Annotated in this window: 51 protein-coding genes (2 of these 51 running past the window's edge); 22 read left to right on the forward strand and 29 right to left on the reverse strand. The window is 57.1% G+C overall.

The features are described 5' to 3' along the window. Positions 1 to 838, forward strand: partial view of a methyl-accepting chemotaxis protein gene (locus tag DPEP_RS05995; protein ID WP_040382441.1) — the end only. Its footprint begins 1304 nt before the window's first position; 838 of the gene's 2142 nt are visible here — the last part of the coding sequence; its start codon lies off the left edge, out of view; the stop codon is at positions 836 to 838. Positions 839 to 881: 43 nt separating this feature from the next. On the opposite strand, the gene DPEP_RS06000 is transcribed toward DPEP_RS05995, so the two are convergent. Then, positions 882 to 1823 (reverse strand): YeiH family protein, encoded by a 942-nt coding sequence (locus tag DPEP_RS06000; protein WP_005660472.1) that lies wholly within the window; start codon positions 1821 to 1823, stop codon positions 882 to 884. A 148-nt stretch (positions 1824 to 1971) separates the two neighbouring features. On the opposite strand from DPEP_RS06000, the gene DPEP_RS06005 reads away from it, so the two are divergent. The 7 genes from DPEP_RS06005 to DPEP_RS06035 all read left to right on the forward strand — a co-directional run bounded on the left by DPEP_RS06005 (position 1972) and on the right by DPEP_RS06035 (position 9322). Next, on the forward strand, positions 1972 to 2880 hold the full coding sequence (locus tag DPEP_RS06005; protein ID WP_005660474.1) for a LysR substrate-binding domain-containing protein: 909 nt from the start codon (positions 1972 to 1974) through the stop codon (positions 2878 to 2880). Between the two features lie 116 nt (positions 2881 to 2996). Beyond that, entirely contained in the window at positions 2997 to 3560 is a 564-nt protein-coding gene (locus DPEP_RS06010; RefSeq protein WP_198003046.1) for an ECF transporter S component, read from the forward strand. A gap of 9 nt (positions 3561 to 3569) precedes the next feature. Next, positions 3570 to 5624, forward strand: a complete 2055-nt coding sequence (locus DPEP_RS12795) for an ATP-binding cassette domain-containing protein (protein WP_156775080.1) — start codon at positions 3570 to 3572, stop codon at positions 5622 to 5624. Positions 5625 to 5858: 234 nt separating this feature from the next. Next, positions 5859 to 6374, forward strand: a complete 516-nt coding sequence (locus DPEP_RS06020) for a transcription repressor NadR (protein WP_005660479.1) — start codon at positions 5859 to 5861, stop codon at positions 6372 to 6374. 42 nt (positions 6375 to 6416) lie between these two features. After that, positions 6417 to 6611 carry a hypothetical protein gene (locus DPEP_RS06025; protein WP_005660481.1) on the forward strand — a complete coding sequence of 65 codons (195 nt, stop codon included), beginning with the start codon at positions 6417 to 6419 and terminating at the stop codon, positions 6609 to 6611. Between the two features lie 2 nt (positions 6612 to 6613). Beyond that, a complete protein-coding gene (locus tag DPEP_RS06030; RefSeq protein WP_005660483.1) occupies positions 6614 to 8056 on the forward strand; it encodes a sodium:solute symporter family protein in 1443 nt (480 codons plus the stop codon). 51 nt (positions 8057 to 8107) lie between these two features. Beyond that, positions 8108 to 9322 (forward strand): Zn-dependent hydrolase, encoded by a 1215-nt coding sequence (locus tag DPEP_RS06035; protein ID WP_005660484.1) that lies wholly within the window; start codon positions 8108 to 8110, stop codon positions 9320 to 9322. A gap of 136 nt (positions 9323 to 9458) precedes the next feature. Here DPEP_RS06035 and DPEP_RS06040 read toward each other — a convergent pair whose 3' ends face one another. The 11 genes from DPEP_RS06040 to DPEP_RS06090 all read right to left on the reverse strand — a co-directional run bounded on the left by DPEP_RS06040 (position 9459) and on the right by DPEP_RS06090 (position 23400). Then, positions 9459 to 10838, reverse strand: coding sequence for an alanine/glycine:cation symporter family protein (locus tag DPEP_RS06040; protein WP_050771304.1), 1380 nt, complete (start codon positions 10836 to 10838; stop codon positions 9459 to 9461). A gap of 191 nt (positions 10839 to 11029) precedes the next feature. Then, on the reverse strand, positions 11030 to 11827 hold the full coding sequence (locus tag DPEP_RS06045) for a putative hydro-lyase (protein ID WP_005660489.1): 798 nt from the start codon (positions 11825 to 11827) through the stop codon (positions 11030 to 11032). Beyond that, positions 11824 to 12597: a LamB/YcsF family protein gene (locus DPEP_RS06050; RefSeq protein WP_005660492.1), complete on the reverse strand. Its 774-nt coding sequence runs from the start codon at positions 12595 to 12597 to the stop codon at positions 11824 to 11826. The genes DPEP_RS06045 and DPEP_RS06050 overlap by 4 nt, the downstream gene beginning before the upstream one ends. A gap of 16 nt (positions 12598 to 12613) precedes the next feature. Further along, positions 12614 to 13678 carry a 5-oxoprolinase subunit C family protein gene (locus DPEP_RS06055; RefSeq protein WP_005660493.1) on the reverse strand — a complete coding sequence of 355 codons (1065 nt, stop codon included), beginning with the start codon at positions 13676 to 13678 and terminating at the stop codon, positions 12614 to 12616. After that, positions 13675 to 14418 (reverse strand): 5-oxoprolinase subunit PxpB, encoded by a 744-nt coding sequence (pxpB, locus tag DPEP_RS06060; protein WP_005660496.1) that lies wholly within the window; start codon positions 14416 to 14418, stop codon positions 13675 to 13677. The genes DPEP_RS06055 and pxpB overlap by 4 nt, the downstream gene beginning before the upstream one ends. Positions 14419 to 14499: 81 nt before the next feature. Then, positions 14500 to 15723 (reverse strand): NRAMP family divalent metal transporter, encoded by a 1224-nt coding sequence (locus DPEP_RS06065; RefSeq protein WP_005660498.1) that lies wholly within the window; start codon positions 15721 to 15723, stop codon positions 14500 to 14502. Positions 15724 to 15965: 242 nt separating this feature from the next. After that, positions 15966 to 17141, reverse strand: coding sequence for an RNA polymerase factor sigma-54 (locus DPEP_RS06070; RefSeq protein ID WP_005660500.1), 1176 nt, complete (start codon positions 17139 to 17141; stop codon positions 15966 to 15968). Continuing rightward, positions 17128 to 18483, reverse strand: a complete 1356-nt coding sequence (locus DPEP_RS06075) for a sigma-54-dependent transcriptional regulator (RefSeq protein ID WP_005660501.1) — start codon at positions 18481 to 18483, stop codon at positions 17128 to 17130. The genes DPEP_RS06070 and DPEP_RS06075 overlap by 14 nt, the downstream gene beginning before the upstream one ends. Then, complete coding sequence (locus DPEP_RS06080) at positions 18480 to 19757, reverse strand: sensor histidine kinase (protein ID WP_040382444.1); 1278 nt, start codon at positions 19755 to 19757, stop codon at positions 18480 to 18482. The genes DPEP_RS06075 and DPEP_RS06080 overlap by 4 nt, the downstream gene beginning before the upstream one ends. Then, the gene (locus DPEP_RS06085; RefSeq protein ID WP_005660505.1) at positions 19730 to 21121 is read right to left on the reverse strand and encodes a sodium:solute symporter family protein; all 1392 of its coding nucleotides are present in this window, start codon (positions 21119 to 21121) and stop codon (positions 19730 to 19732) included. The genes DPEP_RS06080 and DPEP_RS06085 overlap by 28 nt, the downstream gene beginning before the upstream one ends. Positions 21122 to 21507: 386 nt before the next feature. After that, on the reverse strand, positions 21508 to 23400 hold the full coding sequence (locus DPEP_RS06090) for a S9 family peptidase (protein WP_005660509.1): 1893 nt from the start codon (positions 23398 to 23400) through the stop codon (positions 21508 to 21510). A gap of 117 nt (positions 23401 to 23517) precedes the next feature. On the opposite strand from DPEP_RS06090, the gene DPEP_RS06095 reads away from it, so the two are divergent. From DPEP_RS06095 to nagZ, 5 genes are read left to right on the forward strand one after another with little or no spacing between them, the layout of a single operon-like run. Further along, on the forward strand, positions 23518 to 24585 hold the full coding sequence (locus tag DPEP_RS06095; RefSeq protein ID WP_005660511.1) for a type 1 periplasmic-binding domain-containing protein: 1068 nt from the start codon (positions 23518 to 23520) through the stop codon (positions 24583 to 24585). Continuing rightward, positions 24582 to 26693 (forward strand): HD-GYP domain-containing protein, encoded by a 2112-nt coding sequence (locus tag DPEP_RS12800; RefSeq protein WP_005660512.1) that lies wholly within the window; start codon positions 24582 to 24584, stop codon positions 26691 to 26693. The genes DPEP_RS06095 and DPEP_RS12800 overlap by 4 nt, the downstream gene beginning before the upstream one ends. 45 nt (positions 26694 to 26738) lie before the next feature. Continuing rightward, on the forward strand, positions 26739 to 27260 hold the full coding sequence (locus tag DPEP_RS06105; RefSeq protein WP_005660514.1) for a YeeE/YedE thiosulfate transporter family protein: 522 nt from the start codon (positions 26739 to 26741) through the stop codon (positions 27258 to 27260). 5 nt (positions 27261 to 27265) lie between these two features. After that, positions 27266 to 27793 carry a DUF6691 family protein gene (locus tag DPEP_RS06110; RefSeq protein WP_005660516.1) on the forward strand — a complete coding sequence of 176 codons (528 nt, stop codon included), beginning with the start codon at positions 27266 to 27268 and terminating at the stop codon, positions 27791 to 27793. Positions 27794 to 27795: 2 nt separating this feature from the next. Then, positions 27796 to 29415, forward strand: a complete 1620-nt coding sequence (nagZ, locus tag DPEP_RS06115; protein WP_241760502.1) for a beta-N-acetylhexosaminidase — start codon at positions 27796 to 27798, stop codon at positions 29413 to 29415. Here the strand turns inward: nagZ and DPEP_RS12805 are convergent. Continuing rightward, positions 29376 to 30467 carry an HD-GYP domain-containing protein gene (locus tag DPEP_RS12805; RefSeq protein ID WP_206740456.1) on the reverse strand — a complete coding sequence of 364 codons (1092 nt, stop codon included), beginning with the start codon at positions 30465 to 30467 and terminating at the stop codon, positions 29376 to 29378. The genes nagZ and DPEP_RS12805 overlap by 40 nt on opposite strands. Before the next feature lie 186 nt (positions 30468 to 30653). Here DPEP_RS12805 and DPEP_RS06125 point away from each other — a divergent pair, with 186 nt between their 5' ends. The 7 genes from DPEP_RS06125 to DPEP_RS06155 all read left to right on the forward strand — a co-directional run bounded on the left by DPEP_RS06125 (position 30654) and on the right by DPEP_RS06155 (position 40984). Further along, positions 30654 to 32441: a coiled-coil domain-containing protein gene (locus DPEP_RS06125; RefSeq protein ID WP_005660521.1), complete on the forward strand. Its 1788-nt coding sequence runs from the start codon at positions 30654 to 30656 to the stop codon at positions 32439 to 32441. 173 nt (positions 32442 to 32614) lie between these two features. Continuing rightward, on the forward strand, positions 32615 to 33616 hold the full coding sequence (locus DPEP_RS06130) for a TAXI family TRAP transporter solute-binding subunit (RefSeq protein WP_005660523.1): 1002 nt from the start codon (positions 32615 to 32617) through the stop codon (positions 33614 to 33616). A gap of 76 nt (positions 33617 to 33692) precedes the next feature. Then, positions 33693 to 35603 (forward strand): TRAP transporter permease, encoded by a 1911-nt coding sequence (locus DPEP_RS06135; RefSeq protein ID WP_005660526.1) that lies wholly within the window; start codon positions 33693 to 33695, stop codon positions 35601 to 35603. A gap of 53 nt (positions 35604 to 35656) precedes the next feature. Continuing rightward, positions 35657 to 35989 (forward strand): DUF3870 domain-containing protein, encoded by a 333-nt coding sequence (locus tag DPEP_RS06140; RefSeq protein WP_005660528.1) that lies wholly within the window; start codon positions 35657 to 35659, stop codon positions 35987 to 35989. A 145-nt stretch (positions 35990 to 36134) separates the two neighbouring features. Next, the gene (locus DPEP_RS06145; protein WP_005660530.1) at positions 36135 to 37223 is read left to right on the forward strand and encodes a dipeptide epimerase; all 1089 of its coding nucleotides are present in this window, start codon (positions 36135 to 36137) and stop codon (positions 37221 to 37223) included. 42 nt (positions 37224 to 37265) lie between these two features. After that, positions 37266 to 38426 carry a DUF819 family protein gene (locus tag DPEP_RS06150; protein WP_005660531.1) on the forward strand — a complete coding sequence of 387 codons (1161 nt, stop codon included), beginning with the start codon at positions 37266 to 37268 and terminating at the stop codon, positions 38424 to 38426. Between the two features lie 233 nt (positions 38427 to 38659). Beyond that, positions 38660 to 40984, forward strand: coding sequence for a hydratase (locus DPEP_RS06155; protein WP_005660533.1), 2325 nt, complete (start codon positions 38660 to 38662; stop codon positions 40982 to 40984). 4 nt (positions 40985 to 40988) lie between these two features. On the opposite strand, the gene DPEP_RS06160 is transcribed toward DPEP_RS06155, so the two are convergent. Then, positions 40989 to 41873, reverse strand: a complete 885-nt coding sequence (locus DPEP_RS06160; protein WP_005660535.1) for a LysR family transcriptional regulator — start codon at positions 41871 to 41873, stop codon at positions 40989 to 40991. 228 nt (positions 41874 to 42101) lie between these two features. Between DPEP_RS06160 and DPEP_RS12810 the strand changes: the two genes are divergently transcribed. Further along, on the forward strand, positions 42102 to 43586 hold the full coding sequence (locus DPEP_RS12810; RefSeq protein ID WP_005660536.1) for a sensor domain-containing diguanylate cyclase: 1485 nt from the start codon (positions 42102 to 42104) through the stop codon (positions 43584 to 43586). A 7-nt stretch (positions 43587 to 43593) separates the two neighbouring features. Here the strand turns inward: DPEP_RS12810 and DPEP_RS06170 are convergent, their stop codons facing one another. The 12 genes from DPEP_RS06170 to DPEP_RS06225 all read right to left on the reverse strand — a co-directional run bounded on the left by DPEP_RS06170 (position 43594) and on the right by DPEP_RS06225 (position 54804). After that, positions 43594 to 44343, reverse strand: a complete 750-nt coding sequence (locus tag DPEP_RS06170; protein ID WP_005660538.1) for a sulfite exporter TauE/SafE family protein — start codon at positions 44341 to 44343, stop codon at positions 43594 to 43596. Between the two features lie 71 nt (positions 44344 to 44414). Then, positions 44415 to 45254, reverse strand: coding sequence for a uroporphyrinogen decarboxylase family protein (locus DPEP_RS06175; protein WP_005660539.1), 840 nt, complete (start codon positions 45252 to 45254; stop codon positions 44415 to 44417). Further along, positions 45251 to 47020: an ASKHA domain-containing protein gene (locus DPEP_RS06180; protein ID WP_005660540.1), complete on the reverse strand. Its 1770-nt coding sequence runs from the start codon at positions 47018 to 47020 to the stop codon at positions 45251 to 45253. Before DPEP_RS06180 ends, DPEP_RS06175 begins: the two co-directional genes overlap by 4 nt. After that, positions 47017 to 48048, reverse strand: a complete 1032-nt coding sequence (locus DPEP_RS06185) for a uroporphyrinogen decarboxylase family protein (RefSeq protein ID WP_198003047.1) — start codon at positions 48046 to 48048, stop codon at positions 47017 to 47019. The genes DPEP_RS06180 and DPEP_RS06185 overlap by 4 nt, the downstream gene beginning before the upstream one ends. Next, positions 48038 to 49132 carry a uroporphyrinogen decarboxylase family protein gene (locus DPEP_RS06190; RefSeq protein WP_005660542.1) on the reverse strand — a complete coding sequence of 365 codons (1095 nt, stop codon included), beginning with the start codon at positions 49130 to 49132 and terminating at the stop codon, positions 48038 to 48040. The genes DPEP_RS06185 and DPEP_RS06190 overlap by 11 nt, the downstream gene beginning before the upstream one ends. Continuing rightward, entirely contained in the window at positions 49119 to 49793 is a 675-nt protein-coding gene (locus DPEP_RS06195) for a corrinoid protein (protein WP_005660543.1), read from the reverse strand. Before DPEP_RS06195 ends, DPEP_RS06190 begins: the two co-directional genes overlap by 14 nt. Before the next feature lie 98 nt (positions 49794 to 49891). Then, complete coding sequence (locus DPEP_RS06200) at positions 49892 to 50716, reverse strand: substrate-binding domain-containing protein (protein WP_005660544.1); 825 nt, start codon at positions 50714 to 50716, stop codon at positions 49892 to 49894. Positions 50717 to 50719: 3 nt separating this feature from the next. After that, positions 50720 to 51736 carry a sugar ABC transporter substrate-binding protein gene (locus DPEP_RS06205; protein ID WP_005660545.1) on the reverse strand — a complete coding sequence of 339 codons (1017 nt, stop codon included), beginning with the start codon at positions 51734 to 51736 and terminating at the stop codon, positions 50720 to 50722. Positions 51737 to 51757: 21 nt separating this feature from the next. Then, on the reverse strand, positions 51758 to 52684 hold the full coding sequence (locus DPEP_RS06210) for an ABC transporter permease (RefSeq protein WP_005660546.1): 927 nt from the start codon (positions 52682 to 52684) through the stop codon (positions 51758 to 51760). Continuing rightward, entirely contained in the window at positions 52681 to 53418 is a 738-nt protein-coding gene (locus tag DPEP_RS06215; protein WP_005660547.1) for an ATP-binding cassette domain-containing protein, read from the reverse strand. The genes DPEP_RS06210 and DPEP_RS06215 overlap by 4 nt, the downstream gene beginning before the upstream one ends. Positions 53419 to 53603: 185 nt before the next feature. Continuing rightward, positions 53604 to 54392: an SDR family oxidoreductase gene (locus tag DPEP_RS06220; protein WP_005660549.1), complete on the reverse strand. Its 789-nt coding sequence runs from the start codon at positions 54390 to 54392 to the stop codon at positions 53604 to 53606. Positions 54393 to 54471: 79 nt separating this feature from the next. Next, a complete protein-coding gene (locus tag DPEP_RS06225) occupies positions 54472 to 54804 on the reverse strand; it encodes a GNAT family N-acetyltransferase (RefSeq protein WP_005660551.1) in 333 nt (110 codons plus the stop codon). Between the two features lie 3 nt (positions 54805 to 54807). Between DPEP_RS06225 and DPEP_RS13650 the strand changes: the two genes are divergently transcribed. Further along, entirely contained in the window at positions 54808 to 54942 is a 135-nt protein-coding gene (locus tag DPEP_RS13650; protein WP_274531989.1) for a hypothetical protein, read from the forward strand. Here the strand turns inward: DPEP_RS13650 and DPEP_RS06230 are convergent. The 3 genes in view from DPEP_RS06230 to DPEP_RS06240 are tightly spaced (at most 4 nt apart) and all read right to left on the reverse strand, a layout consistent with a single transcriptional unit that may run on beyond the window. Continuing rightward, positions 54939 to 56492 carry a 2-isopropylmalate synthase gene (locus DPEP_RS06230; protein ID WP_005660553.1) on the reverse strand — a complete coding sequence of 518 codons (1554 nt, stop codon included), beginning with the start codon at positions 56490 to 56492 and terminating at the stop codon, positions 54939 to 54941. The genes DPEP_RS13650 and DPEP_RS06230 overlap by 4 nt on opposite strands. 1 nt (position 56493) lies before the next feature. Continuing rightward, on the reverse strand, positions 56494 to 57633 hold the full coding sequence (locus tag DPEP_RS06235; RefSeq protein ID WP_005660555.1) for an isocitrate/isopropylmalate dehydrogenase family protein: 1140 nt from the start codon (positions 57631 to 57633) through the stop codon (positions 56494 to 56496). A 4-nt stretch (positions 57634 to 57637) separates the two neighbouring features. Then, positions 57638 to 57671, reverse strand: partial view of a 3-isopropylmalate dehydratase small subunit gene (locus DPEP_RS06240; RefSeq protein WP_005660557.1) — the end only. The gene runs 455 nt beyond the window's last position; 34 of the gene's 489 nt are visible here — the last part of the coding sequence; its start codon lies beyond the right edge, outside the window — the gene reads right to left on this strand; it ends in the stop codon at positions 57638 to 57640.

Below are 57671 nucleotides of genomic sequence, written 5' to 3' on the forward strand. Positions count from 1 at the left end.
CTCCGAGCTCTCCGAATCGAACAGCGCCTCCATAGAGGAGACCACCGCTGGGATAGAGGAGGTCGCCAGCGGAGCCCAGACCATGGCGAAGTCCGCGGCGGACGGAGCCACTGCGGGACGGGAGGCTGGCGAGACAGCCAGGTCCTCGGTGGACAAGGTGGAGGCGGTGGTCCGTGATCTCTCGGACGTGGAGAGACAATCGGCCGAGAGCGTAGAGGCCATGGAGGAACTTGGGGCGGCCGTCAGGGACATCGCCGGATTTGTCGAGACCATAACGGCCATAGCCGATCAGACGAACCTTCTGGCCCTGAACGCCGCGATAGAGGCGGCCCGGGCGGGCGAAGCCGGAAGGGGATTCGCGGTCGTGGCTGAGGAGGTCCGCAAGCTGGCGGAGGAGTCCAATTCCGCCGCGGGAGAGGTAGCCAAGCTTATGGAGGGTCTTGAGGCCAACTCCAGACAATCCATAGCCGTGACGGAGGAGACCGGCAAGGTCATCACCGACATAGTGGCGAGGGGCAAGGAGGCCGGGGCGGACCTGAAGGACGCTCTGGGAAAGATCTCCACGGTCGTGGAGGCCATAGACAGCGTGGCGGCCATATCGCAGGAACAGGCGGCCTCCAGTCAGGAGATGGCCTCCGCCATGGACCAGATAACCATGGGGACCACGAAGATAGCCGAGTCCGTCAGGGAGATGACCGAGTCGGCCGGAGAGGCCAGGAAGGCCGCCCACTCTGTCGCCGAGATGGCGAAGGAGTTGGACCTCCAGGGAGATGACCTGACTGCCAGGATCGCCCGTTTCAAGGTGAGGGAGGGCGAAAGGGCCATAGTCTCCCGATAGCCGCCATATAGAAAAGCGCCCGTCCGATCGGACGGGCGCTTTTCTATATGGACAGATCCACCAGGCCGGACTTTATCAGTCCCAGCGATATGGAGGCGACGAGCATCCATAGGGACAGGGCGCAGATAAGGGGCCTTCCTCCCGCCTTTCTCAGATCCTCCAGGGTCAGCCCCGCTCCCACCAGGAACAGAGTGGCGGTCATGAGCCTCTTACCGACGGAGGCCAGAGTAGTCCAGGCCGGATCGGCCTGGGGCAGGAGGGTACGTATCAAGGCGGCGGCGAGAAATCCGACGAGAAACCACTGTATCCTGGCCTTCGAGTTCCTCCTGTGAAGCCTTGCGGCTGCGAAGGATACCGGCACTATCCACAGGGCCCTGGTCAACTTAACCGTGGTGGCCAGGGCTAGGGCGGCCATCCCGTAGGCGGCTCCGGCTCCGACCACGCTGCTGGTGTCGTGTATTGCCAGGGCAGCCCAGAGTCCGAACTGATCCTGGGTGAGGCCGAAAAAGTGTCCTATCGGGGGGAAGATCACCAGGGCGACCCCGTTGAGGAGGAATACCACCGCCATGGCCACTGCCGTGTCCGCTCCGGACGCCCCGATGGCCGGAGCTATGGCGGCTATGGCGCTTCCTCCGCATATGGCTGTGCCTCCGCTGAGGAGGGTGGACAGATCTCTATCCACTTTAAGGGCCTTGCCGAGAGCCCATCCCAAGGCCAAGGTGCATCCTATGCTTACCGCCGTTATGCCCAGCGACTCGGAGCCGACCTTGAGGACGACCCCTATCTGAAGACCGAAGCCTAGAAGGACCACCGAACCCTGAAGCAGATATTTCCCCGCTCTGGACGTGTAGGCCCTGGCGGGGTTCCCCACGGTAAGCCCCAGCAGCGCCCCTATGCACAGCCCTGTCGCCGGTGAAGAGGTCGCAGCGCTCAGCATGAAGGCCAGGACCAGCCAGGGAAAGGGGCCTCTCGTTATGTTTCCCATTTTCGCATCTCTCCGTTTCGTCCAAGTCTTTGCCTCTAAAGACCGGCGTCAAAGCCCTCTCGGAGAACCGGCGTTTTTAGCGGCACCCGTATATTACATTCGGAGGATCGTTGCATCCAACTCATGGATATGATATGTTTCATCAATTATGTCGATCGATAGAGACGTCACCATAAGACAGATAGAGATATTCGCCGAGGTAGCCAGATCGGGCAATTTGACCTCCGCCGCGGGAAGGCTGGGGTTGTCCCAGTCCGCGGCCAGTATGGCTCTGAAGGAGCTGGAGAGGCTTCTGGATGGGCCGCTTTTCGGAAGGATCGGACGGGGCTTGGTTTTGAACGACAGAGGCAGGCTCCTGCTTCCTCTGGCGGAAGACGTCCTGGGCTCTGTACGGGATTTCACCTCTGTGGGGCGCTCCGGAGACGAGCCGTCCGGAGATCTCACGGTGGCCTGTAGCACCACCATAGCCAACTACCTTTTCCCCTTTCACATGAAGGCCTTCATGGACGAATATCCCAGGATCTCTTTGATCCTGAAGGTCGGTAACACCATGGAGATAGAGGAGGAGATATCGAAGGGCTGTGCCGATATAGGGCTGGTGGAGGGGGAGCTTAGAGGAGAGCACCTGAGATCCGAGGACTGGATAAGGGACGATCTGTCGATATTCTGTTCGCCTCAGGATCCTCTAGCCAGGGAGAGCCTTGTCTCGCCGATTCGGCTGTCGAAGGAGTGCTGGATTTTGAGGGAGGACGGTTCCGGCACCTTGAGCACCATAATGGCGGCGCTGGACCGGGAGGGGGTGTCATTGTCCCGAACCGTCAGGATAGGCCACACCGAGGCCATAAAGAGGGCCGTCGAGGCCGGTATGGGCATAAGCTGTCTCTCCCGGTTCGCGGTGGAGAGGGAGGTGGCCCGGGGAGATCTGGCCCTGGTGGACACGTCTTTGACTCCGAGTAGATGGTTCCGGATTATCACCCACCGTAGAAACGGAGGAGGCCCCGCCTTTTCCGCCATGACGGGGTGGCTGAGGGACCACAGGTTCTCGGTCGGTCTCTAATTCTACAAGAATAACAAGAAAGAATAGAGCTCTTTTCTTTTTGTTGGGACTCCCCTATAATTTCGGTCGGGCCTCCTCCGTTGGAGGTTATCGACTTTATGAAAAGGGGTAGTGGTATGAAAAACAAGACTCTGGTTCTCATGGCTCTCTGCATAGCGATAAACATGGGGTTGGGGCAGATCGCATCCAGCCTGAAGCTTCCCATCTTCCTGGACTCAATAGGGACCATATTGGCGGCCCTTCTCATGGGGCCCTGGGTAGGTATGGCTACCGGTCTTTTCACCAACCTAATATGGGGGCTTCTCACCGGCCCCATAGCGGCGGCCTTCGCCCCCGTAGCCATGGTGATAGGCTTGGTGGCCGGATTCACGGCTCGCAGGGGGATGTTCAGGTCCCTGCCCATGGTCGTAGTCTCCGGCGTCGTGATGACGATCTTCGTCACGATCGTGGCAACCCCCATAAGGACCTATCTGTTCGGAGGAGTTACAGGTTCCGGAGCGGATTTCTTCGTGGCCTATATGAACGCCGTCGGACAGAATCTGTTGAAGTCCGTCGCGATCACAGTTATAGGGAGCAACCTGGTGGACAAGGTGGTCAGCTGTCTCATCGGCTGGATGTTGGTGAAACGCCTTCCCGAGCGGATACGTTCCCTCTTCCCGCTTGCGGGCGAGGCGGTCTGATCTCCCTTGGTGTACTTTCTATTTTGGTCTTTGTGGGTCGGAAGCTCCATGGCGCTTCCGGCCTTTCCCTTTGTGGCTGTCATGGCCTGCCTATCGTCCTGTTCCCTGATCTTATGGCCCAGGGCCAGGCATCGTCTGATATCTCTGGTCTACCTTATGGTACCTCTTGCCCTTGGCTTCTGGCTTATACACGGCGGCTTTTTCGCCAGACTCGTAGGATCGGAAGCCGTCGGAGCCAGGCCTCTATGGGCGATGGGGCTGTGGCTTCGTATCCTGTCGGTGGTGTCCATGTCACAGCTTCTTCTGGAGTACTTTCCTCCGAGAAGGATCGTGAAGGCCCTTTTGAACGGGCCGGCTCCCGATGGGATCGCCTATCTGATGGCGAGTCCTCTGCTGCTGGCCGAACAGATCAAGGTCAGGATAGGGGAGATTCGAGAGGCCCAGCTCGCAAGAGGCGTCAGGGTAAAGGGGTCAATTAGGGAGCGGTTCTCGTCTCTGTCCGCTCTGGTGTTTCCCCTGGTGTTGGGGTTGTTGAACGATCTTCCGGCAAGGAGCGCCGCGTTGGACATGAAGGGATTCGGTTTTTTCCCCGGAAGTTCCAAGAAAAAAGGTGAAGAAGAATCCTTGAAATTACCGGAGGATAGTTTGACGGAAGAAGACCCCGTCTTGTCCGTGGACCGGTTGGTCCTGCGCTCTTCCAAAAATGGAGAACCCGTATTGGAGGTTCCTGAGCTTACGCTATTTCCGGGAGAATGGCTCTTGGTGGAGGGGGGCAACGGAAGCGGCAAGTCCAGCCTGGCCGCCGCCCTATCCGGGGCGATTCCGGAACATAGAGGGGGGTACCTGGAGGGGACTGTCTCAGTAACGGGTAAGGATATCCGTCCTTTAGGATGTCTCCATCTGTCCGACAAGGTCCAATGGGTGCAGCAGATACCGGGGCTTTCCATGTCGGGGTGTTGCTACTCCGTCTGGGACGAGATCTCTTTCGGTCCGGGGAATCTGTCGATTTCCCCCGAAAAGGTTGAGCTCAGGGTGAAGAGGGCTATGGATTTGCTCGGCATATCCCATCTTAGGGATAGAAATCCGATCGAACTGTCCGGCGGAGAGGCCCAGAAGACTGCCTTTGCCTCCTCTCTGGCCATGTCTCCCAGGCTGTTGATCCTGGACGAGGCCTTTTCCAGGATAGCCTCCGCCGACGTACCTGTGATAGCTGCAGGGCTCAGGGAATGGTCCGGGGAAAGCGGCTGCTCCGTGGTGCTTCTGGAACGGGACGGAGAGCCCTTTAAGGAGTTTTGCGATCAGAAAGGCTTTCTGGAGGGCGGATCGCTGGTTTTAGACGCAGGGGATCACGTTCGTCCTCGTCTCGAGGGGGCGGTCCAGGGAGGCGTCTCCGGAGGAAGATCTCTGCTTGAGTTCCGGGATCTTGGGTTTTCCTGGCGGCCCGAAAAACCCTCCGTTTTCGATTCTATAGACGGGGTGGTACGAGAAGGGGAGAGGATCGCCTTGGTAGGGCCCAACGGGGCGGGAAAGTCGACTTTGATGAGACTCTGCTCCGGATTGATCTCCCCCGATTCGGGATCTATCGAGCTGGACGGTCTGGACGTGGGATCCATGGATCCCGAGCTCAGGGCCTCCAGGGTCGGTTTTCTTTTTCAGGACGCGGAGAGGCAGATCTTTCACTCTACCGTGGCGGAGGAGGTCCTGTTTTCACTGAGGAAGGAACAGCTGTCGATGTCGGAAAAAGAGGCTTGCCTCGAGAGGGCTCTGTCCGACACCGGTCTCTCCGGTATGGAGAAGAGACACCCTCTAGACCTGAACTCGGCGGAACGACGGATGGTGGCCGTGGCGTCCCTGGCTGTCAAGGACCTTGATATGTTGCTGCTGGACGAGCCCACCAGAGACTTCGACAGCCGATGGATGATTATTTTCGAGAACTGGCTGGAGCGTCAGAGGGGAGCCGTGTTGGCGGTAAGCCACGATCCCGACTTCGTCTCCCGTTTCTTCCCGACAGTGTGGACCTTGAAGAACGGGAGCTTGGCCTCCCGGCGGATAGAGGTGTCTTGAGGGCATCTCTACGAGGAAACTCGGACGCGAGTTTTTAGAGATGTCCATCGGTACTTTTGACGACCTTGAGAAAGCCGTAACGAGTGCTCTCTATAAGGAATAGCTTATTTTGGGTTTGAAATATACGCATGGAAATAAGTTTCTAAATGGAGACTTATTTTTTTATTCTGCCTATCGCTCTGTTTCTTGTATGTCTGCTACTAGCTGCTATAATCTGATCGAGGAGGTGTCCCCATGGGAGACAGAAGAGACCGTCTCGACGCCTTGGCCGGTATCCTAAGAGGTTCGGAGGGGCCGATCAGCGGAGTGGAGCTGGCGGAGCGCTTGGGGGTAAGCCGTCAGGCCATAGTGCAGGACATAGCCACCCTTAGGGAGGAGGGGCTTCCGATAGTGGCAACGTCCCGAGGGTATAGAGAGGAGCGTCGTCCTCCCTCTTTCAGAAGGAGTTTCGCCGTCTGTCATCAGGTCGATCAGATATACCGCGAGCTTTCATTGGTCGTCTCCATAGGAGGAAGGGTCCTGGACGTCTTCATAGATCATCCCATATACGGCGAGCTAAGGGGCAACGTGGACGTAGGGTCCCAGGAGGACGTGGACCGATTTCTGACCTTGATGGAGACCACCGGTCGCCATCCACTGCTCTCTTTGTCCGACGGGTTCCACCTTCACACTGTGGAGGCCCCGAGCGAGAAGGTACTACAGGATATCGAGGAGGGACTGAGGAACGCCGGGTTTCTCGTGAGCTTCTAGCTTTTCGAACGATTCGATTACCCAGAAGGAAGTGTTGGTCATATGAGAAAAAAAGAAAGGCTTTGGTTGATGTGGATGGCTGTCGTTACAGTGCTGGACGTGGCCCTTCCCTTCGGTGTTTTGAGGGAAAGCGGGTCTTTGAGAGGGGCTTTCTCCGTTTGGCTCGTGTTGACCCTGGCGGTCGTCCTCTCCGGGGCTATCTATACCGGTTCCTGGGGAACCGAGAGGAGACCCTAGCCATGTCGGGAGTCATGCTGTCTTCCGGGATAGCCCTCTGGTTTCTTCTGGGTTCTCTGGTCTCCTGGCAGGCCCGTCGAAGAAGCGGAAGCGGCCTTTCCGATTATTTTCTGGCGAATCGAGCGGTAGGTGGTTTCGTATCGGCCCTGACCTACAGCGCCACCACCTACAGCGCCTTCATGATGGTCGGCCTAGTGGGGCTCACCTACAGGACCGGTGTGGCGGCTCTGGGTTTCGAGTTCACCTATCTGATCTTCACCGTGTTGTTGCTGGTCCTCTTCGCCCCCAGATACTGGGCGGCGGGACGGGCCTTCGACCTGGTAAGCCCTACCGAGCTTCTGTCGTTCCGTTATGGTAGCAGGAAGGTCGGTTTTGCCGCGGCCTGTCTCTGTCTGGTCATGCTTATACCCTATGCCTCGGTTCAGCTCATGGGGGTGGGGTATTTGCTGGAGACTTTGTCTGGCGGCGCCATTCCCTTCGTGGCCGGTTCCGGGGCGGCGGCCCTGATAGCAGTGACCTTCTGCCTGGCCGGGATGAGGTCAGTAGCTTGGACCGACAGCCTTCAGGCGTTGGTTATGTTCGTGGCCAGCCTCCTTTTGACTGCCTTCGTCGTCATACGCTTCTTTCCGGACGGCTTTGTCCTGGCCGTGTCGGAGAATCCGGATCTGCTCAAGGTCAACTGGTCCCTGCCTATGTATCTGGGGCTTACCCTGCCCTGGGCGTTCTTCGCAGTGACCAATCCCCAGGTCGTCCAGAGGCTCTACACGCCGGAGAATCCCCGAAGCCTCAGGAACATGATCCTCGGATTTTCCGGTTTCGGTCTGATATATACCCTCATATGCGGACTTTTGGGGTTCTCCGTCGCCATAATAAATCCGGGGCTGGAGAACGCCGACAGGGCCATGCCGGTGCTGTTGTCCCAGGTTCCGGTGGCTCTGGGACTGGTCGTTACTGTCAGCATAATGGCGGCGGCGGTGTCCACCCTGAACTCGGTGGTGCTGACCCTGAGCTCCATGTTCGGACGGGACGTAGCTCGCCCTCTTAGCCCCGGGATGTCGGAGGAGGGAGAGCTTCATGTCGGAAGGCTGATGATACCGGTCGTGGCTGTGGCCTGTTTCCTCTTCGCCCAGTTCCGTTTCGACCTCATAGTGGTGCTCTCCGCCATGGCCTCGGGAGGCCTGCTGATGCAGCTTCCAGCCGTGTTGGGGGCCTTTTTCTGGCGCAGGGGCACCGCCTGGGGCGCTCTTTCGAGCCTGGTGATAGGAGGGGCCGTGGTAGCCGGGCTCAGTCTGGCCGGCTTGAAACCCATGGGACAGTGGCCGGCCCTGTGGGGATTGGCGATTTCTTCCGTGACCTTCGTGGTGGTCAGTCTTTTCACATCCCCTCCGGAGAACTGTTCTCGGTTTTTCTACGGTATGAAAGGCGAGATGGAGGGACATTTTTAAAGTACAATATCCCCTGAAGGTGTTTATATCTTCCTGACAGGGGGTAACGAGATGAAAGACCGTGCCGTGAACAGGGCGAGGCTGAGGGATTCCATAGAGACTCTAGGTCGAGTCGGTCTGGACGATTCGGGTTTCAGGACCAGGCTGGCCCTGGACGACGGGGATAAGGCGGGCCGGGACCTGCTGGTCTCCTGGCTGGAGGCCTCGGGGTTGGAGGTCAAGGTCGATTCCATTGGAAATATCTTCGGCATCCTTCCCGGGGATGAGCCGGGGGATCCGGTCATGTTGGGTTCCCACATAGACACGGTCCGACATGCCGGAAAATTCGACGGCTGCGTCGGCGTTCTCGGAGGTCTGGAGGTGCTTAGGACCGTGGCGGAGAGGGGGATCTCTCACCGTCGATCCCTGGCTGTGGCGGCCTTCACCAACGAGGAGGGGGCCAGGTTCGCTCCGGACATGATGGGCAGTCTCGTCTTGGCCGAGGAGGTCTCGGTCGAGGATATGTATTCCCACGTGGACGACGACGGCGTCTCGGTGGGAGAGGAGCTCGAGAGGATAGGATATAGAGGTTCCGACCGGGTAAGGCCGTCGGCTTATCTCGAGATCCACGTGGAGCAGGGGCCCTATCTGGACATGAAGGGAGTTCCTCTCGGCGTGGTCGACGGAGTCCAGGGGATCGCATGGTGGCAGGGGCGCTACGTCGGCCAGGCCAACCACGCAGGGACGACCCCTATGGGAATGAGGAACGACTCTCTGCTGGCGGTATCCCACCTTCACGTGAAGATGACCGAGCTTGCCGAAAGCATGGGCGGATGTGCCACCATAGGCAGGATCTCCGTCGATCCCCACATAATAAACGTGATACCAGGGGAGACCGGCTTCACCCTGGACCTTCGCCATCCCGACAGGGAGAAGTTCGCCTCTATGAAGGAGGAGGCGGAGGGGACCATGGACGAACTGGCAGAACGTTTCGGCCTCGAGGTCCGATATTCCCGGGAGGCCGACGTCGCCCCCGTCTCCTTCGACGAAGAGCTGGTCTCGATGATCCAGTCGGTGGCGGACGAAAGAGGGCTCTCTTCCACTCATCTGTGGAGCGGAGCGGGACACGATGCCCAGATCATGTCCCACATAGTTCCCTCCGCGATGATATTCGTGCCGTCTATAGGGGGCAAGAGCCACTGCCCCCAGGAGGACAGCGATTTCGATCAGATAGCCGACGGGGTCGACGTGCTCTTAGAGTGTGCCGTGAGGCTGGCGAATCGATAGACGAGACGGAAAGGACGGGGTCGCACACGAAGCGGATTGCCGACTGTCTCCCCAGAAATTGGCAAACGGTCATGGCGGTATAGCCGTGACCGTTTGCTTGGTTATGTCGTGGATCTCCATCAAGTGGGATCTTGGGTTAGGAGAACTCCCCTTCTCTCCATCTCATGGAGCCGGAGAAGTAGTCGTTTTTGAGTTTTTTGATCTCCGGAGTGAGGGTCAGAAGGCCGATCATGTTGGGAATTATCACCATGGCCAGCAGTATGTCCAGAACGTAGAAGAGGGACGACAGCCCTCCCAGGGCTCCCCAAAAGATGGCGGCGACGTAGACGGTCCTCATAAAGAGGCTGAATCGATAACCGAATAGGAATTCGGCCTGTTTTTCTCCGTAGTACACCAGGGTTATTATGGTCGATATTACGAAAAGGGTCAGGGATATGGATATGGCCGTCGAGCCTATTTTGTCGCCGAAGACGGAGGAGAACGCATAGAGAGGCATGGTGGCCGCGTCCTTCGCCGGCAAGGCGGTCCAGGCTCCGGACACTATTATGGCCAGTCCCGTTACGGTGCATATTATCATAGTGTCGGCCACGATCTCGAATATGCCCCAGCAGGCCTGTCTACAGGGATGGTCGGTCACGGCGGTGCTGTGGGCTATCGGAGCGGTTCCCATTCCGGCCTCGTTGGAGTAGGTCCCTCTGGCTATTCCCCATCGCAGCGTCGCTATTATCCCGGCACCGCCGAATCCGCCTATCGAGGCGGTAGGGGTGAAGGCCGAACGGAATATCAGCGACAGGGCCTCGGGTATCTCGGACAGGTTGACCGCCAGCACCATCAGGGCGCCGATTATAAAGCATACGGCCATGGCTGGCACCATGATCTCGGCCACCTTCCCTATCCTGGTGATCCCTCCGAAGACGACCAGTCCCACCAGCACGGCCAGTACCGTCCCGGCTGCTATGCTTGATACTCCCAACTCGTTAACCGATCGAACCACCGAAAGGGACTGGGTGGCTATGGACGGTATGATCTCCAGCATCAGACAGAAGGAGAATGTCAGGCTGAGCCATCTGCCGATCCTTCCTCCGACGCCTTTCTTCAGGTAGTACATAGGACCTCCGACGAACTCTCCTCTGGCGTTTTTCTCCCTGTAATGGACTCCCAGGGCTATCTCGGAGAATTTGGATGCACAGCCTATGGCCGCTACTACCCACATCCAAAAGATCGCCCCCGGGCCACCGAAGGCCACTGCCACCGATACCCCTATTATGTTGGCCGCTCCGACCGTCGAGGCCAGGGCCGCAGTAGTGGCCTGAAACGGCGATATAGTTCCCTCTCCGTCCCTTTTGGAGGAGAAGATCTTTCCGAAAGTCTCCCTCAGTATCCTGCCGCAGTACTTGAACTGAAAGAAGCCGAGGGAGACCGTCAGCCAGACGCCCCCTCCGAACAGGAGTATCCGCATGGGCCATCCCCAAAGCCAGTTGGACAAGGCGGATATGAGTTCGTTAAACCCCATCATGGCACCATTCCCTTCCCGGTAGAATTGAAACTATCTTTCAGTATAGGTTTATTTGCTGAGGATATCAAGCAAGATAATCTATTTCGATGTATTTGAAATTTTGTATTATCAAAATGATACTCTTTATCTTTTTTTGACAAAAAAGAGGGACCTCGCAAAGGAGGTCCCTCTTTGGGAGCGTTTTCGAGAGATCAAAACACCGCCAGATCGGCATCCTTGGGGTCCAGTATCATCATGTGTCCCGGGGCGTGGGTTATCGCGAAGGGAGGTTTGCTGGCCATCAGCGCCGCCTGGGGCGTCACGCCGCATCCCCAGAAGACCGGGACCTCGCCGGGACGGATCGTGACCGAGTCGCCGAAGTCGGGTTTGGAAATGTCCTTTATCCCTATCGCCTCAGGGTCTCCTACGTGAACCGGGGCTCCGTGTACTCCCGGGAAGCGCCCTGTGCACAGAACCGCCTTGGGAACCTGTCTCGCCGGGATGGGCCTCATGCTGACCACCATAGGCCCAGACAGCCGACCGGCCGGACTGCACTTCATGGAGGTAATGTACATGGGAACGTTGCGGTTTTCCTCGATGTGCCTTATCGGAATATTCGCCTCCATGAGGGCGCTCTCGAAGGAGAAGGAGCAGCCTAGGAGGAAGCCGACCAGGTCGTCTCGCCAGTAGGAGCTTACGTCGGTGGGCTCGTCGATATTGACGCCGTTTTCCCAGACCACGTATCTCGGAATATCCCTGGATATGTCCGAGCCGGGGGCCATTATCCTGGCCTCGGTGTCGCCCGGTTCGGTGATGTCCAGTATGGGGCAGGGGGTCGGGTTTCTCTGGGCGAAGACGAGGAAGTCGTAGGCCCAGTCCTTGGGGAGGACTATCAGATTGGCCTGAACCCTTCCCTTGCACATTCCCGGGGTGGGCTTGGTCCATTCCCCTCTTCTGATTATCTCCCTGACCTCTTGGGGCGTAGATCCGCCGTAGTCCGTGGCTTTCATAGTTTCAGCACCTCCCTGAGATTGGCTATCTCTATTCCCTCCGCCTCCAGCGTATTTCTGAGCTCTCTGGACATCTCCACCGCCTCGGCGGTGTCGCCGTGTAGACAGATCGACTGGGGGCGAAGCTCTATATCCTCTCCGGACAGGGTGGTGACGATGCCCTCTTTTATCATCCTGACCACCCTGGACGCCGCTTCGTCGGAGTCGTGTATGACCGCTCCCTCCATGCTCCTGGGGACGAGGGTCCCGTCGGCCATGTAGGCTCGATCCGCGAAGGCCTCCGAAGCGAAGGGAACGCCCGTTTCCTCCGCCGCCTTCTGGAACAGCGATCCCGACAGCCCCATGAGGATCAGGTTATCCCCTCCGTCCTTCACGGCACCGGCTATGGCCCTGGCCATCTCTAGGTCCTTGGCCGCGGTATTGTACATGGCTCCGTGGGGTTTGACGTGCTGTAGCGAGGTTCCCGTAGCCCTACAGGCTGCGGAAAGGGCCCCTATCTGGTAGAGACAGTCGGCGTAGACCTGGTCGGGGGTACACTTCAGGTTTCTCCGTCCAAACCCGACCAGGTCGGGGTAGCCCGGATGGGCCCCTATGGCGACGCCTCTGGACGAGGCCATTTTCACCGTCTCGACCATGACCGACGGGTCTCCTGCGTGAAAGCCGCAGGCCACGTTGGCGGAGGAGACGCTTTCCAGGACCTGGCCGTCCTTTCCCATGGTGTAGGCGCCGAAGCTCTCGCCCAGATCACTGTTCAGATCTATCTTGTACATCTACGTCATGCCTCCTCTAGATTTTCTCCCATTGGACCTCGTAGGTTTCGCCGTCGACGGTGATGCGACATTGTCCCTCCGTCGTCGGTTCGGACCGTTCCCTTTCGTCTCTCGTCGGATCGGCTATCCAGCCTTCAAGGGCCAGTCTGAGGGACTCCAGTCGACCCTTTTCCTCCCTGGCCTCGATTATGGCCTGATCCTGGCTCATGGCGGAGAAACGTACCGGTTGTCCCGGGAGCCTCTGGGCAAGCCTTGCCACCGAGTTGGCCGTGAGGACCGCTATCTTCGTATAGCCTCCAGTGGTTTGTCTGTCCGCCATCATTACGATCGGTTGACCGTGTCCCGGAACCTGAACCGCCCCGAGACATATGGCGTCGGAGACTATGTCCGCACCGTCGACGTGTTCTATGGTCGGTCCCTCCATGCGGTAGCCCATTCGGTCCGCCGCGGCGGAGACGACGTATTCCTCGGATAGGAAGGTCTTTATTCCCTCGTCGGTGAAGAGATCGTCCTGAGGGCCGGGTACCACGTCCATCGGTCGGGAGGGGGAATAGTCCGGCCTGAGTTCTTCGGGGCATACGAAGCCGACGCACCTCTCCCCTAGGATGTAGGGAGAGCCTGTGTCCAGCTCGTCTCCGGCCTTGAGGGCTCTGCCCTGGAGGCCGCCTATCTTTCCCCTCAGGTAGGTGGAGCGGCTTCCCATGAGAGGCGGCACGTCTATTCCTCCGGAGACGCATAGATAGCCTCTGCACAGGCCGTCCTTCATCCCGGAGAAGGAGACAACGTCGCCGTCCTTTACCGCGACGGTCGTCCAGGGTTGTACGTGGGTTCCGTTGACCGTCATGCCCAGGTCTCCTCCGGCGAGAGCCACGATTCCACTTCCTTGAACCGAGAGCTTTGGGCCCACGACGGTTATCTCCAGGGCGGCAGCCCCTGGGTCGTTGTGGACCATGATGTTTCCTCTGCGAAGCGCCATGGGATCCATCGCTCCCGCTACGGGCATCCCTATGGCCTGATGTCCCCATCTGCCCAGGTCCTGCACGGTGGTCAATATGCCTGGAGATCGGACGAGCAGCTTCATAGTGTCCCATCTCCTTTCTCGACTATCTCCAGCTCGTAGGCGTTTTTAATCGCCTTTTCCCTGATGTCCAGATATTCGTCCTCCCCGACCGGGCGGAATCGAATCCAGAGCCCTGCTTCGAGAAGGGTGGCGGGTTCTCTGGCCGGGTCGTACATCACCAGGGGTGTGCGCCCTATAAGCTGCCAGCCTCCGGGGCTGTCTATTGGGTAGATCCCGGTCTGCTTGCCCGCTATGCCGACGCTGCCCGCCGGTATCAGCTCTCTGGGGGTCTCCAGTCTGGGGGTGGCTATGGATTCGTCCATTCCTCCCAGATAGGAGAATCCGGGGGTGAAGCCCAGCATGTAGCAGTAGCAGCTGTTGGAGCAGTGACGGTGTATGACCTCTTCCTCGGATATCCCGTGGTATCTCGCCACCGATTCCAGATCCGGTCCGTATTCGCCGCCGTAGCATACCGGAATGATAGCCTCTTTGGATCCTATCTTGACTTGCTCGTCTATCGATCCAATCCCGGCCGATATTTCCTCTCGAAGCCTGTCCAGGTCCGTCTCCACAGGGTCGAAGTAGACGGCCAGTGATCGATATGTGGGCATTAGCTCCATGATGCCGGGAACGGGACGGGCCTCCAGTCTGGATCTAAGAGCCTGTACCTTGGCGTTTATCTCCAGGGCTATGGCGTTTCCGAAATCGACGACCAGGCAGGAATCTCCGGCTGGCCGTATCCTTGGTTCTATCTCGTTCATCGGCGTCTCCTCCTAATCGACGTGGCCGGGAGCATCGTAGGCTCCCGGCTTCATTATAGTCCTACGGTCGATAGCGTCCTATCAGGAGAACAGCGCCATGATCTTGCTCAGGGATTTGACTCCCATCCACATGGTGAAGGCAGCCATGACGTAGCCTATGATGGACATCCACATGGGGTGTCTGTAGTTTCCGACGATGTCCTTTCTGTGGGCCGCTAGAAGCACCGATATCAGGGCCAGAGGCAGTATAAGCCCGTTGATCGATCCGGCGAAGATCAGCAGAGCCACCGGTTTGCCTATCGTAGCGAGTATTGCGGTGGAGAAAACTATAAACCCTATCATCCAGGCCCTGTAGTGATCTCCTACCGATTTGAAAAGCGTTCTGAGGAAGGATATGGACGTGTAGGAGGCACCTATGACAGAGGTGACCCCGGCGGCCCAGAGGATTACCCCGAAGATCTTGTAGCCCAGGTCTCCCGCTCCAATCTGGAAGGCCGATGCGGGGGGATTGGTCGGGTCGAGGGGGTGCCCCATCATGACGACTCCCAGGATCGCCAGGAAGAGGAGGAACCTCATGACTCCGGTTATGGCTACGGCGTTGATGGACCCCTTGCTTATGGCGCCGATGTTTTCCTCTCCGGTGAGGCCGGCGTCTATTATCCTGTGGGCTCCGGCGAAGGAGATGTATCCTCCGACGGTTCCTCCGACAAGTGTGAGGACGATCATCCAGTCGATATGGGAGGGTAGCACGGCCTCTTTAAGGGCGGCTCCTACCGGAGGCTGGGTCTTGAAAACCATGAACAGCACCATGGCTATCATCACGAAGCCCAAAATCTGGGTGAACTTGTCCATGGCGTTGCCCATCTCCTTGCGGAGGAAAATGAATATTGCTATGAGGGCGCTGATCGTCGCTCCGACCGGTATGGGAAGGCCGGTCAGGACGTTGACTCCCATGGCCGCCCCTCCTACGTTGCCTATGTTGAAAACCAGACCGCCTAGGGCTACAGCGAAGGCTATGAAATATCCTAGGCCCGGAAGCACCTTGTTCGCCACGTCCTGGGCCCTCATTCCCGATACCGCCAGTATCCTCCAGATGTTCATCTGGACCACTATATCGATCAGCACCGACGCCAGTATGGCGAAGGCGAAGGCCAGCTGCATCTTCTCCGTAAAAACCGCCGTCTGGGTCAGGAATCCCGGACCTATGGCGGATGTGGCCATTAAGAAGGCCGCTCCCATCAGCACGCTTAAAGTGCTGCCCTGTTTCGCCTTTTCGTCTCCTAAAGTGATCTTTTCCGTGGACATAAAAGCACCTCCGATATAAAGATGATGGCTCTCTATGGAGGTATAAGCAAGAAAGTTGCCAATTACTATTTTTTTCTCAAGATGAAAAAATGCGGCTATTTCAGCGTTTGTGCTGTCTTCTACTTTTTGTGCCCGAAGTCCGTTCGACTCGAGTGGGTGCGAAAAGCGCACCTGACCGTGCGGTTTGCGCACGGTCAGGTGCTGTGGTCAGGTGGATTTGTCGCTGTTTGCTCCAGCCTGTCCTATCTTCGTCTCTGTCTATGCCATGTTATCGTCCTTCTCGGTACTCCCAGGTTTCGAGACAGCTCCGAGTCGGACATTCCCTTTCTACTCGCCTCCTCTATCCTCGACCTCAGCTGTGCTACCGACATGTCCGGACGGGATTTCAGAGGACGGCTGAAGAGACGGTCCATAGGCACGGTTCCCACCGGGGTCACAGCCCAGGTGGTTGAGGCGATTCTCTGCACCGTGGAAACCGATCTATTCAGTTTTTCGGCCATCTCCGTCATGGTCATAGGATAAGGGGCCCCTTCCCGGGACATCAGGTAGTCTTTCTGTTTTTTCGCCACCTCGATGGCCAGGGATAGTTTGGATGCGTTCCTCCTGGCTATGGATTGGATTATGTGAAGTCCTCTGCCCTTCATGGATGTCACTCTGTCGTCCTCCCAGGTCAGAGGGGTCATGTATATCCTGGGGAGGTTCTCGGCCAGGACGACCGCAGGTCTGTCGGGGTCGGGATAGAGCTCCAGCTCTGGGATTACGACCTGTGCCGTCGTGCGGCGACCCGGGGCTGGGTCGAGGTGCGATAGTTCTTCCATGGCCCGGTCAAATCTGCTTCGACTCCATCCAAGCCTCTCCATAGCATCTTTGGGGTCTCCCTTTCCCAGCAGGTCCACCGCCATCTCAAGGATCTTCGCCCCGTCCGACTCTTCTTTTCCCGATCTGATCAGTTGCAGCGACAGACAATGGATCAGATCTCTTGCGAACAGTCCAGGGGGTTCTACTATATCCCTGACTCTCTCCAGCAGGAGGTCGAGCCTCTCTGCGGTCAGCTCCAGCTGGTCGGCAATGGCCTCCTGGGTGTCGGTCAGGTAGCCTCTGTGATCTAGGTAGCGGACCAGTTCATACGGCAGTGAGTCCCTTTCCTCCCGAAGGGGACGACACTGGGCCATCTGACGGATAAGGTTTTCCTCCAGGGACGGCTCTTCCGAGAGGTCGTCCAGTATACCCGATTCCTGCCACGATCGGGGAGGGTTCACCTCGTAGAGGGGGTTGTCGGCCAGTTCGCCTATAGCTGTGTCCACTAGCTCCTGTACCGGCATGGTCAGTAGCCTGAGGTTTTGGATAAGGACGGGTAGGTGGAGCAGCTCGGTCCTTACCTGCTGGGTCAGTCTCGGCGAGGGGTCAATCCAGGCCATGTTTCTGAAGTCGCCTCAAAAGGGCGTATCGAGACAGTCCCAGAGAGGAGGCCGCCCTGGTCCTGTTGCCCCCCGAGTCGGACAGCGCCTGTGTCAGAAGCTCTTTTTCAAAGTCGTCCAGCTGTCGTTGAAGGGGCCTGCCGTCGGTCTCGTGCCTCGATTCGGACTCCCTGTCGGTGGGCATGGCGTCCAGCATCTCCTGGGGAAGGTCCTTCAGAGATATGGTGCGGTCCCTCTGGTCCTTTAGTATGAAGAGACGCTCCACCAGGTTCTTGAGCTCCCTGACGTTTCCGGGCCATCTGTAGGACAGAAAGACTTCCTCCACGTCGGAGGAGGGAATCAGAGGCGGCCGCCCGAGTCTGTCGCTGTACAGAACTATGAAGTGTTCCAGGAGTTCCAGAGCGTCTCTGCCTCGTTCCCTCAGAGGGGGGAGCTCTATGGGGAGCATGGCTATCCTATAGTACAGGTCTTTTCTGAAGGCTCCGGAGGATATCCTGTCCTCCAGGTTTGCGCAGGTGGCGCATACCACCCTCAGGGATACCTGGATTTCCCTGGAGGATCCCAGAGGCCTGAGGGACCGAGAGTCCAGAAAGCGAAGCATCTTGCTCTGGAGAGAGGTCGGCATGTCTCCTATTTCGTCCAGAAAGAGGGTGCCTCCGTCGGCCAGCTCCACTAGTCCTCTCTTGTCGGTGGAAGCCCCGGTGTAGGCTCCTTTTCTAGACCCGAACAGTTCGGCTTCCAGAAGACTTTCCGGTATGGCGGCGCAGTTTATGGCGACGAACTCGCCGGAGCTTCCCGAGGCGCCGTGGATCATCCTGGCCACGACCTCCTTCCCAGTGCCGCTTTCTCCCCTTATCAGGACGTTGACGTCTTCGTGTCTCGAGACTTTTTCGACGAAGCCTCCTATCTCTTTTACCGCCCGGGACGAGCCTATCAGGGAGACCGCCCGGGACGTCTCCATTCGGGAGACCCGTCTGGCAAGGGCTATTGCCTCCGACGCCCTTTGGGCCATGTTCATGGCTGCCTCCAGAGGGAAGGGCTTGTCCAGATAGTTGAAGGCCCCCTCCCTTATAGCTCGTACCACCAGGGCCGAGTCGCCGAAAGCTGTCATAACTATCACCTTGGCCTCCGGAGACGCTTGAAGTATGTGGGGAAGTCCCTTGAGACCGTCTCCGTCGTCGAGCCTGACGTCGAGGAAGACTATCTCCGGGGATTCCTGATCCATCATCGAGTTCAGCCCCTTGAGCCCCGATGCGGTGCGGGACTCGTAGCCCCTTCTCTCGAAGGCGGTTTTGAGCCCTTGAGCCAAGGCTCTTTCGTCCTCTATTATCCAGACTTTCATATTTTATCCTCCTCGTTGTCCTTGCCGGCCGGACCGGGGAACCAGAGATCCAGTCTGGTGCCATCGGGGGATGTGTCCAGGTCCATGGTCCCTCGATGGTCCTCCACTATCCTGTAGACGACCGATAGGCCGAGCCCGGTGCCGTCCGGTTTCGAAGTCACGAAGGGGTCGAAGATCCTTTCTGCCACACGGTCCGGCACGCCGCCGCCGGTATCCTGGACGGACATAGACGTTCCGTCGCTGGATCTACGGCATGAAACGTACAGATCTCCCTCTCCGTCCATGGCCTCTATGCCGTTCAACACAAGGTTCAACAGCAGCTGCTGCATCTGCCCTCTGTCTCCCCAAAGCACGGTGCCGTCGTCCACCGTTTCGTGCCAGCCGATGGATTTTCGGGAGAGTCGGACCCTCACCATACTGTGGCACCAACGGAAAAGCTCCCTGGGGTCTATCGGGCCCGGTACGGTCGGGGTAGGCCTGGCGAAGGATAGCAGCTGTGTCACCACACGGTTGAGCCTGTCCAGCTCCGAGCTGAGGACCTGTAGGGATTCTTCGTCCTCCGTCTCTCCGCTTCTTGCACCGCTCAACAGGTCCAGGTGGATCCTCATGGCAGCCAGGGGGTTCTTTATCTCGTGGGATACCCCGGCCACAACCTGTCCCAGGGCGGCCAGCCTCTCCATCCTGGAGATCCGACGCTCCAGGCTCTGCCTTTCCCTCAGGCCTCTGACCATTGCGTTGAACGCGTCCTGAAGTATCTCCAGTTCGTGGGATCCGGATCTCTCGACGGGGAGATCCGATAGATCCCCTCTGCCGACCTTGGCGCAACCCCAAGCCAGCCTCTTGAGGGGCCTCGTCAGCCAGTAGGCCAGAAATACGGCCATCTCCGCCGAGAGGAGCAGACATATCATTCCCGCCACCAGAAGGTGTCGTCGTCTGTGCAGTATGGCGGTCAGGAGCTGTTTGCCGTTAAGGCTCACCTTCCAGCTCGCTCCGTCGGAGGTGGTCACGGAGGTGCCGTCTCCTTCGGAGGTTATTCGCCAGGCCTCTCCTTCTCTGTCTATGATCTCCATGACCTGTCGGGACGTCAGATCGCTCGATCGACTGGACAGCTCGTCTATCTTTCCCTGTTCGGACATGTAGGTTTCGTGAAAATCTATGGAGAGAGACATGGCTATCAGGACGACTGTGAGGCAGAAGGTCAGACCCGTTACGACTGCCTTTATCCTGGTCTCCAGATCGGGGCCTATCATTGTCTGGCTCCCAGGATCCACCATAGGATTCCCTCTATCAAGAGGGACGGAAGCATCGCCGTCTCGGGGGACATTCCGGAAAACCATACCAGGAGGTTGTAGACGATCAGGGCGGTGGACATGGCTCCGAACAGTCCTCCTCTGGCCTTAGTTCTGGGAAGGTACAGGGGAAGCAGAAAGCACAGTGCCACCATGCTCCAGCTGTAGCGACCGAGTTGAAGTATCCCCGGAAGGGGCATATAGCTGAGAAACAGCGTCACGGTGGCTATTATAGCCACCGCTATCCTGTTCTTGAAGAGAAAACCGTCCTCTTCCAGGGGGTCTTTGGACGGTATGCGCCCCTCTCCCTGAAGGTCATAACAGAAAGAGCAAGCGGCAAGCAGCAGCTGGGAGTTGGCGGTGCTGACGGCGGCGGCGAGGACTCCCACCATCAACAGAGCCAGAGGAAGGGGCGAAAGGCCTGCCTCCATAAGACGGGAGAACAGTACCTCCTGAAATCCTCCGGTTACGAAGGGGTAAAGGGCCTTGGCTCCCAGCCCCAGGGCGGTGAGGCAGATGTAGATCCAGGACACGGTTAGAGAGGTTATCGCCAGGGTCAGCCAGGCGGTCCATCTGTCTTTGCAGGATATTATCCTTATGCAGTACTGAGGGTTGGCCGCCACCCCCAGTCCCCAACCCAGGGCCATCGTCATGGAGGCCAATATCCCCTCCTTCGGCCAGGGCTGGAGCAGCTCTGGCCTGAGGTCTAGCAGTCTCTCGTGTATGGAGGGAAAGCCTCCGGTCTGAGATGTTATGCTCCAGGCCGCCACCGTGACGGAGAGCACTATTACCATGAGATTGAGGCCGTCGCTTCTTACAACCGACGGAAGGCCTCCAAAGGTGGTGTAGAGAACGAAGAGGTAGACCAGGATAGAGGCCATGAAGCCCTCTATGTCCAGCATGGATCCGACGATGGCTCCGAAGGCTCTAAACTGTATTATCAGATAGACCGTGTAGACCACCAGAAGACAGAGGGCCGACAGGGATCGGAGCCTGTCGTCCGAGTAACGCTCTTCCAGCCACTGAGGAAGGGACAGGGCCCGGCTCTTTCTCAGCCTTATCACCGCCAGAGGGAGCAGGGGAAGGCCCAGCATCCACCCTATGACCGATCCTGTGAATGCGGCGTATCCCTCCTGATACAGCAGCACCGTGTAGCCCAACAGTGACGCTGCGCTCATCCAGGTGGCTCCGAAGGTGCCCACAGAGGGCCAAAGGGCTATTTCTCTGCCTCCCAGGTAGAAGGATCGTCTAGTCTCGTTCCACTGGAAGGCTCGACCGGCCAGCAGGATGAGTGCCATTCCATAGCCTCCGAAGGCCACCAGCCGGTACAGAAGGGATTGCAGGGTCATCTCCCGTTTCTCCTGCGGCAATAGAGGTAGATCCAGGGTAGAGCTGCGAGGACCGCGAAGGCCCCCCATACCAGTAGATAGGGGCGACGGGACAGTGTCTGAGCGAAGAACATGGGCAGTTTCCCTCCTCTTCGGTAGTCCTGTCACTTTATCACAAGTCCTCGGCGAGGAGTCCGACGGGGCCCTGTCTCGCCCGAGCGTATTTTCGACCTGCCTGTTCCGAACGGACCGCCTCGGAGGGCACGTCCTGTGCCCCCTCGGCTTGGGGCGACGTCCTGTCGCCCCATCCATTTTACACGACGGCAGGTCGAAAATACGGGTTCGTCGGCCTCCTCACCGAGGAGGCTTGGATATGATTTTTTAGAGGTTCTCTATCGTTGCCCTTTTTACTCCAGCTCGAGGTGTTCCGTCAGGAATTTCTCCATGGCCCGATAGAAGTCGAAGCGGTTTTCCTGGTTGTGAAAGCCGTGCCCTTCGTCGTCCTTCACCATGTACTGTACCGTGACGCCCCTCTTCTTCATCGCCTCCACCATCTGGTCCGATTCGGCCTTTTTTACCCTGGGGTCGTTGGCTCCCTGAGCTATGAAGAGGGGTGCCTTTATCTTGTCGGCGTGGAAGACCGGGGATACCTCCCTGAACAGCTCTGCGTCCTTTTCCGGATGTCCTATGGTCTCGTACATCTTCTGCCTGGCGAGCTCCCAGTATGGAGGTATGGACTCCAGAAGGGTGAAGAGGTTGGCGACCCCGACGTAGTCTATGCCGCAGCGGTACAGGTCGGGGGTCCGTATCAGCCCCATGAGGGTGGCGTATCCTCCGTAGGAGGCCCCATATATGGCGATCCTGTCGGGATCGGCTATCCCTCGATCTACGAGCCATTTTACCCCGGCGGTTATATCGTCCTGTTGCTTTCTTCCCCACTGTTTGAAGCCCGCCATCCAGAACTTCTTGCCGTATCCGGTGGATATCCGGTAGTTTACCTGGAGCACCGCCACCCCTCGGTTAGCCAGAAACTGCACCTCCGGGTTGTATCCCCAGGTGTCCCGGACCTCCGGTCCGCCGTGGGGGTTGACCACCACGGGAAGCCCCTTCTCCGGCAGTCCCACCGGCAGGGTGAGGTAGCCCTGTATGGTGAGGCCGTCCTCGGTCTCGTAGCTGATCGGTTTCATCGGAGCCATCTGTTTTTCGTCTATCCATGGGTACAGGTCCGCCACAAGCTCGAACTTTTCCGGGTTGTCCAGGTCATGGTAGTAGAGCCTTCCTGGCATCCTATCGCTTGCCACGGCTATTATCATCTTTCTCTCGTCTTTGCTCATGCTGGAGATTCCCACCGAGTAGTCGGGAAAGCGCTTCTTCAGTCTGTCGAATAGTCTCTCCGTCTCTTCGTCGAAGAAGTGGCGTTGCCTTTTGTCGGTGTAGTAGGAAACTCCCAGCAGTTTCTTTTTGGCTCTGGACCAGATTATTCCCGAGAGGTCCACGTCGTCTCTCTCGTAGAGCATGTCCTCGAAGTTTCCGCTTTTCGGGTCGAATAGGTATAGGGCGGTTGTGTCCCTGTCCAGGTTGGACATGACGTAGAGTTTTTCGTCGTCTCCGGTGAAGCCCGCCGGTATCACCGAGTCGGTGAAGTCGGTGGAGAATATGGGACGGAAGGGTTGTCCTTCGTCGTCCCTGTAGAGGATGGTCCTCTTCAGTCCCTCCATGGCGTAGGCTATGCGGATCCTTCCTCTATGGTCCGTCATCCATCCTCCTACCGTGCCGGGGTTTTCCGCGACCATCTCCATCTCACCGGATAGGACGTTTACCTTGTAGACGTCGAAGAACCTGAGGTCCCGGCGGTTCATCTCTATCAGGACGTGGGTGTCGTCGTCCTCCAGGTCGTCCAGAAGGCTCGCCCTGACTCCATCGAAGGGGGTCAGGTCCCTAACGTCCGATCCGTCCGTCGACAGTGAGTAGACGTGGTAGTTTTCGTCGCCTCCCTTGTCCTGAAGGTAGACCAGGGTGTCGTCGTTTACCCAGGTGTAGGCCCGGATGTCCCTCTCCGTGGAGGACGTTATCCTTTTTGCCTCGCCTCCGACCGGGGCGACGTGTATGTTGAGCCTGTCCTTCCAGGGCTGGAGAAACGAGTAACTCTTCCCGTCGGGAGAAAGGCGGTAGGCGGTCTTGGTGGGAAGCCTGAAGAAGTCCTCCACCGGAATTCTGGGCGGCCGTCCCTCGGCCCATAGAGGAGAGGTAATAAGAATGGCCGCCGTGGATGCCAGAGCCATGACGATAGATGCTTTCAATGTGGTATCCTCCTTATGTAGAGTCTGTTTTTCCTCGCCATTATATGCCATGTCGTTTTCACAGGCTCCCGTGAAATTGCCTATTTCGATCTATTCCTGCCGAAGAGGAGGTGTGTCATGAAAAAGGGCCTTTGGATATCGATCGCCGGAGTTGTCGCGATCTTGGGTATTTTGTTCTATAAACTGTCGACCCCCGTTGTGATCGTAGGCGTGGCGGTCAACGAAGAGGTCGCTTTTTCCGCCCCGGAAGGAGCGATGCTATCGGTTATCAAAAGCTACGTTCTCTGGCACAACTCCTCGAGAGGCGACTCCTACCGTCTTCAGGTAGAGGTCGCTACCTTTGGCGACGACGTCGCTGAGGCGGTTAAGGAACTATCCAGAAGAGGCGCCGCCGTGGTGGTGGGGTTCCCTCTTTCTTGGGAGGCCATTGCGGCTGCGGAGGCGGCGGAGAGGCTCGAGATCCCGGTGATATCCCCTTCCGCTTCATCTTCTGCCATGTCCGGTAGGGACGATTGGTTCTTCAGGATGATCACCGATGCCGATAGGGAAGTAAAGGCCTTGGCCAGGCTGATGTCCTTCTTGAACCTAGAGGGACCTATCGTCTACAGATCTCCCTACAACGATGCCTACGTGAACAGCCTCTTGGAAGATATGAGGAGGCTATCCGATTCGATTCCCTCCGGTGTGGTTGTATATCCCGAGATGGCAGGAGATTCTTTGTCCGGGGACGGGGTCGTCATAATAGCCGAGCCTTCCAGGAGCTACTGGATATTACAGGACGTATTGCTTCACTATCCTCCGGTGCCTATATTTCTCTCTCGATGGAGTCAGGTCTCCGATTTTCGGTACTTTTTCGACATCGTCGGGGCGGAATTCTATTTTTCATCGGTCTACGATCCGACCTCGATTCCGGAGGACGACTTCCTTCGATTCCTGCTGGATGAAAGAGAGGTGGATATGGGGGTTTTCTCCCGCTATACCGTAGCGGCCATGAAATATCTTTCCTCCGTTTTTGACGAAAATCCGAAGGCGAGGGGCGAAGAGCTTCGCTCTATGCTCGCTCGCCCCAGGACGGTGGATGGGCCCGGGTGGACCTTCAAACTGAATCGCTACGGCGACGTTGAGTCCGAGATCAGGGTCTACCGCTTCAAGAACGGTTCGGTGGAAGAGGTGATACTGCCTTGAGATCGTTGAGAAGCTACGGTCGCCTACTAGGCGCCATAATGGTGGGGCTCTCTCTGTTGGGAGGAGTAGCTGCCTTTTGTTTCCAGTTGAGATCATTCCAGGAGATCTATGAGGATTCTATAACGAGCCGATTCAACTACCTCTCCCAGTTTCTGGAGGATAAACTGTCCTCCTACAGGAACACGATGCGTTACTGGGGAGTCTCTGGAATGACCAAGGGAGTGGAGGATTTCATGATGTCCTCTCCGGAGCTCAGAGGGCTTCTGTTCTGCGACAGGAACGGCACGGTCCGTTGGAGCAATCTTCCCTACGTCCAGGGCGGCATGTCAGTCTCCCCTAAGTTCCTTTCCGGCGAGTGGATTCCGTCGGTGCTGTTCGGGGACATGTCGTCTCCGGGGTTAATTTTGTCCGTGCCCCTGCCGGACGGGTGGCTTCTGTGCGACGTGAATACGTCCATGTTGCTGGAGTCCGTTAGGTTGAGGTCCAGAGGCAGAAGCGTAATGGCCCTGGTCGGCGCCGACGGCAGGGTCATCCATAACTGGGGAAGAGCCGAGTTCGCCTCCATCGGCATGGTACTTCCTAGGGTCTTGCTGAGGGACAGATATCAGGAGGTCGTTCTCTCCATGGGGAAGGTGAACGCCTTTTCCAGGCGGTTGGTGGGAGGCCTTTTCCTGGTCGCCTTCTATCCTCAAAAGGTCCTTATAGAGAGCGCTCTTTCCCAGGCCGTCGTCGTCGCTGCTCTGATCTTTTTGGGCGGTTCAGCGATGTTTCTGGTCTTCTGGATAGGACACGACAGGATCAGCCGATCCTTCGGAAGGTGGGTCGATTTCCTGGCCGGTGCCTCCGACAGGATCGGATCCTGCCAGTCCTCCTTCACCCTTGCCGAGTATCTGGTGGATTTCGAGGGACAGATGGGGGCTCTGGACCATCATTTCGAGGAGGAGGCCCGTTTGGGAGATGCCTTTCAGCGGCTCATAAGGACCATCGGCGACAAGGAAGAGTCCATTATGGCTCTTCTGGAGGAGACCACCGCTATGGAGGAAAGCCTCAAACAGACCAACGACGAACTGGAACTCGTCATGGCTCAACTGGAGAACATAATGAGCCTTGCCGAGGGGGCCTCGGACGGTAATACTCTTCAAGGTGTGGCCGAGTCGATCGCCTCAAACCTGCGCAGGACCTTCCGTTGCGGTTACGTGGCTTTCGTCGCCTTTAACAGGTCCTTCCCCTACATATGGGGGGAATCGGGAGAGCGCTGTTCGCCGTTGCTATCTAGCGAGCTGTCCTACCTCGGGGAGGATCCTCTTTTCGAGGATGGACGTCTCTCTATGCCGGTATCCTTCATGGGAAGGGTCCAGGGTTACGTCGTTATCGAGGGAATATCGAGCTACGGGAACGAGAAGGTGGTGGAGGTGCTGAGGAGGTTCGGCCTTACCCTGGGAGGACTTCTCCACGCCAACGAGCTGCTCATAGAGGTCAGATCGTCCTTCCACTACTTTGCCCTAAGGATGCAGGCTTTCACGGAGATATACCATGAGGAGACCGGCGAGCACGTAGCTAGGGTGGGAGAGTTCGCCGCCTTCTTCGCCAGACAATTGGGATTTTCTGAGGGATTCGTGGAGGATATAAGGATATATGCCCAGCTTCACGACATAGGTAAGCTGAGGGTCCCCAAAGAGATATTGGGCAAGCCCGGATCTCTATCGGATGCGGAGTTTGAGGAGATAAAAAAACACACGATTTACGGTGCGGAGGTGATAGGAGATTCCTCGTGGCTCGACATGGCCAGAAATATCTGTCTCTGTCACCACGAGAGATGGGACGGAACCGGATATCCCAGAGGGCTGGTCGGAACGGATATCCCCATCGAGGGAAGAATAGTGGCCCTTTGCGACGTTTACGATGCGCTCAGAGGGGAGAGATGCTATAAGCCTCCCTTCTCCCACGAGAAGGCTCGAAGGATAATATTGGAGGGAGACGGCAGGGTCATGCCCGGGCATTTCGATCCGGAGATACTGGATATCTTCAGGGAGAACGATGGCTTTTTCGAGAGGATCTACGGGGCTTTTTCAAACGAGGAGTTCGGTGGGTCCATGAGGTCGTCATAGATCCACGTTTAAAAAACGACGGTTATAACGGAAGGAGGTCTTTTTGTGTATTCATTCGAGAAGGGGCAGCGTCCCCTTAACCCCTATCTGGCTGGAGCTATCACCGGAGGTCTGGTGGCCTTGTCCGTGGTGGCGACGGGAAAGTTCTTCGGGGCTTCCACTACCTTCGCCAGGGCCGGGGCGGCTTTGGTAAATATGATTTCCCCCGAGCACGGTGCGTCCTTGGATTATTTCGTCAGATATCCCTTTGCGGTAGACTGGCAGTTGCTTTTTCTCGTGGGAATTTTCGTAGGTTCTCTGCTGTCCTCCACGGTCAACGGAACCTTTTTCATAGATGTCGTCCCTGAGCTTTGGAGAGAGCGTTTCGGGGCCAGGACATGGCTCAGGCTCTTTACCGCTTTTCTCGGAGGTGTCCTGGTGGCTTTCGGGGCCAGAATGGCAGGCGGCTGTCCCTCGGGGCACGGCCTCAGCGGGGTGATGCAGCTATCCATGAGCGGCTTCGTCTCGCTGGCGGCGTTCTTCGTAGGCGGTGTCGCCATGGCTCGGATAATATACGGAAGGAGCTGAGACGTATGTTCGTGTCGATAATGGCGCTTGTGACCGGAGCGGTCTTCGGTGTCCTGATGCAGCGGTCGGAGGTACTCAGATACGACCGGCAGCTGGGGGCTCTCCTGTTGGAGGACATGACCATCGTCAAGTTCATGCTGTCCGCCATAGTGGTGGGGTCCGTCTGTATATACGCTCTTCTCGGCATGGGGCTGGTGTCCCTGTCGGTAAAGTCCACCGTCCTGGGCACCAATCTCGTCGGCGGGGTCGTGTTCGGCATAGGCTGGGCTCTGTTGGGGTACTGCCCCGGCACGGCGGTAGGAGCTCTCGGCGAGGGAAGAGTTGACGCCTTGGTCGGTATGATAGGCATGGTCTTCGGAGCGGTCCTTTTCGCCGAACTCTACCCCTTCACCAAGCTGTCCCTATTTTCCTGGGGGAACATAGGCAAGGTAACAATGCCGGGATTCACCGGCACCGGTCCTTGGATATGGATAGTCGGGCTTGCGGTGGTGGCGGCAGGTCTATGTTTTCTGTTCGAGAGGAACGATCTGTGACGATGGAGTTTCGGCGAATTGCCGCGGCGTTGGGGGCCTTGGCCCTGCTGGCGTCCTCCCCCGTCTGGGCCATGACCTTGGAGGAGAAGGCGGGGCAGGTACTGGCCCTTTCCTTTTCGGGAACCTCCCTCGACGAGGAGACCAGATTCCGATTGGAGGAAATTAAGCCCGGAGGTCTCATACTGTACGGGAAAAACGTCGAGTCCCTTTCGCAGGTCAGGTCCCTTTTGTCTTCTATCAGGGAGAGGGTCCGCTTAGATATCCCATTGATGGTAGCGGTGGATCAGGAAGGAGGTACGGTCGCCAGGATAAGAGGGCACGGTGCGGACTTCCCGGGGAACATGGCTCTGGGAGCCACAGGCGATCCCGATCTGGCGGAAAGACAGGGTTTCATCATGGGACGGCAGCTTAAGAGCCTGGGGATCGACCTGGATTACGCTCCCGTCGTGGACGTAAACAGCAATCCCTCTAACCCTATAATAGGGGTGCGTTCCTTCGGCGACGACGTCGCCACGGTATCCTCAATGGGGGCCTCCATGATAAAGGGGTTCTCGAGGGCCCGAATGGGTTGCAGCGCGAAGCATTTTCCCGGGCACGGAGACGTCGATATCGACTCCCATCTGGGGCTTCCGGTGCTGAATCGTTCGCTCGAATCGATGAGGTATCTAGAGTTCCCGCCGTTTCGAAGTGCCGTCGAGGCCGGAGTTCCCGCCGTCATGACCGCCCATATAGTGGTTCCCTCCCTGACCGGAGAGCTTCCGGCGACACTGTCTCCCGAGGCGATATCGCTTCTTAGAGACGAGATGGGGTTTGAGGGAGTGGTGCTGTCCGATTCCATGGGAATGAGGGCTATCTCCAACGGATGGGGAGTTCCCGATGCGGTGGTGATGGCTCTGAGGGCCGGTGTGGATTTCGTCCTTCTGGGGGCGGATCCCGCCTTCCCTCCCGAAGGGCACAGGGAGGTCCGAGACAGGATCGTAGAGGCGGTCCGTTCCGGCGAGCTGGATAAGGCCAGGTTGGACGATGCGGTGGAGAGGATCCTGCGCTGGAAAGATGATATGGGTCTATTCTCCGGGGAGGTCCGCCCCGATTGGGTGGGCGGCTCCGCCCTGGCGGAGGAGATAGCCTCCAGGAGCGTGACACTTATCAGGTCGGATGGTCCCCCTCCTCCTCTGAGGAAGGGAGACCATGTCACGCTGATATGGCCGGAAAAAAGGGTCGCTGCGGCGGAGCTCCTTCTGAGCCGACTGTCCGACCTGGGGGTATCCGGCCGGATAGTGCTCTTCGGAGGTCGGACAGCTCCGGACGTTAATGTGAATGATATAAAGGGTCCGGTGTTGATGGGGTGCTACGATCTCGTTCGGGACGAGCCCTCCGCGTCGTTTCTGAGGGAGGTCCTCGAGGAAAAACCCGACTGTGTCTCCCTTTCGATGAAGACCCCCTACGATCTCACGGTGTTGCCCGAGGCCGAGACGGCCCTGGCATGTTTCGGAGATACCCCACCTACGTTGGAGGCTCTGGCCTCGATACTTTTAGGGGAGATCCGTCCTTCCGGACATCTGCCGGTGGAGTTGCCCGGCCTCTATCCCAGAGGATGGGGCGTATCCTGGTCGTCCAGATAGGGAGCCATCTTTTCTAGAAAGGTGGAGACGAGGCCCGGATCCAGCTGGGCTCCGGTATTCCTCTTCATCTCCAGGCTCGCCTCCTCGGGGGTGAGCCTTTTTCTGTAGGGGCTGTCGTCTGTTATCGAATCGTACACGTCGCAGACCGAGATTATCCTGGACAAAAGGGGGATGCTGGCTCCTCTCAGTCCCTCGGGGTATCCCTTGCCGTCCCATCTCTCGTGGTGGTACCTTATGGGTTCGGCCATGTCGGAGAGTGGCTTCGATTTGGTCACGGCGGTTGCTCCCGCCTCGGAGTGTCTTTTCACTACCTCGTATTCCTCCTCCGTGAGAGGCCCCGGCTTCATTATTATCTCTCTGGGGATAACGAGTTTGCCGATGTCGTGGAGCAGTCCGGCCCAGTAAAGCCTGGTGCTCTCCTCCTTAGAAAGGCCCATGGCCTCTGCGGTTTTTCTGCACAGGTTAGCCACGGATTTCGAGTGGTCCTTCGTGCAGGAGTCGTAGTCGTCCAGAAATTCGGCCAATACCATGATAACCTGTTCCAGTAGGTCCTGTTTTGCCCTGTACACTCTCCTCATGGAGAAGAACATACCGGCTATCTGTCCAAGAGACTCGAGGGTCTGGACGGTCGACTCAGGAAACTTCGCGTCGGTATTTCCGCAGATGTCCAAGGCCAGATACCCCGCAACTTTTCCGTCGGAACGGATGGTATAACGGCAGGAGCTTACCGCCGGTAGGGTCAACCGTCTCATCTCATCTGCTATTTCCTTGGGAACTCCGATAAATCTGTTCGAGGGATGGTCCATCACGATAGGCCTGTCCTCCGTCGACATATAGCGGCTTTGCAGTTTCAGTCTGTTGAGACCTTCCATATCGTGTCCCACCGCGTCGATGAACCTCCAACAGTCTCCGTCTAGGACCGATATGCAGCCGGCGTTCGCTTCCGGTACCAACGACATAGCGCTTCTGAAAAGAAAGACGGTGATGATCGTCAATACAACGACCACCGGGATGCATCCTCTGAGAGCTTTTTTGGGGATCTCTTTTCTCATAGACACTATATCTAGACACCTCCCTAATTCCCGATAATACCATCTCCTCTCGCCGTTTTTGGAAAAATTTTTCTCGGGATCGGAGAAGGCAGGTTCGAAATGGTAAAATAAAGCGTATAGTGGTAAGCTGTATGGGACATTTTAGACAACCATCTGTAGCAGAGGACGGAAGGAGGAGAGTTCTCGTTGAAAAAGGACAAAAACGACGGTCTTGACGGGAAGAAGGGAACTCAGAAGGAAGGGGCACAGGAAAAGAAAGCCTCGAAGGGCATGTCCAGCGACTCTTTTCAGGAGTCCGTTTGGGAGGAGCAGGATAACGTCTCCACCTCGCAGGATAGCGGCGAAAAGGCCTCCGAAGGGGAGGAGTCTCCGTTTGCCTCCATCACTAACTGGTTCAGTGGCCTCAAATGGCTGAACGGCGGTGACGACGACGAGGGAAAGGGATGTTGCTCCGGCAACTCCAAGGACGATGGAACTGGAGAGAATGGTATGCCTGATTTCAAAAAACACTGGAAAAAATACGCTGTAGTAGGTCTTGTCCTTTTGATTCTTTTCAACGTGGTTTGGACGTTGATGGACAGCCGCATAGGCTCGGTCTCCGGCGATATCTCCAAGCAGTCCGCCGAGATAGAGGCCCTCAAAAAGGACCTGGACGTCATGAAATCGTCCATGGCCGACAAAATTGCCGCGATGGACGAGGCCCTCAAGGGAGCCGGATCGGCCATCGAGGGAATCCAGGGAGTCGTCTCCGGCTTCGAGAAGGACATGGCCGAGCTGGAGGGCAAGGTCAGCGACGATCGTTTCCTCCTGGCCAGACACGAGGAATATCTGCGTAAGTCCATTTCGGACAAAAAGAGCGCGATTCGCAAGTATGCCAGGGATCTCAGGGTTTACGAGGCTCTCCTGACCGAAGGTGGTTCTGTGGCTCTGCCCAAGATCCCCGTCGTTAAGGCGGCCGTCTCTCAGGGAGACTCGGAGCCGGTCGGACCGGTCAAGAGCACTCTTCAGCTAACCCAGGACAGCCTTTCCATAACCAGGGATACCTTGGCCATCACCAGGGATTCCCTCGAGAAGGCCCGTGCCGATCTGATGAAGAAGGAAAAGGATAACGCCGCTCTTACTTCCGATCTCAGGATGGCTAGAAAAGAGCTGCTCGATATGGAGGCCAAGCTCGCCGAGATGGAGAGAAAGTACAAGGATCAGTCTCTCGACCTGTCTCAGACGAAGGCCGACCTTGCGGTAGCCCAGAAGGAGGCCTCGGACCTGAAACTAGAGATCTCCAAGACCCAGGGGTCCTTGAGGGAAGAGATCGAGAAGACCAAGAAGGTCCTCACCGAGAAGACCGCCGAGCTCGATCGTTTCCGCGCCTCTTTGGCCGAGAAAGAGCAGCAGATCAAGGATCTGGAGGCCAAGGTCGCAGGGCTTCAGAAGTCCCTTGAGGAAAAGGAAGGAACTCTTTCCTCTGTCAAGGAAGAGCTGACCAAGGTAAAGAACGAAGCGGTCATCAAGGCCAAGGAGCTTTCCGAGAAGTCCGGTCTTCTGGAGGCCACCAGAAAGGCTCTTGAGGAGATGAAGGGTGCTTCCGCCAAGATGAAGGAGCAGCTCGAGAAGGCTGTAGCCGAGAAGGACAAGCTCATCGCTGATTCCAAGGCCAAGATCGACGCCTTCGCAGGAAAGCTCAAGAGCGCCGACGAGCTCTCCGTAAAGGCCAGCGACGAGATCGAGGCCCTCAAACAGGCAGTAGAGGCCAAACAGGCCGAGCTCGTCGAGGCTGTGAGCAGCATAAAGGCCCACGAGGAGAGACAGAAGGCCCTTGAGCAGAAGCTCGTGGTAATGGAAAAAGAGGTCGCCCAGGCTCGTGCCGAGCTTAAAGAGGTGAAGTCCGAAGCGGCATCCTCCGACGTGGAGAAAACTGCCGTCGAAGAGGCTGTCTCCTCGGAGGACAAGGTGACCGAAGAGGCCAAGACGGAGTAATCGGTTCCTATCCCGAAAGACAGACCATCGTGAAGGTGGGCCCTTGTGGCCCACCTTCTTTTTTTCTGAAGACCAAGGTATTCTTTATAATGTTTGACATTCCATACGACGGGAATGTATCATATAAAGAGGGTGTTTCACCCTGCGATATAAACTTCAAGGAGGGCTTCATAATGAAAAAGGGGTTTATTGCAGCTTTGCTGGCGATATTTGCACTGTCCGCTGCCGTAGCGGGAACGGCTCAGGCCGTCGAGTTCGTAACGATCGTCACCGGTTCCACAGGCGGTACCTACTATCCGGTAGGGACCATAATAGCCAACAGCATGAACAAGGAGATGATGTCCAAGGGAGTCAAGGTCTCGGCTCAGAGTTCCGGCGGTACAATCGAGAACCTCAAGATGCTCAAGAACGACGAAGCGGAGATGGCAATAGCCATGTCCAACCTCACCGGCTTCGCCTACAAGGGCGTCGGCACCTACGAGGGTAATCAGATTCCGTCCCTTCGCTACGTTATGGGTCTCTGGCCCGACGTCACCCAGATCGTTGTCCGCAAAGAGGCGGGAATCGAGACCTGGGGAGACCTCAAGGGGAAGAGAATGGCGGTAGGACCTCCCGCCTCCGGGACCGAGTTCACCAGTAAACTGGTGTTGAGAGCCGTGGCGGGATTGACCTTCGAGGACATCCAGCCCGAGTACATCGGCTACAGCGAGGCCGCTCAGGCTCTTCAGAACGGCAGACTCGATGCCTTCAACGCCGAGACGGGGTACCCCGTTTCCGCCGTGTCCGAGCTCTACGCCGGACGGGTTCCAGTGGGGATGCTGGAGTTCTCCGACGACGAGCTTGACGAGCTTCAGCTGGAGGCCCCCTATTACGCCAGGGTGGTCATCCCCGCCGACGTATATCCCAAGCAGACCAAGCCTCTGAATCTGGTCGGAGTCAAGTCCGCCCTTATCGTCAGCGATAAGGTCAGCGACGAGATAGTCTACGAGACCCTCAAGGTCATCTACAACGACCGCGAGGCTATGAAGCAGGCTCACGCCGCCTTCACCAAGGTCGACTACGACCATCCCATGGCCGGACTCTACGGTGCTCCTCTCCACCCCGGTGCCGTTAAGTTCTTCAAGGAACAGGGCTTCGAGATTCCCGGATCCCTTCTTCCGCCCGAGGCGAAATAGGTCCCACGTAGACAACACCGTGCGGTGCCGGCTCACGCCAGCACCGCATTTTTGGATTTTGGAGGGAGTGGTCTAGTTGAATATTCTGAGTGTCTTCAAGCCCGGGGAGCATGTCCCTAACAGGGATTTCTCCGGTCATGTCAGAACCTTCGCCGTCGCACTGGCGGTTTTCACGTCTCTTATACACTGCTGGATGAACAGCGTAGGTCTGATGATAACCATAAAGATGAACGCCATCCATCTTGCCACCATGATGGCATTGGTGTTCCTTTATTTCCCCGGAACAGCCAGGTCTAGACGAGATCAGCCTACCGCCCTTGACTGGCTGTTTACCGGGCTCGCCTTGCTGGGCGGTCTTTACGTGGTCATGTGTTATGACCGTCTTTTGGCGACCAAGCTGGAGGTTACCCAGCTGGACCTCATAATTTCGGTCATGACCATGTGTCTTCTGGTCGAGGCATCTCGTCGGGCGGTCGGTTTACCCTTGACCCTGCTGTGCTTTTTCTTCCTGGCCTACACCAAATTCGGTCCGTATTTCCCAGGTCTTTTCGCCCATAGAGGTTTCGACTGGAGCAGGATAATAACCCGAATGGCCCTCACCGACCAGGGGATATACGGCGTCACCCTAATGGTCTCGTCGTCTTATGTGTTCATGTTCATACTGTTCGGGTCCTTTCTGGCGGCTACTAAGACCAGCGAGTTCTTCAACGACTTCGCCCTGGCCCTGGCGGGACGCTACAGAGGCGGTCCTGCCAAGGTCGCGGTGATAGCGTCAGCTCTGATGGGCAGTATTTCCGGCAGTTCTCAGGCGAACGTGGCCACTACGGGAGCCTTCACCATACCTCTCATGAAAAAGGTAGGATATAAGCCTTTCTTCGCCGGAGCGGTGGAGGCCGCCGCCAGTACCGGAGGGATACTGATGCCTCCGATCATGGGAGCCTCAGCCTTCATAATGAGCACCTTCCTGGGGATTCCCTACGTCAAAATAATGTTGGCTGGCGTCTTCCCCGCCCTGCTGTACTACGGTGCTATCTTGACCATGGTCGATCTCAGGGCCAAGAGCAACGGACTGGAGGGGTTGCCCAAGGAGGAAATCCCCTCCATGAAGACCACCATGTTGGACAAGGGGCACATGACCATACCTCTCGTCCTGATAGTTTATTTCCTTGTCGCTGGCTACACCCCGCTGTTCTCCGCTTTTCTGGGGTTGATCGCTATAATCGTCCTCTCTTCCTGCCGTAAATCCACTCGAATGGGGGTCAAGGATTTCATAGGAGCACTGGACGGAGGGGCCAGAAGCGCCGCTCCTGTCGGAATAGCCTGCGGGATAGTAGGTTTCATAGTCGGAGCCGTCGGCATGACCGGTGTGGGGCAGGTCATAGCGATGAACATAATAATGTTCGCCGGAGGAAAGCTCTGGGCGGCCTTGATACTGTGCATGCTGGCCTCCATAGTTTTGGGTATGGGGCTTCCCGCTTCGGCCTGTTACATCATAACCGCCACCATCGCGGCTCCGGCCCTGCAGCAGATGGGGGTTCCCGCTCTGGCGGCCCACTTCTTCGCCTTCTACTATGGGACGATGTCGGCGGTGGTCCCCCCTGTGGCTCTCACCAGCTATACAGCCGCTGGATTGGCCAAGGCAGCTCCGACGAAGGTGGCGGTGGTCGGTTTCGGCCTGGCGATGTCCGGGTTACTTCTCCCCTTTCTGTTCGTCTACAACCCGGTGCTGCTCTTCGTCGACTTCACCTGGGCCAGGTTCCTCCCGACCATCCTCTGTGCCGTGGTGGGGGTTTTCTCTCTGTCCGCCGGGCTCATAGGGATGTTGAGGGCCCATATGCCCCTGTGGGAGAGGGTGCTTTTCGCCGCCAACGGCATAGCTCTGGTCAACCCTCTTAAGACGGTTCGTCTGATGAGTCTTGCCTTTTTCGCTTTCCTCTTCCTCCAGCATTGGATGAGAAACAGGGCGTTGAGAAAAGAGACGGCCTGATATGTCAGGACGACTTGAGGTAATCGACGAAAAGACTTATAATAGTAAGATAAATGGAGGTGAGCGATCTGTCCGGCGATTATCCGGTATGCGTGATAGGCAACGCTAGGAGCGCCAGCGACAACCCGATTACCCATACTTACTCTCATTTCTTCATCACCTTCATCGCCGACCCCGATACGGGGGAGATACTCGACATGGAGGCCTCCTTTACCCTGTCCTTGACCAACAGGTTTTTGAGAGACCTGTTCCTAGGCAGATCCCTGGCGGCCGTGGACGAGGGGCTTCTTGAGGCGGTGAGGAGGAGATATCTGGGCTCATCTCAGAAGGCCATAGCCGTGGCCTACAAGGACGCGGTGAAGAAATTCGTAGCCGCGTTCAGGTAAAGCGAAAGACAACTAAATAGCTGCTTTGCCTGTCGGCCTGATCGGTGTTCCCGGTCAGCGAGGAAGGCGAAATCCAGCGGACATAGACCTCTAACGAGGTCCATGTCCGCTTTTTGTTTTAAACGAGATCGGAGGAGATGATCAGGTGAGGATAACCGGAGTGAGAACAGGGACCATATCGGTACCCCTCAAAAAACCTTTTAAGACGGCGGTAAGGTCCGTCGATGCGGTCAGAGACGTCATCGTGGCGGTGGAGACCGATTCGGGGACGATCGGTTACGGCGAGGCCCCACCGACGGGAGCCATAACGGGCGACACGACGGGGGCCATTCTCGGAGCCATCGACGACCATATAAGACCTACGTTGCTGGGGCGCGACGGAGAGGACCTTGAGGGGAACTTAAAGATTCTTCAGAGCTGTGTGGTAGGCAACACCAGCGCCAAGGCCGCCCTCGACATAGCCCTTCACGATCTGTGGGCTCAGTCTATCGGCGCCCCTCTCTACAGGCTTTTCGGAGGGAGCCGGAAATCGGTGGAGACCGACGTCACGGTGAGCGTAAACGAGCCGGACGAGATGGCCCAGGATGCCTTGAACGCCGTCGAGAGCGGCTACAAGGTGATCAAGATAAAGGTCGGCAAGGAGTCTTCCAAGGACTTCGACCGCCTCAAGGCAATAAGGGAGGCTATCGGACAGGACGTTGAAATAAGGATAGATGCCAACCAGGGTTGGACTCCGAACGAGGCGGTGGATATTCTCGATCGGATGGAGAAAGCCGGTTTCGGCCTGGAACTGGTGGAACAGCCGGTTAAAGCCAAAGACCTGGACGGGATGGCCTACGTCACGGCCCGTACGTCCATCCCCGTCGTGGCCGACGAGAGCATATGGAGCGCCTCGGACGCCCTGGAGATCTTCCGTCGCAAGGCGGCGGACATGGTCAACATAAAGCTTATGAAGTGCGGTGGCCTAGCAGAGGCGAGACGGATAGTGGCGGTGTCGGAGATATTCGGGGCTCAGGTCATGCTGGGAAGCATGCTGGAGGGAAAGATCTGCGCCTCCGCTGCGGTGCATCTGGCGGCGGCTTATGGGGCGATAACGAGGATAGACATAGACGGTCCGTTGCTCTGCGCCTCCGATCCCATAGTGGGCGGAGCGGACTTCAAGGGGCCGGATATCAGGGTCTCCGATGCTCCCGGTCTGGGAGTGATGTCCTTCGACGAAATAAACTGGCATTGATACGGGCCTAGGCCCTATTTTAATCTAAGAGGAGGGAATTACGTGATCACCAACGGTTTTTCTTATCTCGCTTTTATCCTGTTTTTCGCGGGGCTAGTGGTTTTGGCGGAGCGGCATTCGAAAGGGAAGTTCTTCGAGTACGTTCCTGCGGTCGTCCTTATCTATTTCGTGTGTATGCTTTTCTCCACCTTCGGTCTGTGGAGCAAGACGGAAAGCGTAAACGCAGTCTACAAGGGGGTAAAGGGCAATCTTCTTCCTGCGATGATCTTCCTCATGCTCCTTCGATGCGACCTGAGGAAGATTATGAAGTTGGGTCCGAAGATGCTGCTCGGATTTTTCGCCGCCTCCACCAGCATCGCTTTCGGTTTCGTCGTAATGTATATGTTGTTCAAGAGCAACCTGCCCGCCGATGGTTGGAGAGCCTTCGCCGCCCTCTGTGGAAGCTGGATGGGCGGTACCGGCAACATGGTGGCCATCCAGGGAGCCTTGAATATCGCCGACGCCGATATGGGCTACACCCTTCTTATAGACTCCATCGACTACTCGATCTGGGTCATGGTTCTTCTCGGTATGGTACCCTACGCAATGAAGTTCAACAAGTGGACCAAGTCTGACACCAGCGCCATCGATCAGGTGGGAGCCGAGCTCTCCAGGCATCACGAAAGTCTGCGCAAGGAGACCACCTTCAGCGACATAATCTTCCTCCTCGGCGCCGCTTTGGCCGTATCCGCTGCCTGCCAGTGGGCTTCCGGTTTCCTTCCGAAATCGGCCTTCATGTCCGGCACCACCTGGACGGTACTTCTGGCTACGGTGGTAGGTGTGCTCTGCGCCATGACCCCCATGTACGGTCTTCCCGGTGCTTCTCAGATGGCCAACACCATGCTTTATATGATCGTCGGGCTTATCGCCTCTAGAGCCAACTTCGCCGAACTCACCGAGGCTCCCATGTATATACTCGCCGGATTCGTCATCCTCGGAATTCACGCCTTGAGTCTCTCCATAATAGCCAAGCTCTTCAAGCTCGACCTGTTCACATGCGGTGTGGCGAGCCTGGCCAACATCGGAGGGGTGGCTTCCGCCCCGATCCTTGCCGCCGCTTACAGCGACGCACTCGTCCCGATCGGAGTCCTTATGGCGATGATGGGCTACGTGGTAGGAACCGGTGGCGGACTTATCGTAGGAAAGATTTTGTCCATACTGTAGAAAGCAACGACATCTCGATCTATAAACGTCCCCGATCATCTCCTGTTAGAGATGGTCGGGGATTTTTTAATTCAAGCTCAAGGAATACGGCGTTTCTCTGGACTATGGATCGGCATCCCCTGCAATGATTTTTTTGCATCGATCAGCATGAAAATACAGCATTAGATGTGATGGCTTGCAGGGGATATACTGAAATAGAAAGACAGATAATTCCCGGAAGGAGCTGGAGCATTTTGATTTCCCTGGTGGATAGACCGGTATATCTTTTCAACGGCGATGTGCTTTGCGAGAGGTCGGAGAAGGTAGGAAAAACCGAGGTGGAGAGCCTCATGTCGAAGGCGGGGCTGGCGCCTGATGCGAATGCTCTGCCGACCGTGCCGGGAACCGGGACCATGGCCTACGGCATCATCGACTCTCACGACACGAGCGATGGAAAGGGCGGCCTGCGGCTTTGCTTCGATAAGCTGACCTCTCACGACATCACCTACGTGGGGGTGGTTCAGACCGCCATAGCCTGCGGACTGACCGAGTTTCCCGTTCCCTACGTCCTTACCAACTGTCACAACAGCCTGTGCGCCGTGGGGGGGACCATCAACGAGGACGACCACGTTTTCGGCCTCTCCGCTTGCAGAAAGTTCGGAGGCGAATACGTCCCCGCCCACGTGGCGGTGATCCATCAGTACATGAGGGAGATGATGGCCGAGAGCGGGGCCATGATCCTTGGGACCGACAGCCACACCCGCTATGGGGCTCTCGGGACTCTGGCAGTCGGTGAAGGTGGCCCGGAGCTGGTCAAGCAGCTTTTAGGTCGAACCTACGACATGGCTCGGCCCGGCGTGGTGTGTATATATCTGAAAGGCGCTCCCAGTCCCGGCGTCGGACCTCAGGACGTCGCCCTTGCCATCATAGGAACGGTCTTCGAGAACGGTTTCGTAAAGAACAAGGCCATGGAGTTCGTCGGGCCCGGCGTCGGTTCTCTGAGCGTCGATTTTAGGCTGGGTATCGATGTCATGACCACCGAGACAGCCTGTTGGAGCTCCATATGGCGTACCGACGAGGCCATAAAGGAGTTTTACGGCGTACACGGTCGTCCTGAAGCCTATAAAAGGATCGATCCGGACGACGTGGCCCTCTACGACGGAGCCGTGGTGGTGGATCTGGACAAGGTGGAACCGATGATAGCCCTGCCTTATCACCCGAGCAACGCCGTTACCATAAGAGAGTTCGTCGAGAACCCCGTGGATATGATAGAGGCCGTCGAGACGGAGACCGCCAAGGTGATGGAGAACAGCTCGCTGAGGCTGGGGCTCATGGATAAGGTTGTGGACGGTCGTTTCACCGTGGATCAGGGAATCATAGCGGGGTGCTCCGGAGGAACCTTCGAGAACGTCGTCGCCGCATCGCAGATATTGGACGGAGCCGATACCGGGGCCGGTAAGTTTTCTCTGAGCGTCTACCCGGCCAGCCAGCCGGTTAACATGGAACTGGTGTCCAACGGTTCCATCGGAAAGCTAATGGCCGCCGGTGCCATAGTGAAGACAGCCTTCTGCGGACCCTGTTTCGGGGCGGGAGATACTCCCTGTCACAGAGGCTTCAGCATCCGTCACACGACCAGAAACTTCCCCAACCGTGAGGGCTCAAAGCCGGGAGATGGACAGATATCGGCGGTGGCTCTCATGGACTCTCGCTCCATAGCGGCCACGGCGGCAAACGGCGGAATTCTGACCCCCGGAACGGAGTTTGCCGACAGACTCGAGCCCGTTCCCTACCGTTTCGACGGCGAAGTCTACGGCAAAAGAGTCTATCGCGGCGTGGGCAGGCCCCATCCCGAGGAAGAATTGGTCTACGGGCCCAACATAAAGCCCTGGCCGGAGATATCGCCTCTTCCAGAGGATCAGCTGCTTTTGATGGCTGCCGTTATAGACGATCCCGTCACCACTACCGACGAGCTGATTCCGTCCGGCGAGACGTCGTCGCTTCGTTCCAACCCGATGAAGCTGGCCGAGTTCACCCTCTCCAGAAAGGAGCCCCGTTTCGTAGGCCGGGCCAAGGTGGCTCAGGCCCTGGAGGATTGTCGCAAAAAGTCTGTCGCTGACGGAACTCCCCTGCCCGACGATCTTGCCGAGATACTATCTCTGGTGGGAGAGCATGTCGATGTCGGAAGGATCGGTCTCGGGTCGGCGGTATTCGCCGTGAAGCCCGGCGACGGTTCCGCCAGGGAACAGGCGGCTTCGTCTCAGAAGATGCTGGGAGGTCAGGCCAACGTGGCGGTGGAGTACGCCACCAAAAGGTATCGCAGCAACCTCATAAACTGGGGAATGATCCCCTACGTGGTCGAGCATGAGGAACAGGGCAAATTCCGTGCCGAGGACTGGCTTTACGTGCCGGGAATCCGAAAGGCTGTGCAAGAGGGCTCCACCGAGATCCAGGCGTACGTTCTGAGGGATCACGAGAGGGTCCCAGTGGCATTGAAACTGACGGATTTGGAGAAGGAGGACAGGGATATAATTCTGTCCGGATGCCTGATGAACTACTACAGAGACTGTTCGGACAGATAGTAGCCTACCGGGCGAGGGAGGGTTTAAACGCTACCTCGCCCTTGACGAATTCCATGAAGGCCGCCAGGGCCTTGAGTCCTACGGCGTTCTCCCGGCAATACAATCTGGTGTCTCTCCGGAGCGGATTCCCGTCGGGGAACACCAGCATTTCTCCGTGGAGTTCCGTCGCCTCCTCCAGGCAGAGACCGGAAAGTATTGCATATCCCAGCCCTTTCCTGACCATCTGTAGGCATATATCGACGGTGTCCACCTCCATGGAAACGGTGGGAGGGACGGAGTAGCGACTTTGCCACCAGTTTCTTATGTCGGTCTCCAGCGGTCCGTCGGTGCGGTTGTGGATTCTCGGCATCTCCGGCAGTCTGTCCATTTTCAGCGGTTCGGAGCTTACGACGTAATAGAGGCCGTCGTCGTCCATCGAATAGCTGAGTTCCGGCCACTTGAAATCTCCCCTGGCGATTATCAGTTGAGCCTCGTCAGACAACAGCATGTCGTAAACCCTCTGGCTGTGGCCGGTTCGAACCTTTACCTCCACGTCGGGGTATTTGCCGCAAAAGGACTTCAGCAGGTCCGGAAGCCTGTATTTGGCGAAGATATTGGCGCATCCTATGCGAAGCGTCCCTCTGACTCCGTAGTCGTCGCCGTCCAAGGAGTCCTTGAGGTCTCTCAGATCTTTCAGTGATTTTCTGGCGTAGTTCACCAATCTCTCTCCATGAGGGGTCAGATCCACCCCCCGGCCTCTTCTGATCAGGATGCGGCAGCCGAACTCTCTCTCCATATGCTGTATCCTCCTGGTCACGGCGGGTTGAGACATATACAGTCTCTTTGCCGCCTGGGTGACGTTCCTCTCCTTCCATAGCGCCTCTACAAGAAGCCAATCCTTTTCGTCCACGATGAATCCTCCTTTGGTATCTCTCTCCGACAGGTTTTCTTTTATGCTTCCCGTTTTTTTTCTTATAGGTGTTAAGATAATGGAAAAGTTGATCATTTTAAGGGGTCGTGGACGTGAAGACAATAGGGTCTTCCTTTCTCTCTACCGACATCCATGGAGCGGAATGTTTCCTAGGGGTTTCCCCGTCGAACGATCCCTTCTACAATTCAGTGAGGGAGGTGGCGAACCGTGACCTCTAGGAGAAGGTCCTCTCTTAGAAACGGTATCTTGACCATAGTCATGGCCTCTTTTGCCGTCTTAAGCCTGATCTACGGCATTTTGCTGGAGTTGGCGATAGATGACTATAGAGAGTCTAGAATCGCCGATCATGACAGATATACTGCCATAGTGCGCAGGAATCTGACCTACGAGCTCGATCATATTATGGAGTTATCCACCAATTTGTCCCGTCCCAGAGATATCGTGGAGTCCATCGAGGAATCGGATAACGAGGTGCTGTCAGACTGGGGCAAGGCTTTCACTAAGACCGTCGGTTCCGTGGTCTTCACCGACTTGGACGGGGTTGTCATCGCCAGGGCTCCCGACGAGTTCAGATTTGCCGATTCGCTTTCCTCCGATATCTACTTCGAGGAGGCAGAGAAGAATGGGGTCTTCTTAGGGATAGCTCCAGTGGATGGGAGGGATAGCTTCGTCGCCTGTCGTCCCGTGCTTAAATACGACGATGTGCCTGTTGGATATCTGGTCGTGTCCAAAGCGATAACTCCCTCTTTTCTGGAAACGCTGCTCCCGCAGGACAACATGAAATTGACCTTCTCCGAAGAGATGGATTCCGATCTATCCCGGGAAGATGACGCTTCTCAGTATCCCCATCGTATTATAGAGGTAGGAGGGGGGTTCTTCTCCCTCGACTTTTTGCCCAGTCCCGAATATAGGGAACTGCTGTGGCTTCAGTACAGCTTGATACTCGCCTTTCTGGCCGTGACCGGAGGAACCGTTTTTTTTCTGCTGTTCTTCCTTAGAAGGCGATTCGATCCCTATACCAGAATGGTAGGCGCCTTAGTCGATTATTCGGAGAGGAAGACCGACCTGGACGGGCTGCTGGACGTGATGTCCGAGATATCCTCGGGGGCGTCCGATGAGATCTCCTATATATGCGAGGCGCTGAAGGACATGATACTGGTACTGAAGGATAAGATGGAAAACATCCAGTCCTACAGCGACAGGTTGGAATATCTGGCCAACAGGGATTCCCTTACGGGGCTCTGGAACCGCCGGAAGATGGACCAGATTCTTCTTTCAGAGACGGAGAGGTCCAGCCGCTACGGATCGTCTCTCTCCGTCGTGATGGTGGATATAGACCACTTTAAAAATGTCAACGACAATTTTGGTCATGAGGTAGGGGATACTGTGTTGAGCTCCATCGCGGCTCTGATGAAGAACTGTACCCGTGCAGGCGACTCTGTCGGAAGGTGGGGTGGGGAGGAGTTTTTGGTGGTTCTGCCGGAGACCGACGTCAAAGGCGCCCTGGAGTACGCCGAGAGGATGAGGAGTGCCGTAGAGGACAATGTATTCCACGACGACATAAGGATAACCTCCAGCTTCGGGGTCACCCAGTATAGGAGCGGCGAACCGGTAAACGAGTTCGTGGCCAGGGCGGACGAGGCACTCTACGACGCCAAGGAAAAAGGCAGAAACAGAGTCGAAATCTGCTGAAGTCGATTCAGCTAAGTATGAGGCGTATCGCCGCGACGAAGGTCAGTGCCGTCACGACCATTATGAAGAGATTCTGCTTTATTCTTCCCACCAATTTCAGCCCCGACCAGACCCCTAGGGCGACGAAGGGCATGGCGATAAGATTAGCCTTCAGTGTGTCCGGGTTTATGATCCCGATGGACCAATAGAACGGGACTTTGAGGACGTTGGCCACCAGGAAGAACCAAACGCTTGCGGCTATGAAACGTCGTTTAGGCAAGCCGGACATTATCATGTGGAGAGATATGATCGGTCCCGCTACGTTGGCCAGGGCAGTCGCGGTACCGGCGGCGAGCCCGAAAAGAAACCTTAGGGAGGGTCTCATCCCCTCGAAGGTGGATCCTTCCTTTTTCCGCCGTGACGACAGAATCCTCAGCCCAAGCATGGACAGAACCACCCAGCCTATGACGGATCGAAACAACTCCCCGTCTAGCCTCTCCATCAAAAGGCATCCCAGTCCGATCCCTACGACCGCCCCCGCCAGAAGGGTGAGGATCAGTCTTCTCTCCTTGGCGGCCTCGAACCTGTAGCTCGGGGCGGAGACGATGTCCGCTGCTATAAGAATGGGCAGAGACAGCCCGACCGACAATTTGGCCGGGAAGGCCGATGCCATGAGCGGGACCATGAGAATGGCCGTCCCGGGCAGAGCCGACTTGGAAAGCCCCGCTATCAGCCCCGACAGGGCGATCGCCAATATCTGAAAGCTATCTAAATGCAAAGGACGCACCTCCCGTTTAACGTCCTTAAAGTATAAAGCAGAAATGTTGTTAGGTGTGCCCCGGAGAGTTTTTAGTCCGTCACGTCCATGGTCCGTATTCTACAGGCGTCGGCGGGAGTCTGGGCCACGCAGCCCCCTCCGAACCACCGGATCCCCCGAGTTCTGAGGGTCTCGAGGTGATCTCCGTATCTTCCCGATCCCATCTCCGCGGTATGTCCCGATATGGCCCCTATCTCTTCCATGGACGACGAGAGCCGTCCGCACAGAAAACCGCTCCACGGTCCGTCCAATCGGTCCATCTCCCTCAACAGTCTGGTCAAAGCAGGGGAGACCAGCTTTTCGAACCGTTTCGGGCCTAGAAGGTCGGGGGTGGCGGAGGGCTCCGCCAGGGAGATTATCGAGATATCCCGTCTCGCCGCCTCCTTTGCACAGGAGAGAGAGTAGGCCGATATTCCTTTCAGAACGATCTCTATTCTGTCGGGATCTTTTCTGGCGGTTCGAAACAAAACCTTGGGATCCAGCAGCCCCATCAGGGTGGAGAAGGGCCCGGATATCTTCAATATGACGGGAAGACCTTTTCCCCTCAGTATGGACACCGCCTTCATGACCTCACCCATCCTGCCGGAGTCAGGCGATGGAATCTCCTTCGGGATCATGTCGGGGTCGTCCCAGGGACACTTGGGTATGAGAGGGGTGGTCCTGTGGTCCCCCATCCTTACCTGCGCCCCGAAGGCCTCGGCCTCCACGGTGGAACAGAAAGGCACGGAACAGTAGATGTCTCCTTCTAATCGCATCAATTCCTCCGCCACCTGGGCCATGAGCTCCCCGTCGCGGTGTACCTGGGGAAAGGGATAGCGGGAGCCTATCTCGTCCGGCATGGCTCCGTTCTTCGACACAGGGCAGCCCTTCATCTCGATACCTCGAACTGGAGACATCTGGAGAAGAGACGGTCGTAACTCTCCAGCACGGATAGCTCGACGTAGTCCACCATGTCGGAAATCCTCTCTGCGTCGTCTCTGGCTTTCCTGGAAAGCAGGCACATGGCGGCTCCAGCTCCGGAGGTGTTGCCGCAATAGGTTATTCGTTCCTTTAGTTCCATCGGTATGAGCCCCGACCCCGTCAGGCTGTCGATGCTCAGATGGCGTCCGAACTGTCCCGCTACCAGGACCTGATCTATGTCGGCCATTGTCAGGTCGTTGGCCTCCAGAAGGGATATGAATCCGGAGAGTATGGCCCCTCTCGCCAGCTGAACCTGTCTAAGGTCGCCCTGGGTCACGGTGAGCCTCGGATCCCTCTCTCTCAGGACCAACGCCCTTTTCCCGTTTTCCTCTGTGATCATGGGCCCCGGTTTCAGTCTCCCCGTCTTGCCCACCATCTCAAGACGGACCACCTCGGATAACACGTCCAGTATGGCGCTGCCGCATAGCCCTCTGGGCATTCCTCCGCCTATGACTCCCAGTTCGGCGAAGGATTCGTTCAGGCGAACCGACTCCACCGCTCCGTCCGATGCCCTCATGCCGCAGCTTATGTTCATCCCTTCCAGAGCGGGCCCGGCGGCGCAAGAACAGGCGCTGAGCCTGCCCCGGTCGGACAGGACGATCTCACCGTTCGTGCCTATGTCTATGAAGAGCCTGATGCCCCGGTCTTCCATCAGCTCGGTAGCCACCATTCCAGCCACTATATCGGAGCCAATGTAGGCTGAGACTCCGGGCAGGACGTAGGCCCTGGCTCCCGGAGCCAATTCTACCCCCAGGTCTACCGAGGGTACGGTCATCCCCCTTCGAAGAACAGGGCTGAAAGGAGCCCTGCCCAGTGACCAGGGATGGACCCCCAGCAGCAGAGAGGTCATGGTGGCGTTGCTGCCGATCGCCATCTCGTATATTCTTTTCCTGGAGGTCCCTTTATCGAAACAGACTTTGTCCACGAGGCGGTCCAGGCAGGAGATTATGGCGTCATGGAGGTCCTCCAGACCGGTAGGAAAGGTCTCGCATCTCTCTATTCGGGAGATCACGTCCAGGCCGAAGTCCTTCTGGGGGTTTATCTCGCTGGCGGATCCGACGGTATCCCCGGTCTTCAAGGATATCAACGACACGACCACCGTCGTGGTACCTACATCAACCGCCAGTCCGTAAAGCTCGGGGTCTCTCTTCGGTATCAGGTCTATCAGGCTGTCTTTGTGGAAGACCGCGGTTACTTCCTTCGATCTGAACGCCTGGGGAATCCTCCTGACCAGAGATGCGTCCGGTTTAAGCGGCCCTGTTACCGATTCGAGATGGTCCAGAAGGGACATTCCGTCTCTTATCTCCGGTCTCGGTATCGATATAGGCACGGCGCCTATGGCGGGGCATATCTCGAAATCCGGGCGGTTCCCGTCCGTGAGGATGGCCGAACCCTTTTCCTCCTGATCGGACAGGGACACAGCGACGTCGCCGACCGGGCGGCACAGGCAGGACAGTCGAACTCCCTCTGCGATGTCCTCCGACGAGAGAAAGGTCCTCTCCTCGTCCGTCACGGGGCCTCCGTCTCCTTTCAGGGTGACCCGGCATTTTCCGCAGATTCCCTTGCCTCCGCAGGGAGCCTCTGTCTTGACTCCGCCTTCTCTCAGTATCTCCAACAGGGTAGGCCCCGGAGAGAACTCCAGGACCTTGTCTCCATCGATGGTAATCCTCGACGTCATGAAGACTTCCTTTCCTTTGCGCTATCCACCAGAGTCCGTACCTGGCTAAGTGCCGTCCCCGCTCCAATGCCGCAGGCGGGGGCCAGAATATCGATTCCCTGGTCCATGCACACCTTCGCCATCCGTTTCAGATGTTCTGGAGAGGCCGTCTCTATGGCAAGGGTGCTCACGTTTCCCATAAGGGATTTAGTGCTCAACCTGAGGGCCAACTCTTTGGCGGAGGTTATGGAATCGAAACTGATGCAGTCGCTCCTTATGTCGTCCAGAAGATGGGCCACTCCGCCGAGACGTCCGCATATATGTACTATGGTGCCCTTTACGGAGGTGGAGAGTCGGTCCAGTATGCCGTTGAGAGCGGGGATTGCCCATCTTTCGAATGCCTTAGGTCCCAGGATCTCTCCCGTTCCGCTTGGGTCCGATATGGTGAGGACGTCCGCTCCCGCCTCGACCTGGGCTTTTCCGAATCGAACGAGCTGTTCCACCACGAAATCCATCAGAATCTGGACTTTCTCCGGGCTCTTTCTCATATCCTTATAGAAAAGCGAGGGATCCACGAGCGATGTGGCAAGGCTTATCGGACCGGTTAGGTTGGCTATTACCGGTATGTCGCCGTTTCTTTTTTTCAGGAGGGAAATCGCCCTACATACCTGGGCCGTACGTTCGGAGGATAGGTCCATCTCCTTTAAACTGTTCATGTCGCCGGAGTTCGACATGACGTATCCGATAACCCTCGGTTCGTGGATCCTGTCTCCCATCGATACAGGCGCCCCCATGGCTTCGGCCTCTACTGTCATGCAGAATGGAACCCCGTAGTTCTCGAACCCTCCGTTCTCCGGCTGTCCCGCCGCCAGCTCGGCCATGGCCTCTCCGTCGAGGTGTGCCTCGGGCCAGGTACTGTCGGTCAGGTCCATAACGTCCTCTACGATCATGTTCATCATTCCGCCGGGGCATATGCAGGGAGGGCGGTCTAACGACTCCCTCTTCAGGGCCCCGACCAGCCTTTTTAGCTCGGTCATATCAGTCGTCATATCTGTCGATCGCCAGAGCCTTCTCCAGTTTTTCCTCGGTTATGGGCCACCCGAGCTCCCTGGTTGCATCCATCATGGCGTCTATGTTCCTTATCGGCGTCTCCACCGGAAGGCCGCATCCGGACATGAGGGCGAATCCCTTGGGCGATCGATAGGCGTCTCGGATGTCGGACAGGCAGGCCTTTCGAACCTCTTCCCTGGTTCCGGCGAACATAACCGACGAGGGGTCCACCTTGCCCATTATCTTCATCCTGTCGCCTACCTTGGATACGCAACCCGGTAGGGGGACCACGTTGTCGATGCTGAGGGCGTTTAGACCCATGTCGGCCAGATCCTCCCAGATCCCGTCGGTCTTGCCGCAGATGTGCATCGATGTGCCCATGCCCTTGTCCTTGATGTGGTTCAGCAGTTTTCCTACCACTGGAGCGGCGTAGCGTCTGAAGTGTTTGGGGCTGACGACGGTACAGGATGAGAGAGGCTCTGCTATGGATATCCCCATGCCTCTGGAGGCGGCGGCGTCTACGTAGCGCAGTGTGCTTTCCAGCGAGACCTGACATAGCCTATCCACCGACTGGGGATCTCGCACCATCAGTCTCGTCATTTTCTCTACACCTATCAGAAAGAAGGCGGTGGTGAAGGGGCCGACCACCAAGGCGGTGCAGGGGACCTCGGAGCTTATTTCGTCCACTACCATCTCCATCGCCTTCAGGTGGGTCGGAATTCTACAGGCCTTCTCCGGATCTATAGGCTCCAGCTCGTCGATCCTGGAGACGTCGTCTATGGCAGGTTCCAATAGGTCCGCCGTGTCGTCGTCGGGAAACTTGATCTTGGCTCCCATAGCCTCGGCGACGGTGAAGAGGTCGGTGAACACCTTGGCTCCGTCGCCTCCGAATCTCCTGTGGGTGGCGATGACGGCGTCGGCCAGGGCTCTCGGGTCGTGGTTGAACTCGGATATCCTGCATCCCGATATGCGGGCGATCCCGTTGGAGAGGTTGGGGTTACACTGTAACCGGTCCACCGGCTGTCCCGCTGACATGGCCCTGGCACGTTCCAGCGGGGTCATTAAATCCTTAAACTGCGACATGGGACATCGTCTCCAGTTTCGTCGTCACCAGTTTTCTGGCAAGTCTGGCTCCGGCGGATGCCTCCGGTTCGTAGCCGTCGGCACCTATCTTCTGGGCGAAGTTCCTGGAGATAGGGCCTCCTCCTACCATGACGATAGTCTTATCCCTTATGCCCTTCGCCTTGAGCAGGTCTACGACCACCGGCATGTTGGGCATGGTGGTGGTCATCAAGGTGGACATCCCTACCAGATGGGCTCCCACCTCGATGGCCTTGTCGACGAACTCCTTGGGGGGGACGTCTCTTCCAAGATCGTAGACCTCGAATCCTACGGTCTCCAGCATCACCTTGAAAAGATTCTTCCCTATGTCGTGGGTGTCCCCCTCGACCACCCCTACCACCGCCTTGTAGGTCTCGGACGAATCGTCCCTGCGAAGGTGGGGCTTAAGCACGTCCAGACCGGCGTACATGGCGTCGGAGCACAACAACAACTCCGGTATGTAGTACTCCTCCTCTTCGTACAGTCTTCCCGCCTCGTCCATACCTACGGAAAGTCCCGAGGAGATGCCGTCGTAAGCGTCAAATCCCGCTTCGACGTAATTTTTGGATAGCTTCGCCGATGTCTCCTCGTCCATATCGACTACCGATCTGGCCAGTTCTTTAAGCATATTTTCTTTCTCCATCTTGTAGTTCCTCCCCCTTGTAACTATTAGGCATAAAAATTATGCCTAATATCAGTATACACGTGGAGGATTTACGCGACAAGATCGAAACATTTATGCTATAGAGTCTTCAATATATTGTTCGCAAGAGTTCCCGTGGGGACAAGTTTATATTTCAGAAATAAACCGATCGATTTCAGTATTTCATCTACCAGCTCTGCCGGATCGAGGCCTACGGAGGCGGTCAGAGATCCCGCCTCTATGGCGGAAAGGGCTTCCGGTATGAGGTCGACCCCTCCTATTGGGATTTCGACGCCCTTTTCGGCGGCGGTCTCTATAGCCCCTAAGGCCATAAGGTCGTTGGCGCAGAAAATGGCCTCGGGTTTTAGGGGGATCAGCTTTTCCATCGCCTTTCTGCCGCCCTCCTTGGTGAAGTCGCTCCATTCCACGTCGAGGACCGCTAGGCCTCTTCGTTTTGCCGTCTTAACGGCTCCCTCTGTTCTCATCCTGCCCTGCCTGGTGTCGATGGGGCCGCCGATGCAGCCCAAAGGACCGTCGCAGTTTTCCAGTAGAACCTCCGTGCACATTCGGCCCTGTTCCTCGAAGTCGGCCGCCTGTAACGGTATATAACCGGATATGCCGGCTACCATCTCTTGGTCGCACTTGGGGCCTACGTCGAAGATGGGAAATTTTCTGGACGATGACTCAAGCGAGGGCAGGAGGTTTTCCGCCGTCAGGGGGTTTATTATCATGCAGTCGTAGTCCGCCGACAGGTATCTGCCCATGAGTTCGGCCTGGCATAGGCCGTCTCTCGGATCTTCGGGAAAGAGAAAGTCTCCATAAAAACCATGTACCGGGAGGGATTCCCGGTACATGCGTATGGTCTCCAACCAGAACGGGTTGTCTTGATCACAGAAAAGAATAGCTATTTTGCGGAGATCCATCGATCATTTCCACCCCTGGAATTGCCCGATATTCTCTCCGTTCACCAGGGTTATCGGAACGGACAGTTTTTCCGGAAGGTCTTCGTCCTTTTTTATCAGCTTCAGAGTGTAGACGAGAGTTCCTCTGGTCCAGGCGGCCTGGGAGAAGGTGGTCGATCCGGCCAACCTGCCGCTTTTTATGGCCTCTGCCGCCTCAGGAATGAAGTCCGTTCCGTATACCGTCACTCCCTCTATTCCTGCAACCTCGAGGGCGTCTACCGCGGCAAGAGCCATCACGTCGTTGGCGCAATATATTCCCTTGAGTTGGGGATGGGCTTTTACGAGGTTGGTCGTTATGTCGTAGGCCCTGTTTCTGTCCCAGTTGCCGGCTTCCACAGCGACCAGTTTGAGTCCGGCTTTTTCGAAGCCCTCGGACGCTCCCTCTCTCCGAGCTTTGCTCTGTCCGGCTCCGGGAATTCCCTCTATTATGGCGACCTCCGATCCGGAGGGCAGCTTTTCGGCCATGTCCTCGGCGCAGAGTCGCCCTTGGTCCTTGAACGTGGCGGTTATCCATCCGTCCATTACGGCACCGGCCTGCTTTAAACCGTCTCTGCTTACCTCGGGGCCGGAACATACGACTGGGATGCCTTTTTCGTCGGCCTTGACTATGCCCGGTATAAGATTGAACGGGTCCATCGGGGTAACTATGATTCCGTCGTATTTCTTGGCCACCATGGCCTCCAGGGTGTTGAGCTGGGACTTGAGGTCCTTTTCGGTTGGGGCCGCCATAACCTCCACCGATATCCCCATCTCCTTTGCCCACTCGCCGTAGCGTTCTTTCATGGTCACCCAATAAGGGTTGGACAGGGTTATCACCAGAACCCCTATGCGCTCCTGGCCGGTTATGTCGGGCAACGACCCCATCTGATCCTCGATGGTCGCTATCGACTTGGAGACCATCGGGTTCGGCTCGCCTGCGAAAGAGGTCGCCGCCATGGCGCAACACAGCGCCGCCGCACATAAGAACTTCGCTACCTTCATTTTCAAATCACCCTCCGCTATCTATTGTTTCGTCCTCGTCGATCGCTCCGAAAGAACTACCGATATGAGGACGATGGCACCTACGGAAAATCCCTGATAGTAGGACGAGACTCCGAGCATCGTGAGGCCGTTCTTTACCAGCGCCAGCAGAATCCCCGCCAGAACGGTCCCTGTCAGGCTGGTTTTACCGCCCTGTATGGCTGTTCCTCCGAGCACCGCCGTGGCTATGGCGTCCATCTCCATCATCGCCCCCGCCAGAGGTTCCGCGCTGTTGAGACGCGAGGTAATAAGTACGGCAGCCATGGCGGCGCAGCATCCGCAAAGGCAGTATAGGCCGGTCTTCCAGCGCTTTACCCTGATTCCGCATCGTCTGAGGGCCTCCTCGTTGTTTCCCAGCCCGAGGGTGTATATCCCGAATCGAGTGAACGAGAAGAAGAACCACAGAGCCAGAAATAGCAGGGCACAGACTATAACCGATACCGGAAGGCCCATAATCCGGCCTCTGCCTATAAACGTGAAAGACGGCGGGAAGCCGTAAACCGGCGTTCCCTGCGTGATTATAAGTGCCAGACCGGACATCAGAGACATAGAGGTCAAGGTCGCTATGAAGGGATTGATCCTCAGAAAAACGACGATACCAGCGTTCCATAGGCCCGCGATCGTCCCCGCCGCCAGGGCGGCCAGGCATGCCGTGGACGTCGGTAGCCCCGCTTTCAGCGCGGGGGCTATTATCACGCCTATAAGCGCCACGGCGGAACCTACCGAGAGGTCTATCCCTCCTGAGGCGATCAAAAGGGACATCCCCAGGCCTACGACTATGTTGAGAGTGCTTTGATCCAGCACGTTCCTTATGTTGTCCCAGTTCATGAAATAAGGCGACGATAGGGCGAAAATCAAACAGGAGATCGATATGACTCCCGCCAACCGCAGCGGTCTAGCGCTTTTCACGATATGGCTCCGGATATCCGTCCCGCAAGGGATAGGGGATCGAGTTCGTCAGCGGGAATACAGGCTACGGTTCTTCCGTTGCGCATTATAACCACTTCGTCGGCGGTCTCCAGAACCTGTTCCATATCGTGGCTTATGTAGAGTATCGCCTGTCCGTCCTCCCGTAACTTTTTAACGGTATCGACGATGTGGGATCTTTCCACTATCCCCATGGCAGATGTCGGCTCGTCCAGTATCAATATATCTCCTTCCTGGGCGATCGCTCGGGCCAGGGCTACCGCCTGTCTCTGGCCTCCGGAGAGATCGGAGACGGGAGTAGCGACGGACGGAAGGTCTATGGCGAATCGTTTAAGCAGCTCGATCGAACGATGCCTCATAGCCTCTCGATCGACGATACCCCATCTCGAGGGTTCCATACCGAGCCATATGTTCGACGCTACGTCCAACACGTCCACAAGGGCCAAATCTTGATAGACTGTGGCTACCCCCCTACGACGAGCTTCGGCCAAGGTGAGAGACGGGGTCGCTTTGCCCCTAATGGATATATAGCCGTAATCCGGCCGCAGCGCTCCGGTTATGCATTTGATCAGAGTGGTCTTTCCCGCTCCGTTGTTTCCCACCAACGCAGTTATCTTTCCCCTCTCGAGGGTCAGATCTCCCTCTACGAGGGCGTCTACGGGGCCGAAACTTTTCTTTAAAGAACGGACGGTCAGGACGATGTCGTTATATCGCATCTCGGCCTCCTTTGGAGATAAAAATTATAACATATGAGAATATGTCTATCGACAAAACAGCAAGATTCTACAAGAAAATCCTTTACGACGGTGGTAATTTAGACGAGAAAGGCTGTTAGCAACATGACCTAAAGGGGCCGAGGCGGAATTCCGCCTCGGCCCCTTACATGAGAACTTGCCCTTTGCTAGAACGCTTTGACCATCCCTCCGTCCAGGAGGATCGTCTGTCCCGTTATGTAGGTGTTGGCCTCGGAGCAGAGGAAGGCGGCCAATCGGCCGTATTCGTCTACTGTTCCATATCTTCCCAGGGGGATGGAATCGAAGGCCTTGCGTCGGACCTCTTCGACCGACAGCCCCGACCTTTCCGCCCTGATCGAGTCCAGATGCTCTATCCTGGCGGTACCTATCCTTCCCGGACCTATGACGTTGACCAGAATGCCGTCCTTTCCGAGCTCTTGGGACAGGGATTTCGTCAGCCCCATGACCCCGGTCCTGAAGGTGTTGGACAGTATCAGGTTGTCCAGGACCGATTTTACCGAGGACGAAGTGGAGTTCACGATCCTGCCGCCTCCGTTGCCCCTCATGGACGGAAGGACCGCCCTGACGGTACGGATATAGGACAAGAGCGTGAGCTCGAAGGCTTTTTGCCAGGCCGTGTCCTCGAAGTCGTCGAAGGTACCGGCAGGAGGTCCTCCGGTGTTGTTCACCAGGGCGTAGACAGGCCCTAGCTTTTCCACGGTGGCGTCCACCAGGCCCTTTATGTCCTTCGCTGCCGTGATATCTCCGACGAAGAAGGACGGCCTGTTGCCGGTCTCCTCCTCTATGTCCCTTTGAGCTTCTGCCAGTTTTTCCTCCGACGGGCTGAACAGCATCACCTTGGCTCCCTCTCTGGCGAGCTCGGTGGCTATACCCTTGCCGAGACCTCCGCTGGAGGCCATCACTATGGCTGTCTTATCTCTCAGTCCAAGATCCAAAATCGATCCCTCCTTTTACGATGCTTTATCGTGGTGCACGATAAAAACATACCATATAAGTAGGGATAAGTGAAGGGCTCTACCCCTCCAAAATGGACATGACTATCATGTCCAGGTAACGTCCGTCCCTGAAGATTGCCTCTCTCATCCTGCCTTCCTCCACGAATCCGCATTTTTCGTAGCATCTTCTGGCGGACAGGTTGTCCTCCCTCACCAGCAGGTCCATTCTGTGCAGATTCATGAAACGAAAGCCGTAATCGACCAGGGTGTTCAGGGCCTCCGATCCGTAGCCCTTCCCCCTGTTGCCGGGGGTGCCTACGACGAGGGCTATCCTCGCCGAACGGTTTTTCCAGTCTATTACGTGGAAGTCTATCTGACCTATGTAGGCAAGGGTCTTCCTGTCGGCTATCACGAAATGGGCCTCTCTGTCGGTTTCGAGGTGCTGTGGTCGTACCTTCTGTTCTTTCGCTGTCACCGCAGGGTCATGCCCTTGGCGAGGGAGAGTGCCGACGAGCTGATCTCGTTCGTGAGCGATAAACTTCGAGCCTAGACGGCCCGTCTCTGTCGCACTATCTCCACCCCTCTGGCGGCGGCGGTCTGATACAGTCGGTTTATGCCGTTTACGTAGGCCTTTATGCTGGCCTCTATCACGTCGGTGCTGACTCCCCGTCCCTGGACCTCCATGTCGTCGTGTCGCAGGGTGACCCTGGCCTCTCCCAGGGCGTCGGATTTCTCGCTTGCCGATATTATCCTGTAGGCCGCCAGTTCCGGCTCTATTCCCACGATCCTCCTTATCGCCGCGTAGGAGGCGTCCACCGGGCCGTTGCCCGTGGCGGCGTCGTGGATCTCGTCTTTGCCATCGATCAGGGATATGGCGGCGGTCGCCCTTCCTCTGCCGGAGTGGACGGCGAAATCCTTGACGGAGAATTTTCTGTCCGGACAGACAGAGAGGATCTCGTCCACCACAAGGGCCTCCATGTCGCTTTTCGTCACCATCTCCTTCTTGTCGCAGAGTTCCTTGAAGAGGGAGAAGGCCCTCTTGAGCTCCTGGTCGGTGAGGGAGTATCCCATGGACTCGAGCTCTTTGGCGAAGGCGTGGTGACCCGAGTGCTTGCCCATGACGAGCTTGGTCTCCGGAGCCCCCACGTCCTTGGGATGCATTATCTCGTAGGTCTCCCTCTTGCAGAGAACTCCGTGCTGGTGTATTCCCGCTTCGTGGGCGAAGGCGTTGTCTCCCACTATGGCCTTGTTGGGAGGCAGATGGACCCCCGTCAGTCGGGAGACCATTCGGCTGGTGTCGAAAAGTTTGGTTGTGTCTATCGCAGTGTCCACCGAGAAAACGTCTCGGCGGACCTTGAGGGCCATGACTATCTCCTCCAGAGATGCATTGCCCGCCCTCTCTCCTATGCCGTTGACGGTGCACTCCACCTGTCTGGCTCCTCGTCTTACCGCCTCCACCGAGTTCGCCACCGCCAGCCCAAGATCGTTATGGACGTGGACGGACCATATGGCCTTTTCCGATCCCTCGGTGCCCTCCATTATGCGGGAGAGGAAGTCGCCGAACTCTCCCGGGGTGGCGTAGCCCACAGTGTCCGGGACGTTTATCGTCGTGGCTCCCGCGGCTATGGCTGCGGTGAAGACCTCCATGAGAAACTCCGGGTCGGATCGACTGGCGTCCTCGGCGGAGAACTCCACGTCCTTGACCAAAGAGGCGGCCAGGGAAACGGCGTCGGTCGTTCTGCGAAGGACCTCTTCGGGAGACATCTTGAGCTTGTGCTCCATGTGGATGGGGCTTGTGGCTATGAAGGTGTGTATTCTACTTCTAGATGCTTCCCTGACGGCCTCGGCGGCTCTTCTTATGTCCCCTTCGTTCGCCCTGGCCAATCCGGCTATGATCGGGCCGTCTATCTCGGAGGCGATGGATCTCACCGAGTCGAAATCGCCCCGTGAAGAAGCAGGAAAGCCCGCCTCTATGACGTCCACCCCTAGGGCTGCGAGCTGTCTGGCTATCTGAAATTTCTCCGTTCCGTTGAGGTTTATGCCCGCCGCCTGTTCTCCGTCTCTCAAGGTGGTGTCGAAGATGCGAACCGTGTCTTTCATATCAAGGAGTCTCCTCTCCGATTCTCTCTATTATCTCGGCGACCCTGTCTCCGACCGCCTCTGTTCCTACCTGACCTCCCATCTCTCTCGGAAGGTCGTCTCCGTCGTTTTCGCTAAGGAAGGTCTCTACCGCCCGGTCTATCGTCTTGGCGGCCCGGTGTTCTCCCAGGGAGTCGAGCATCAGTCCCGCCGATAGAATTGCGGCCAGAGGATTGGCCCTGTCCGTTCCGGCTATGTCCGGGGCCGAGCCGTGTATGGGCTCGAACATCCCCAGTCCGTCTCCCAGGTTGCCTCCCGCCGCCACTCCCAGTCCGCCGGTTATTCCGGCGAAGAGGTCGCTGACGATGTCGCCGAACAGGTTGGGGCAGAGCACGGTACCGAAGTCCCAGGGGCTTCTGACTGCGTGGTAGCACATGGCGTCCACGTTCATAGTCTCCATCGGTATTCCCTGGGCCTTGGCCTCGTCGGCGGCTATCTCCTCCCAGAAGCCGTACAGCTGGGGCATTGCGTTGGCCTTGGTCGCCAGAAGTATAGAATCGTCTCCTCGTCCCCTGGCGAAGCGGCAGGCCGTGGCGGTTATCCTCCTGATAGCTGGTTCTGTGGCTATCCCCATCTGCATTGCCATCCTGTGTCCCGTCTCCAGCTTTACACTGCCAGTCAGGTCGTAGAGCCCTCTTTCCGCCTCTATTGCCTCGTCGATGCTTCCGTCTCCGGTGGCTCCTAGCCCCATGTAGAGGTCCTCGGTGTTCTCCCGGACCACCAGCATGTCTATGGAGTGACCGTCCGCTCCCGCTATTGGAACCGGTACCTTGGGAAAGGCCCTGGCGGGACGGAGGTTTACGTACATGTCGAAGCCGAATCGCAGCGTCAGGAGGATGCCTCTTTCCAGTATCCCCGGCTTGACCTTGGGATCCCCTATGGCTCCCAGATAGATGGAGTCGCACTCCGAAAGCCTGTCAACGGCGTCGTCCGGAAGGACCTCACCGGTGGAAAGGTAGTGGGACGCTCCCCATGGAAAGGTCCTCCATTCCAGATCCGTTCCCGTCTTGGCCGTGGCGGCGTCCGCCGCCTTTCGTCCCTGCCTGATCACCTCCGGACCTATTCCGTCTCCGGCGATCTGGGCTATTATCTTCACGGTCATGGCTCTATCTCCCCGCTCTGGACGCCACGAAGGGCACC

This window comes from Dethiosulfovibrio peptidovorans DSM 11002, from assembly GCF_000172975.1.
Taxonomy (GTDB): Bacteria; Synergistota; Synergistia; order Synergistales; family Dethiosulfovibrionaceae; genus Dethiosulfovibrio; species Dethiosulfovibrio peptidovorans.

Bases quoted from the DNA above. Each gene is read 5' to 3' on its own strand.
- DPEP_RS06025 (WP_005660481.1), top strand. From the start codon at position 6,417: ATGAGAAAAAAAGAAAGGCTTTGGTTGATGTGGATGGCTGTCGTTACA.
- DPEP_RS06065 (WP_005660498.1), bottom strand. From the start codon at position 15,723: ATGTCCACGGAAAAGATCACTTTAGGAGACGAAAAGGCGAAACAGGGC.
- DPEP_RS06175 (WP_005660539.1), bottom strand. From the start codon at position 45,254: ATGAAGGGCTGCCCTGTGTCGAAGAACGGAGCCATGCCGGACGAGATA.
- DPEP_RS06195 (WP_005660543.1), bottom strand. From the start codon at position 49,793: ATGGAGAAAGAAAATATGCTTAAAGAACTGGCCAGATCGGTAGTCGAT.
- DPEP_RS06030 (WP_005660483.1), top strand. From the start codon at position 6,614: ATGTCGGGAGTCATGCTGTCTTCCGGGATAGCCCTCTGGTTTCTTCTG.
- DPEP_RS06085 (WP_005660505.1), bottom strand. From the start codon at position 21,121: ATGACCCTGCAATCCCTTCTGTACCGGCTGGTGGCCTTCGGAGGCTAT.
- DPEP_RS06185 (WP_198003047.1), bottom strand. From the start codon at position 48,048: ATGACGACTGATATGACCGAGCTAAAAAGGCTGGTCGGGGCCCTGAAG.
- DPEP_RS06095 (WP_005660511.1), top strand. From the start codon at position 23,518: ATGAAAAAGGGCCTTTGGATATCGATCGCCGGAGTTGTCGCGATCTTG.
- DPEP_RS13650 (WP_274531989.1), top strand. From the start codon at position 54,808: ATGGGCCTCTCTGTCGGTTTCGAGGTGCTGTGGTCGTACCTTCTGTTC.
- DPEP_RS06190 (WP_005660542.1), bottom strand. From the start codon at position 49,132: ATGTCGCAGTTTAAGGATTTAATGACCCCGCTGGAACGTGCCAGGGCC.
- DPEP_RS06070 (WP_005660500.1), bottom strand. From the start codon at position 17,141: ATGGCCTGGATTGACCCCTCGCCGAGACTGACCCAGCAGGTAAGGACC.
- DPEP_RS06215 (WP_005660547.1), bottom strand. From the start codon at position 53,418: ATGCGATATAACGACATCGTCCTGACCGTCCGTTCTTTAAAGAAAAGT.
- pxpB (WP_005660496.1), bottom strand. From the start codon at position 14,418: ATGAACGAGATAGAACCAAGGATACGGCCAGCCGGAGATTCCTGCCTG.
- DPEP_RS06040 (WP_050771304.1), bottom strand. From the start codon at position 10,838: ATGATGGGGTTTAACGAACTCATATCCGCCTTGTCCAACTGGCTTTGG.
- DPEP_RS06230 (WP_005660553.1), bottom strand. From the start codon at position 56,492: ATGAAAGACACGGTTCGCATCTTCGACACCACCTTGAGAGACGGAGAA.
- DPEP_RS06035 (WP_005660484.1), top strand. From the start codon at position 8,108: ATGAAAGACCGTGCCGTGAACAGGGCGAGGCTGAGGGATTCCATAGAG.
- DPEP_RS06205 (WP_005660545.1), bottom strand. From the start codon at position 51,736: ATGAAGGTAGCGAAGTTCTTATGTGCGGCGGCGCTGTGTTGCGCCATG.
- DPEP_RS06045 (WP_005660489.1), bottom strand. From the start codon at position 11,827: ATGAAAGCCACGGACTACGGCGGATCTACGCCCCAAGAGGTCAGGGAG.
- DPEP_RS06000 (WP_005660472.1), bottom strand. From the start codon at position 1,823: ATGGGAAACATAACGAGAGGCCCCTTTCCCTGGCTGGTCCTGGCCTTC.
- DPEP_RS06055 (WP_005660493.1), bottom strand. From the start codon at position 13,678: ATGAAGCTGCTCGTCCGATCTCCAGGCATATTGACCACCGTGCAGGAC.
- DPEP_RS06235 (WP_005660555.1), bottom strand. From the start codon at position 57,633: ATGACCGTGAAGATAATAGCCCAGATCGCCGGAGACGGAATAGGTCCG.
- DPEP_RS06200 (WP_005660544.1), bottom strand. From the start codon at position 50,716: ATGGATCTCCGCAAAATAGCTATTCTTTTCTGTGATCAAGACAACCCG.
- DPEP_RS06130 (WP_005660523.1), top strand. From the start codon at position 32,615: ATGAAAAAGGGGTTTATTGCAGCTTTGCTGGCGATATTTGCACTGTCC.
- DPEP_RS06010 (WP_198003046.1), top strand. From the start codon at position 2,997: ATGAAAAACAAGACTCTGGTTCTCATGGCTCTCTGCATAGCGATAAAC.
- DPEP_RS06110 (WP_005660516.1), top strand. From the start codon at position 27,266: ATGTTCGTGTCGATAATGGCGCTTGTGACCGGAGCGGTCTTCGGTGTC.
- DPEP_RS06180 (WP_005660540.1), bottom strand. From the start codon at position 47,020: ATGACGTCGAGGATTACCATCGATGGAGACAAGGTCCTGGAGTTCTCT.
- DPEP_RS06140 (WP_005660528.1), top strand. From the start codon at position 35,657: ATGGAGGTGAGCGATCTGTCCGGCGATTATCCGGTATGCGTGATAGGC.
- DPEP_RS06005 (WP_005660474.1), top strand. From the start codon at position 1,972: ATGTCGATCGATAGAGACGTCACCATAAGACAGATAGAGATATTCGCC.
- DPEP_RS06075 (WP_005660501.1), bottom strand. From the start codon at position 18,483: ATGAAAGTCTGGATAATAGAGGACGAAAGAGCCTTGGCTCAAGGGCTC.
- DPEP_RS06020 (WP_005660479.1), top strand. From the start codon at position 5,859: ATGGGAGACAGAAGAGACCGTCTCGACGCCTTGGCCGGTATCCTAAGA.
- DPEP_RS06080 (WP_040382444.1), bottom strand. From the start codon at position 19,757: ATGGTGGATCCTGGGAGCCAGACAATGATAGGCCCCGATCTGGAGACC.
- DPEP_RS12805 (WP_206740456.1), bottom strand. From the start codon at position 30,467: ATGAGAAAAGAGATCCCCAAAAAAGCTCTCAGAGGATGCATCCCGGTG.
- nagZ (WP_241760502.1), top strand. From the start codon at position 27,796: ATGGAGTTTCGGCGAATTGCCGCGGCGTTGGGGGCCTTGGCCCTGCTG.
- DPEP_RS06050 (WP_005660492.1), bottom strand. From the start codon at position 12,597: ATGTACAAGATAGATCTGAACAGTGATCTGGGCGAGAGCTTCGGCGCC.